Here is a 56,103-nt window from a genome sequence, read left to right on the forward strand (position 1 = left end):
GACTTTGCTGCGCGAAGGTGTCGCCTTCGGTCAGCACCGACACGGCGTCATGGCTGTGCAGCGATTCCTGATGGCTGGCCACCACGCGGAAATCCCCCACGCGGGCGTCGGCCTGCAGGGCGGCGCAGAAGGACCGCGCGGCATCCTCGACGAAGATCGGGTTGGCGGCGTTCAGTTCGGCAAAGGCCTGTTCATCCTCGCGCTTGACCATGACCTGCGTTTCGGTCGGCACGGCGGATCGCGCGATCTCGATCAGATCCTCGAACCACAGGCGGCTGTCGCCCGTCATCTCCACCGACAGACGCGCGACCGACCGCTGCGAATGGGGCGTCGCCAACTGCCCCCGCGTCTGCCGCGCATGTTCCGACAGTTCCAGCGAGCAGGGACAGGTGGAGGAATAGACATAATCCAGATGGATCATCTTCTTGCGCTGGCCCGCGACATCCACCAGCTCAAGCGCGATGTCGTAATACTGCCACCCCTCCAGCCCCGACCGCAGCGATTTCACCCGCGTGGGATAGGAGAAGCGCATCTGGATGCGCGCATCGAAGCTGCCCAGATCGCGTTTGTAATCGTCCAGCGCGTGTTCGATCACCTCGATGGAGAAATCACGTTCGGCATGGACATAGAAGGACCGCATGATGCGGCTCATGTTGATGCCCTTCTTCTCCGCCTCAAGGCTGACCGTGCCGGTAACGGACGTTTCCAGAACCAGATCGCCCCCCGCCTTCAGACGGTAACGGATGGGCAGGCGGAAGTTCGAGATGCCGACATGCTGGATCACCGCCTTGGCGCCGACGATCAGGCTGGCCGGACCGTTCTGCAGGTCGGGCAGGCTGGCGAGATAGGCCGCATCGGCCGCGAACCCCTCGGGATAGGCGCGCGACAGTTCGGGATAGGCCCGCAACACCGCCGGAAGTTGCAGGGCGGCGATGTCATCCTCGGTCGCCTGGGTGGTGAAGGCGCGCAAGGTGGCCAGCGCGGCCTCGGCCTCCTCGCGGGTGGGGGGCATGTCGGGACGGACGTTCATGGCGGTTCCCCTGATGGGTTTGGCGCCGCCAATATAAGGCAGCGGCGCCCCTTTCCCAAGTCAGATCGCGTCCAGCGCGGCGCGAATGTCGGCGATCAGGTCGTCGGCATCCTCCAGCCCGACCGACAGGCGGATCAGACCCGGCGTGATGCCCAGCGTCGCCTTCTGATCGTCGGGCAGACGCTGGTGGGTGGTGGTGGCCGGATGGGTGGCGATAGATTTCGCGTCGCCCAGATTGTTCGACAGCTTCACGATCTCCAGCGCGTTCAGGAACCGGAACGCCGCCTCCTTGCCCGCCGCCAGTTCGAACGCGATCATCGTGCCGCCTTCCGACATCTGCGCGCGGGCCACCGACTGCTGCGGATGATCGTCGAGAAACGGATGGATCACGCGGGACAGACGGGCGTCGCCCTGCAGCGCCTGCGCGATCTTCCACGTGCTGTCGGCCATGGCCCGGCAGCGCAGGTCCAGCGTCGCCATGCCGTTCAGCATGATCCACGCGTTGAACGGGCTCATGGATCCGCCGGTGTGCTTCATATACGGCTCCAGCGTGCCGCGGATGAAGTCGGTCGTGCCCAGAACCACGCCGCCCAGCGCGCGCCCCTGCCCGTCGATATGTTTGGTGGTGGAATAGATCACCACATCCGCCCCAAGGCCGATCACGTCCGAAAACATCGGCGTGGCAAAGACGTTGTCCACGATGACCAGCGCCCCCGCCGCAAGGGCGATCTCGGCCACGGCCTTGACGTCGATCACCTCCAGCGTGGGGTTGGATACGGTTTCGAAGAACACGGCCTTCGTGCCCGGCGTCACGGCGCTGCGCCATGCGTCCAGATCGGTGCCGTCCACCAGCACGATCTCCACCCCGAAGCGGCCCAGAATCCCCTCAAGGATATAAAGGCAGGACCCGAACAGCGCGCGGGCCGCCACGATCCGGTCCCCCGCCTGACAGATCGACACCAGCGCGCCGTTGACCGCGGCCATGCCCGAGGCGGTGGCGAAGGCGTCCTCCGCCCCCTCGATCGCGGCGATGCGTTCTTCGAACATCCGCGTCGTGGGGTTGCCATAGCGGGCATAGATGAATTCGTCCCCCTCGATCCCCACAAACCGCTTTTCCGCCTGTTCGGCGCTGTCATAGACGAAGCCCTGCGTCAGGAAGATCGCCTCCGCCATCTCGCCATACTGGCTGCGGCGGCTGCCGGCGTGCACCAGTTTCGTGCGGGGTTTCCAATCCTCGGCCATGACATGCCTCCTTGCGGTATCGCGCTTCGCTTCGGGCTTAGGCCCGCCATGCGTCGTCGTCAATCCTTCACGCCCGCGTCATTCCCCCTTCGCGAAACCGCGCGACCCTTGGGGCAATGGGACGAAGGGGGCGCCAAGATGCTGCTGGCCGTCAATGCCGTGAACGACCGGCCCGTGCCGGAATGCGGCGCCTGGCCCCGCCCGCCCCGGGGCACCCCGACCACCATCCTCGTCCACGGCTATCGCTGGGCGCCCGACGGGGGGCGGGACGACCCGCATCTGCACATTCTGGGGGCCGAGGGCTGGCCCCGCCGTCTGGGCTTCGGGCGCGGGCAAGCCGGGCTGTGCGTGGGGTTCGGCTGGGACGCGCAGGGCACGATCTGGGGGGCGCAGGCCCGTGCGGCGGCGGCGGGTCTGGCCTTGGCACGGCTGGTCCGCAGTGTGCGTCCGAACGGGCCGGTCAACATCTTCGCCCATTCGCTGGGGGCGCAGGTGGCGCTGACGGCCCTGTGCCATCTGGGTCCGCAGGATGTCGCGCGGATGGTGCTTCTGGCGGGGGCCGCGTTCCGCGACACCGCCGACGCCGCCCTGACCGGGCGGCAGACCGAGGTTCTGAACGTCACCAGCCGGGAAAACGACGGCTACGACCTGTTATACGAGGCGCTTGTGGCCCCGCTGTCGGGCCGTCGCACGCTGGGGACCATGCCCTCCGGCCCGCGCATGGCGACCGTGCAGATCGATGCGCCCGACCATCGGCTGGCGCTGGCGGGACTGGGCTTTCCCACCCGTCCGCCGGAACGCCGCATCTGCCACTGGTCGGGGTATCGTCGGCCCGGCCTGTTCCGGCTTTATCGCCATTTCCTGCATCGGCCGGACGATCTGCCCCTGTCGCGCCTGCACGTGGCGCTGCCCGCGCCCAGCGCCCGCTGGGCGGGTCTGCGCATCCCCGCACCGATGCTGCGCGCCTGACGGGGTGGCCATGCGGGCGTCGCCCGCTACCATCCGGGCGATGCATCCTGAAGGAGGATCCCGATGATCGACCTGTATTACTGGCCCACCCCGAACGGACAGAAGATCACCATCGCGCTGGAGGAGATGGGGCTGCCCTATGCCGTCCATCCCATCAACATCGGCAAGGGCGAGCAATTCGCCCCCGATTTCCTGAAGATCGCGCCCAACAACCGCATGCCCGCCATCGTCGATCCCGACGGGCCGGACGGCGCGCCCATCTCCATCTTCGAATCCGGCGCGATCCTGCAATATCTGGCGCGCAAAACGGGCAAGTTGTGCGGCCCCACCGAACGCGACCGGGTGGAGGTGGACCAGTGGCTGATGTGGCAGATGGGCGGCGTCGGCCCGATGGCCGGTCAGGCGCACCACTTCCTGTCCTATGCCCCGGCGATGGACCCGCCGAACGACCTGCCCTATGCCAAGGACCGCTATCGCAACGAAGTGGCGCGCCTTTACGGCGTGCTGGACAAACGTCTGGCGGACCGCGAATTCGTGGCGGGGGATTTCGTGTCGATCGCCGACTGCGCGATCTGGCCCTGGGCGATGGGGTGGGAAAAGCAGCAGCAGACGCTGGACGACAAGCCGAACCTTGCCCGCTGGCTGAAGGCGCTTGAGGCGCGGCCCGCCTTTGCCAAGGGCCACAAGGTCGGGGCCGACCTGCGCACCGATGCCGCCCAAGACCGCGAGGCGCAAAAGCACCTGTTCGGCAAACGCTGACCCCTAATGGCGGGCGTTCGCGTCCGCCAGATCCTTGGCGGTGTTGATGTTGAAGAAGGCGGCATCGTCGGGAAACGATACCTCGACCATGCCCAGGCGGCCGGCGATGCGGCGGATGCTGCGTTCGCCGTCCTGCATCGCGGCCTCCAGTTCGGGCAGGCGCGCCGGGGTCCAGAGGCCGAAGGTGGCATGGAGGCGATCCGGCCCCGCAGCCAAGGCGACGGGGGCCTCCGCCTCTGCCAGACGGGCCACCAGATCGGCGGGAAAGAAAGGCGTGTCCGTCGCGGCCGTGGCCATGCGGTCCGCTCCCATGGCCCTTGCCCAACGCAGACCCGCCAGAATGCCCGCCATCGGTCCCTGCCCCGCCATCGCATCCGGCAGCACCGGCAGGGAAAACCGCCCCGAATCGCCATTATAGCTGACGGCCATCACCGCGACCTGCGACGCCAGGCGGCCAATGACGTGATCGGCCAGGGTCGCGCCGTTCAGGCGCAGCAGGGCCTTGTCGGCCCCGCCCATCCGGCGGCCTTCACCCCCGGCCAGAACCAGTCCTGCGATCCTCATTCACCTCGATCCTGACGGGCACGCCCTTATAGGCGGGCGTCTTCGATTCCTCGTCATGCGCCGACAGCGGCACAAGAACGTTCGCCTCGGGGTAATAGGCCGCGACACAGCCGCGCGGCAAGTCATAGGCCGTGACCCGCAGCGGCATCCGCCGGTCGCCATTGTCCACCGAGGAGACCAGCATGACACTCTGCCCTTCGCGCAGGTTCAATGCGGCGATGTCGGCGGGCGAGATCAGGACGACCTTCCGGTCCCCCTTCAGCCCCCGCAGACGGTCGTCAAAGCCATAGATCGTGGTGTTGAACTGGTCGTTCGACCGCAGGGTGATGAGGGTGAACACCGCCTCCGACGGCACATGGCCCAGCGCGCTCAGCCCTTCGGGCGTGGTGAATTCGGCCTTGCCGCTTTCGGTCTTCCATTCCCGATGCCGCACGGCATTGCCGCGATAGAAGCCGCCGGGCTGGAACATGCGGTCGTTGAAGTCGTGGAATTGCTCGGCATAGGTTTCGGCGATCAGGTCGCGCACCAACCCGTAATCGCCGGTCCAGTCGTCCCAGCGCAGCTTGGGGTTCGCATCCAGCGTGGCCTTGGCCAGACCGGCCACGATCGCCACTTCCGACAGCAGCGTGGGCGCCGCCACAGGACGCCGCCCGATGGAGCCGTGAATGTGGCTCAGGCTGTCCTCCATCGTCACGGCCTGCGGGCCGCTGGCCTGCCGATCCACCTCGCCCCGCACCAGACAGGGAAGCAGCCATGTCCCATCCCCCACCAGCGTGTGGGAGCGGTTGAGACGCGTTGCGATCTGCACGTTCATTTCCAGCTTCGACCAGGCGGGGTCGGCATGGCCCTGGTCGGGGATCGCCCGGGCAAAGTTGCCGCCCAGGCTGACGAAGGCCTTCACCGTGCCGTCCAGCACGCCCTGCACCGCCTCGATCGTGGTCATGCCGGTGTCGCGGGGGGGATCGAAGTCGAACTGCTGGGCGATCTTGTCCAACGGCACCAGTTCGGGCTTTTCCGCGATGCCCACGGTGCGCTGACCCTGCACGTTGGAATGGCCGCGCACCGGGCAGATACCCGCCCCCTCGCGGCCCATGTTGCCGCGCATCAACAGCAGGTTGATCAACATGCCAATGGATTTCGCGCCATGCACATGCTGCGTCAGGCCCATGCCGTAAACGCCGATCACCCGTTCGGACACGGCATAGACCTCGGCCACCTGTTCCAGATCGGCGCGGTCGATGCCGGAGGTCGCCTCGATCTCCTCCCACACCTGCGCGGTGGCCCAGTCGCGGAAGGGGGCGAAGTCGTGGGTATGCTCTGCAAGGAACCCGTGGTCCAGAACGCCGCCCTGCGCCGCCTCCATCGCGAACAGGTGCTTGGCGATGCCGGCGATGGCCGCAATGTCGCCGCCGGGCTTCACCTGAAGATACAGATCGGACATCGACGTCGCCTGCCCCGTCAGCATCTGTGCCGGATTCTGCGGGCTGGCAAACTCGATCAGGCCGCGTTCGCGCACAGGGTTGAAGACGATGACCTTGCAGCCGCGCTTGCGTGCCGCCTGGATCGGATGCAGGAACCGCGGGCTGTTCGATCCGGTGTTCTGGCCGAAGAACATCAGCAGGTCGCAATGTTCGAAATCGTCCAGAATGCAGGTCCCCACGGGCGATCCGATGCGCTTCTTCATCGAAACGCTGGTCGTCTCGTGGCACATGTTCGAACTGTCGGGCAGGTTGTTGTGCCCATAGGCCCGCGCATAAAGGGCCCAGAGATAGGACGTCTCAAGGCTGGCCCGACCCGAGGCGTAGAACACCGCCGCCTTCGGGTCGATCCCGCGCAGCTTGGCCCCGATGGCGGCGAAGGCTTCCTCCCACGTGGTTTCGACATAGCGGTCGGTGGCCGCGTCGAACCGCATCGGGTGGGTCAGGCGGCCGAGCATCTCCAGTTCATGATCCCCCCAGGTGCGCAGTTCGGTCGCGGTGTGGCGCGACAGGACATCCGGCCCGCACAGGGTCTTGGTGTGATCCCAGACGGTGGCCTTGGCCCCGTTTTCGCAGAACTCCGCCAGATGGGGATGCGCGGGCTTGGCCCAGGCGCAAGAGGTGCACATGTGCCCGCGCGGCTTGTTCTGATGCCACAACGTGTCCAGCGCCGACAGACCCGCATTGCCGTGACCCAACTGGTTCAGGACGCTGCGGACGGACCCCCAGCCGCCGGTCGGGTGATCATAGAACGGGGTGCGGGGGTCCTGCTCCTTGGCGGAACGGTCGGTCATTGGCGTGCCCTCCCATATGGCTGGCGGGCCAACGATCTCAGCCCGGCATCTGTTCCCCGACGCGCTGGGGATGCGAGAAGACATGATACCCCTCCCCCCGCGCCAGACCGATGACGGTGATGTTCAGGCGCATCGCCAGTTCCACCGCCTGCGCCGTGGGCGCCGACACGGCGATCAGCACCGGCGCGCCCAGGGCCGCCACCTTCTGCACCAGATCGACCGAGACGCGGCTGGTCATCAGCACCGCCCCCGCCACGTCGCCCGACGCCACCGCCCCCGCCAGCTTGTCCAGCGCGTTGTGCCGCCCCACATCCTCGCGCACCGCGACCATGCCCTGCGCCGGATGCCAGAAGCCCGAGGCGTGGACCGCCCGCGTCGCATCGTGCAGCGGCTGATGATCGCGCAGCCCCGCGATGGCCTGGCCCACTTCGGCAGGCGTCAGGCGCAGGTCGGTCGTGACGGGGGCCATGGGGCGCATCGCCTCGGCCAGCGAATCGATGCCGCACAGCCCGCAGCCCACCGGCCCCACCATCCGCCGCCGCCGCGCCGCCAGCCGCGCCCCCGCCTCCGGCGCCAGCCACATGCGCAGGTCGATCCCGTCAGGAACCTCGGCCACCTCGATCTCGCGGATATCGTCCAGCGCGGCGATCCCCTCGGTCAGGGTGAAGCCCCGCGCGAAATCGGTCAGATCCTGCGGCGTGGCCATCATGACCGCCTGCGTCGTCGCATCATAACTGATGGCGATCGCGATTTCATCGGCAAGGGGGCGGGGTGTCATGGCGGAACCTTCTGGCGGAAGCGGTGTCCGCCAACTTAAAGTTGCATACGAGAGCATAAGGATGCTTTAGTCGTGTTAACATACAGTCCTATCAATAATTTGACCACATCGTTGATTGCATTCCCCTGCACCTTCCGGCATCGAGTTGAACACCTGATGGTGGGATGGATGGGGGGATAGAGATGCCGCAGATAGCTAAAGAACTGGGCGTTTTGGCCGTCAAAAACATCAAGACGACTGGATATCATACAGTAGGCGGTGTGCCCGGCCTCATGCTCAGCGTCGGCGCTGCAGGCAATAGGTCTTGGATCTTGCGGATGACAGTGGGCGCGAAGCGCCGAGAATTCGGTCTAGGATCCTTTTCACAGGTTAGCTTGGCCGATGCGCGAGAGAAAGCTCGTGCGCTGCGTAACAAGATCGACGCGGGTATCGATCCGGTAGAGGAGAAGACCGAGGCCCGACGGCGCCTGAAAGAAAAACAGCGAAAAGACATTACCTTCTCTGAAGCAGTCACGCAGTTCCTCGGCACAGGACGCTTAAACCAATACAGCAACCTGAAACATCGTGCACAGATCGCATCGACGCTGACAGGCTTAGCTGTTCCGAAACTCGGCACCCTTGCCGTCAAGGACATTACTACGAACGACGTTCTGGAGGTGCTTCAACCGATTTGGGCAACAAAAACGGAAACGGCTTCACGTCTCCGGGGCAGGATTGAAAATGTTCTAACGTGGGCGTCAGTTCAAGGGCATCGCGTAGGTGATAATCCGGCCCGGTGGAAGGGCAACTTGGATGCACTTCTCCCTTCGGCAAGCAAAATTAAGAAGGAGAGTCATCATCCGGCTCTATCAGTAGCCGAAGTTCCAGCGTGGTTCGCGAAACTTCGGTCGCTCACCGGCCAGGGTGCTTTGGCTCTACAGTTCCTATGCTTGACTGGCGCCCGATCCGGGGAGGTGCGAGGTGCACGTTGGTCGGAGATCGACCTAAAGTCCAAGACATGGCGCATCCCTGCAGAGCGAATGAAGATGGGCAAGGAGCACCATGTGCCACTGAGCAGAGCCGCAGTAAAATTTGTGTCTGGGTTGCCCCGCGAGGCAGGTGTCGATCTGATGTTTCCATCGAGAAAGCAGCGCGCGATCTCTGACATGACAATCTCTGCCGTCATGCGAAGGATGCAGGAGAATGCTGAAGAACGTGGCGAGCGTGGATGGCGAGACTCGCGGTCTGACAAGCCAGCTGTGCCCCATGGCCTCCGGTCGACCTTCCGCGTTTGGATTGCCGAAAACACCACATATTCGGACCAAGTTGCAGAAGCAGCTCTGGCGCACAAAAATCCAAACGCAGTAGTCCGGGCGTATCAAAGAAGCGACTTGCTCGAGCAACGACGACCATTGATGGAGGAATGGGCAACTTATCTAGGTGCGATCTAACGATGGCAGTGCGCCCCGCATTGAGAGCAGGCGCAACCTTCACCAATGATGCTATGGTGGCATCTTCAGATATGGATCGCAGCGACGCTGCTTTGCCACGGCATCCGCACCCGGAGCAGGATCAGCGCGGCGGCGGCCAGCATGACGACGCCACCCTCAAGGAAGACGCCAGTGACACCGCTGGTGCTGAACACCGCGCCACCCGCCGCCGCCCCCTCTGCGATGGAGCCCTGCACCGAGGCCACGACCATGCCGCCCGCGCTTTCCGCTTGATCGGGAACCGAGCTTGCGACCCAGGCCGACCACGCCACGGGCACCCCGCCGAAGGCAAGACCCCAGATCACCACCAGCACCGAATGACCGGTGAGGGTGACCGGTGCCAGCGTCAAGGCCAAGGCCAACGCCGTAAGGCCCACGACGGCGGGCAGCAGCGCCATGGTTGCACGCATGTTTCGCTCCATCAGCCAGCCGACCAGCAGGGTGCCCGCGAAGTTCGCCGCGCCGAAGGCCAGAAGCAGCACGGCCAGCCCCTCGGACCCGATGCCGATGGAGGCTTCGAGGAACGGGCGGATATAGGTAAACAGCGCGTAATGCCCGGTATGGGCCAGAATGCAGCCGAGCATGCCGACCGCGATGCCGGGGCGCGTCACCACGTCCCAAATGGTCCGCAACGCCGCAGGACGACCGGGGGCCATCGACGGCAGGGTGAAGGCCTGCACCAGCAGCGTCAGCGCTCCAAGCCCCGCTGCCGCATTGAACGCGCTTCTCCACCCGAACGTGCCGCCCATGTAGCTGCCGAGCGGGACGGATACGACGGCGCCCACCGCGATGCCACTGAAGATGATCGATATCGCACGAGGCAGGAGCCGCGCCGGAACCAGGCGCATCGCGATCGCGGCCACCATGCTCCAGAACCCGCCGAGCGCGACGTCCAGCAGAGCGCGCGTGACCAGCAGCACGGTAAAGTTCGTAGACAGCGCGACCAACAGGTTCGATGCGATCATCAACACGGTGAAGCTCAGCAGCACCGTCCGCCGGTTCAGCGCCCGCGTCACGATCGGCACCATCAGGCCGGAGACGAGCGCCACGACCGCCGTGACGGTCACGGCCTGGCCGGCCAGCGCCTCCGACACGCCGAGGTCGCCCGCCATGGGCGTCAGAAGGCTGGCGGGCAGGTATTCGGACGTCAGCAGGCCGAACACCCCCATCGTCAGGGAAAAGACCGCCAGCCATGCCAGTGAGGCCGGCGCGGCGTCTTGCTGTATCATCAGGAGGATTCTTGTTCTGTCAGGCCCGCTATCTAGACAGCATGGGCTGAACGATCTATGACGAGGCGTCCATCTCTTTCATCCGATCGTCCAAATGGATCTGCTCACCGATGCCATCAGCGAATTCCTGACGTCGCTTCGCCTGCGGGGCATTCAGCATCACCGCATCCAGACCGGGCCGACCTTCGGCTTTGGCTTCCGCAGCCGCCCGGATGAGGTGTTTTTCTACTTCATGGCCGTCGGCACGGCGATCTTGCGACTGGAGGACGGGTCCGAACATCGGTTGGGGCCGGGGGATGCGGCGTTTCTTCCGCGAGGATCGGGGCACAGCCTCCTGTCCGGGACGGGCGTGCCGGTGACGGATATCGATCGTTTCGACGGCGCAACCTTGGGCGACGGGGTGCGGAACATCGACACCTGCCCCTCCTCCGCGCCGGAGCCGGGCGCTGTCCTGTTCCGCGGTCGCATGACAATGGATCTGGGCGGGGTGCATGGGCTGGGGCCGCTGATGCCCCCAATCATCCACGTGGCCGCACAGGAACGCCGCGCGCCGGACCTGACGCCGATCCTGCAGACGATGAAAGCCGAGATTTGCGCGGGAAGCGTGGGCTTTGCGGGCATTCTCGCGCGTCTTGCGGATGTGGCGGCGGCGATGACGATCCGCGCGTGGGTGGAGCGGGGCTGCGACGATGCCTCCGGCCTGATCGCCGCCCTGCGCGATCCGAAGCTTTCGCGCGCGATCCTTGCGCTGCACCGCGATCCGGGCCGCAACTGGACGGTGGCCGACCTTGCGGCGGAGTGCAACGTCTCCCGCTCGACCTTTGCGAGCCGTTTCCACGAAACGATCGCGATGACGCCCCTACGCTACGCAGCGGAGGTGAAGATGAACCTTGCCCGCCAATGGCTGACGCAGGACCGCATGGCAATCGACACGGTGGCCGATCGGCTGGGCTATACCTCGCATGCGTCGTTCAGCCGGGCATTCAAGCGGGTGACAGGCCATCCGCCGGGAGCCAGCCGTCGCGAAAACTTTGTGGCTCGCGGAAGCTGATACGGTTTTTCGCAGGGCACACTGGGGCTGCGCGAGACGCTCATGGGACAAAGCCGTCATCCCGCTTTCAGGTGATCCAGGACGAAAGCAACACGCTCCTCGACCGTCACTTTGGGAAGCTCAACAAGCTGGTAGCCGAAGCGGGAGTAAGTATCAGCCATGACCTGGTGGGTTGCCTCGGCTTCTTCGTGATCCTGCTTTCTTTCGGCGTCCTGCCCGAAAATGGCCTCCCAATATGGGGCGATAAAGGCCATCCTGTTATAGCGATATGTCTTCGCGGCAGCCTCCACATGGGCGGGAATCCGAAGACCAGATAGCGACAGATAGCCAACGACATCAGGGACGCCCCTGTCCATAAGCACCGGCTTTTCCAAAGCCGAAGCTTCATGCCATGACCGCAACTCCCATCCGAGCATAAGTTCGGCAAACATGATTTTGTCTGCCCATGGCAAAGCGGTGCCGCCAATCTGAACCTGATCCCGAATGATCGCTCGCCCGGCCTCTGGCATCGAGGCAAATCCCCTGTCGCACAGAGCGTCGATCAACGTGCTCTTGCCGGAACCGGGGCCACCAGTCACGACAAACATATGGTCACACATGTGCCATCCCTATTTTCCAATGGAGGGGTAAGCGCTGATGATCGACCCTGCAGGTCGATCTTTATGCGCGTCCCTACAGGTTAGCGTCATCGGCGAAGGTCAGCAAGGGGCTCCGAGGGTTGATCGTCGGACAAAGCGGACTCTCGCCACCTTCATGCCCTACGGTGCAATGTCACGTCCCGCCGGAAGCCGTGCATAACGGCCCCTGCGATATGAAGCCCTATGAGAGCGATCATCACCCAAGCCAGCTCGCCGTGCGCGATGTTGCCAAGCTTGACCATCCACGCGACTTCCTCCCCCGTCTCAGGCACGATGGTCAGCCCGCGGTGGACCCACCCCTTGCCGCTGCCATAGGCGCGCAGAAGCGCAAGCGCCGGTATCGCAACCAAAAGCACACGCAGCGTGTGATGGACAAGCCGCGCCGCCCTATTCGAGGCCGCCGGAGGGCGCACCAGTCTCAGCAGCGCCAGCGGAAGCACGATCAGCCCGACCATGCCATGCGATGGCCCGAGGGATGCCATCTTATCAAGAAATGGGGAGGACCCAGCGATCTTGTAGGCCGTCACGATCCCGATCTGCCAGAAAACCAGTGCCGCCAGAGCCCAGTGGAGGATGCGAGAGAAAATGGGATACCGCCTCATGCGAGAAACAGATGGTCGATCAGGATAGAGAAGCCTAAGCCCACAAGCGCTATACCCCCAAGAAATTCCGCCGTCCGTCCGATACGCGCTCCAATGAAGCGCCCCGCCAGCATTCCGACCGTGGCCATGATCGTCGTGGCAATGCCGATAGCAGTCGCCACCATCAGGATGTTAACCTCAAGAAAGGCAAGCGAGACCCCCACGGCCATCGCGTCAATCGAAGTGCCGACGGCGGTCGCGACGATGGCTCCGAACGATCGGCCCCCGCCGCTCTCTTCGCGTGGCTTGAACGCCTCCAGCATCATCTTGATGCCGATGGCCCCCAAAAGCCCGAATGCAATCCAGTGATCCACCGCCTGGACGTAGCTCGAGGCCAGAAGCCCCAAGGTCCAGCCAATGAGAGGCGTGATCGCCTCGATGATGCCGAAGACAGCCCCGGTGCCGAGAGCGGCCATCAGGCCGTGTCGTTCTTTCGCACCACGCCCCAATGACGCGATAAGGGCATCGACGGACATGCCGATGGCAAGGATACCGATGGAGGTCGGAGACATGGATGGGTCCTTTCGCGACGGGCGGGGCGAGATTGCCCCCTGCCGGTCTCGTGGAACCCGAAGGCCGGACACACCACGCGTTGCCGCGATCATGTTGACGTGCCCCCGCCAGATATGGCGGTCACTACTCCCCGATGCAGGGGCTGATGCCGGATCAGGCGGTAAGCGTCAACGAAAACATGTGCTTATGACACTCATTCGCAAAGAAACTTCTTGGTTATAAGGACGTCTGCTCAGATATGTCAGACAACTGGCCCTGCTAAAGCGCACCGCTCAGATAAAAGGTCGAACCAGCCATTTACCCTATCGCCATCGGCAAAACATTGATTGCCTTACTGCGAAAAATGTTCATGAGATACGCCGAAATTAAATCGTTTGCACTTCAAAGGCGAATTTAGTTCCTGGGACCCTAGAAGAGAGGGTTCATGGACAAGATTGGTATCAGAGTTCTGTCGTCGGCCGAGCAGCGCTGCGACACAACCACGTTAGAGGCATTCCGCCAAGTGGGAGTCGCACAGGTCAGCGACTGCATGGGACGTCTTTACGGATCGGTCGGGCTGCGACCGATTCACGGACCCGGGGTTCGGATGTCGGGGATCGCGCTGACAGTTAAGACACGTCCGGGCGACAACCTTATGATCCACCGCGCCATTGATCTTGCCCAACCCGGCGATGTCATCGTCGTGGATGGCGGTGGATGCACGGCCAACGCCCTTGTTGGGGAACTGATGATGAAGCAGGCGCAGCGACGCGGCGTCGTCGGGTTCGTCATCGACGGAGCCGTGCGCGACGCCGAGGCATTCGGACCTGCAGGGTTTGCCTGCTTCGCACGGGACATTTCACATCGCGGCCCGTTCAAGGACGGTCCCGGAGAGATCAATGTTCCGGTCAGTGTCGGCGGTCTGGTGGTTCAGCCGGGCGACGTGATCTTGGGCGACGCCGATGGTCTGACAGCTATCCCCCAAGCCTACGCCGTTGAGGTTCTTCGCCTTGCCGAAGCGAAGGAGCAGGCGGAGGCCAAGGGAATGGAGCGCATCGCCGCCGGCACCTATGAAAAGCCTTGGCAGGCCCCAGCCCTCGCCCGGTTGCAGAAGGACTACGCATGAGCATCGTTTCCGCCCGGATGCGGCAGGTCAAATTGTCGCCCAGCGTCGCCGCGCGCATCATTCTGAACCAGTTGAGGGAGGAAGGTCGCCGCATCATCGACCTGACGATCGGCGAGCCGGACTTTACTACCCCGGCTCACATCTGCGACGCCGCCCACGCGGCGATGCAGCGGGGGGAGACCAAATATCCCTTGTCGCAAGGCACGATGGCCCTGCGCAAGGCCGCGGCCGAGCGCATCCGCCTCGATACCGGGATCGAATACCCACTTGATCAGATCATTGTCAGCACCGGCGCCAAACAGGTGCTCTACAACGCGCTGACGGCCACGCTTGAGGTGGGTGACGAGGTCATCATCCCGGCCCCGTTCTGGGTATCCTATCCCGACATGGTGGAATTGGGGGGCGGCGTGCCGGTCACGCTCGAGACCCATTCGGCTGCGAACTACAAAATCACGCCCGATGCGCTTCGGTCCGCGATCACGCCGCGCACGAAGTGGCTGATGCTGAATGCCCCGAGCAATCCGTCCGGGGCTATTTATGACCGCGAAGAGTTGCTGGCCCTCGCCGGAGTGCTGCGAGAGCAGTCCCACGTTTGGCTGATGACGGACGACATCTATGCCAGGCTGACATTCGATGGGGGCCCGGCAACGCACATACTTCAGGTCGCGCCGGATCTGGCCGATCGCACGCTGGCGGTCAACGGGGTGTCGAAATGCTATGCCATGACCGGTTGGCGCATCGGCTACGGCTCGGGTCCGAAGGACCTGATCAAGGCCATGGCGGTGGTGCAATCGCAAAGCACCTCCGGGGCTTGTTCCATCAGCCAAGCGGCGGCAACCGCCGCCCTCACGGGGCCGCAGGACTGCGTCGAGGCATTCACACGCTCGTTCAAGGAGCGTCGTGACCTCGCAATGTCAATCCTTACGCAGGCGCCGGGGTTGACGGCCGTGGCGCCGGGCGGCGCCTTTTATATCTTCCCCGACTGCTCGGCCCTTCTGTGCCGCACGGCGCCGGACGGGACGAAGATCGTGACCGATGCCGATCTGGTGCAGTATATTCTGCAAACCACCGGAGTGGCATTGCTTGACGGGGGATCTTACGGGGTTCCCGGCACCTTCCGCATGTCCTTCGCTTCAGCCCCCGAAGAGGTGCGCGCGGGATGTGAGGCCATCAAATCCGTCTGCGAAGAACTGACGGCTGTTCCGGCCTGAACAGGGCCATACCAACAGGAGAAAACATATGAACTTGCGACATCTGATCTGGGCAGCGCTGCTGGCACTTCCCGCTATGGGGGGAATGGCACAGGCCGATGCCCTTGCCGACATCAAGGCGCGTGGCGTGCTTGTATGCGGCACACTAGGAACGTCCGAACCGTTCAGTTTTCAGGACGCGGCGACGCGCAGCCTCGTCGGCTATGATGTCGACATCTGCAAGCTGGTGGCCGATCACCTTGGCGTTGGTATCGAATACAAGCTTCTTGCCGTCGCGGCCCGTATTCCCGAACTGGACAGCGGGCGGGTGGACGTGCTGGCCGCGAACCTTGGCTGGACCGCCGAACGCGCGGACCAGATCGAGTTCAGCCACCGCTACTACGTGACGCCGCAGAAGCTGCTGGTGCGCGCCGACAGCGACATCCAGACAATCGACGACCTGCAGGGCAAACGCATCGGCGCGACGAAGGGATCGTCGTCGGAGCGGGTGATCGCCGAACGCCTGCCGGAATCGCGCGTGATCGGCTATGCCGACAGCCCGGCCACGTTCCTGTCGCTGCAGCAGCGCAAGGTCGATGCGCAATTCGCGTCCGAGCTGGTGCTGGTGCGTCTTGTCAACCAAAGCCCCGACAGCTCCCCGACCCGCATTCTGGAACAGTCGGTCGTGGACGAACCCTGGGGCCTTGGCATCCGCAAGGGCGAGGACGCGCTTTTGGCCGAGGTGAACGCCGCGCTGGACGAAGCGGAAACTTCCGGCGAGGCGCAGGCCCTGTTCGACAAGTGGTTCGGTGCGGACACGCCCTATGATCTGACCCGTTCGTTCCAGATCGGTCCCATCACCAACTGAAACCGGCATCTGCCGAAAGGCCGCGCGGGGATCCCGGGCGGCCTCTTTCCATGGAGAGGCCTGGATGGATATCCTTCTTCCGCCGGATCAGTGGGCGATGCTCTTTCAGGGGTTGCGCACCACGATCCTGCTCTTTGCCATCGCCTGGGTCGGCGCCTTCGCATTGGCGCTGATCCTGGTCGTCGTCCGGGCAACCGACTATCGGGCCTGCCGGTGGATCGTGGATGCCTTCGTCGCCTATCACCGCAACGTGCCGCTGCTGGTGCAGGTGATGTTCTGGTATTTCGCAATGCCCGAAGTGCTGCCTGACGGCATCCGCTTCTGGCTTTATGACCACAATGCCGAATTCTGTCTCGCGGCCATTGCCCTTGCCCTTGGCAGTTCCGCCTATCAGGCCGAGGATATCCGCTCCGGCCTGCGTGCCATTCCCGGCACCCAGTTCGAGGCTGCACGGGCCCTGGGCTGCACTTATCTGGAAACGATGCGCTTCATCGTCGTGCCGCAGGCGTTGCGCATCTCGTTGCCCCCGCTCGTAGGACGCGCGCTCCTCCTGTTCAAAAACACCTCCATCGCCATGGCCATCGGTGTCGCCGAACTGACCTACCGCACGCGTGAGATCGAGAATCTGACCTTCAACACCTTCACGATCTTCGGTATCGCCACCGCCCTCTATCTTTTTGGAACCTTCTCGCTGATGGGTTTCGGGGCTTGGCTGGAACGGCGCGCGACCCCCGGCCGGAAGGAGCGTCATCATGCTTGAGATCATCCAGAGCTATTGGCTCACCTTTCTGATCGGGCAATATCCGAACGGTCCGCTTGGCGGGCTTGCCATGACGATCATCGTGGCCGTCTTGTCGATCCTTATGTCCTTTCCGATCGCAATCGCCTTTGCCATGGCGCGCCTGTCGACCTTTGGCTGGCTGCGCGCGGCCAGTTCCGGCGTCGTCAATCTGGTGCGTGGCATCCCGCTTCTGATGCTGATCTTCTGGTGTTATTTCGTGATCCCGATCATGACGGGCTATGCCGTCAGCGGCTTCTGGACGCTGGTTTGCGCCCTGACCATCTATGAAGCGGCCTATCTTTCCGAGGTGATCCGCGCCGGCATGGCCTCGGTCGCCAAGGGGCAGACCGAGGCCGCGCGGTCGCTGGGCGGGGGATATTTCCTGACGATGCGCAGCGTGATCCTGCCGCAGGCCCTGTTCAACGTGCTGCCGGGCATCACAAGCCAGTTCATTTCCACCATCAAGGAAACGTCGCTTGGCTATGTCATCGCGGTGAATGAACTGACCTTCGCGGCCAATCAGGTAAATAACCTTTTGCTGACCCAGCCGCTTCAGGTCTTCACGATCCTTGCCGCTATCTATTTCATCCTGTGCTTCGCTCTGTCGCGCGGGCTGTCCAAGATCGAAACTTCCATCCGCCGAAAGAGAGGTCTGCTGTGACCCAGCCCGTCATCGTCCGTTTCGACAAGGTCAACAAGTGGTATGGGCAGCATCAGGTCCTGCACGATATCTCGTTGGAGGTGAGGAGGGGCGAGGTCGTGGTAGTCTGCGGCCCTTCGGGGTCCGGGAAATCCACCCTGATCCGGACCATCAATGCCTTGGAACCAATCGGTGATGGTCACCTCTCCTTGGATGGGACCAATGTCCACGCCAAGGGCACGGATCTGAACAAGCTGCGCCAAAGCGTGGGATTCGTGTTCCAGCAATTCAATCTGTTTCCCCACATGTCCGTTCTGGACAACGTCACCTTCGCGCCGATCCGCATCCAGAAACGTCCCCGGGCCAAGGCGGAGGCGCTGGCCCGCGACCTTCTGGCGCGCGTGGGCCTTTCGGAAAAAGCCGAGAGCTTTCCCGGCTTCCTGTCGGGCGGTCAGCAGCAGCGCGTTGCCATTGCGCGGGCGCTGGCGTTGCAGCCGCCGGTGATCCTGTTCGACGAGCCGACCAGCGCACTCGACCCGGAAATGGTGGGGGAGGTGCTTCAGGTGATGAAAGGGTTGGCGCGCGACGGAATGACCATGATCTGCGTCACGCACGAAATGGGCTTCGCGCGCGAGGTAGGTGACCGCGTGATTTTCATGGATCAGGGGCGTGTGGTGGTTGATACGACGCCGGAACTGTTCTTTGATGCGCCCGACCACCCGCGCGTGAAGCGTTTCCTATCGGACGTGCGGGGGGAGCACTGATCTCTGCCCGTTGAAAGACCTCGATGTATACCCTTAAGCAGATTGAGGCCTTTCACGTCAGCGCCTTGCTCGGCAGTTTCACCGATGCGGCGCGCAAATTGTCGATGACGCAATCCACCATTGCAAAACGGATCGCCGAACTTGAGGTGGCGGTGGGAACGTCCCTTTTCCTGCGATCAGGCAAGTCGTTGCGCCTTACCCCGGCCGGGGAACGCCTGCTGCCCGCGGCGCGTGAAATGATGCGCCTGAACGAACGGATGGTTCAGACCATGACTGCCGCGTCGCATCTTGAAGGGCATGTGCGAATTGGGGCCACCGATCTTGTTGGCCTCACTTGGTTGCCCGCCCTGATCCAGACCGTCCGCCTGCGGTATCCCAAGATGCGTGTCATGCCCGAGATAGACGGCGGAGTGCGCCTATACGAACGGCTTTCCCGCAACGAATTGGACATCGTCATCATGCCTGGACCATTCGCCAGCCCGGAGGTGGACGCCGTCCCGCTGGGGCGCATCAGAAACGCCTGGATGGCAAGCCCGACCCTTGACTTGCCCCAAGGCACTTTGACGCCGCAGCAGATCTCTGCCTTGCCCATCATCGGCCAGCCTGAGAATTCCGCGCTGACGGTGCTTTATCGCAAGTGGTTTGCCGATCACGGTTTCACGCTGAACAACGTGCTGTCGTGCAATAGTCTGGGGATGGTGGCCAAGTTGACAACATACGGCCTTGGTGTCAGCTATCTTCCGCTTAACCACTTCGCGTCGCAGATTACGGAAGGAGCGCTGCGCGTCCTTGACGTTGAACCGGAATTGCCCTTGGTCACGTATTATTCACTGATGCGGCACGACGCATCGCCCTTGGCCCAAGTGATGCTCCCGATCATGAATGAAGTGCATGATTTCGAAGCTGGCCTTTCCGAAGGCTCTGCAATTATTCCTCATTCATAAGAGAGTTATCTCGGAAGGCCGACACGGAGATTTTCTCACTGGGGCCTAATATATTGGAAAATTGCGCTATTGATCCAAAAGCTAATGTAGCTAGAGCCCATTTTCTAAGAAGTTTGGCGCGAATGGCAGCAATGGGGCTTTCGCGTCATAGGGCCGATATTTTAAGAACGTCGGGATCGATTCCACGGCGAATTATCAGTTTCCGTGCGCAGGTTAGTCGAACTCCGCGGACCCCATTCAGCGCGGCAGGCTCTGCGTCGATGCTATCGTCCAGTAAAAACCACCTGTCCTTCCCTTGAACAGCAGGTGCAAGAACATAGCCGTTACTGATAGTGGCGCACGGTAGAAAATATGCCTCCCGCTTAGCGAGACGCGTGCTCGGCTCAATCACTTTTCGCACGGTTGGCGCTCTTTGAGGGCGCGGCAAGCCAACCCCTGCAATGCGGAGCCTTTCCAGTCCGTCCCACTCGATGGGGATGGGTGGATACGAACGGGGGTCCTCGATTTCGAGCTGGCACATGACCTGCCCCCCGGAATATCCCTCGCTCTGATGTAGAGTCTGCTTCATCACGCAGGAGCAGACGATATGAGGAAAAGCCGCTTCACCGAGGCGCAGATCATCGGAATGATCAAGGAACAGGAAGCCGGGATGGCGACGGCGGAGGTCTGTCGTCGGTATGGGCTCAGCCCGGCCACGTTCTACAAGCTTAAGGCCAAGTATGGCGGCATGGACGTATCCGATGCCCAGCGGCTGAAGACCCTTGAAGACGAGAACGGCAAGCTGAAGCGTCTTCTGGCGGACGCGATGCTGGACAACATCGTGCTCAAGGATCTGCTGGGAAAGCCCTGACGACACCGAAGGTGCGGCGGGAGGCGGTGCTCAGGGCGATGCGGGATCACGATATCTCGCAACGCCGGGCCTGCGTTCTGATCGGTGTCGATCCGAAGACGGTGCGGCGAGAGCGGCCGCCCGACAATCCGGAGATCCGCAAGGCCATGCAGGAGATCGCGGCCGTGCGCCGCCGGTTCGGCTATCGGCGGATCGGCCTGATGCTGGAGCGCAGGGGCATGCTGATGAATCCGAAGAAGCTGTATCGACTTTACCGCGAAGAAGGGCTGTCGGTCCGGCGCAGGCGTGGTCGCAAACGAGCCCGTGGCACGCGCACACCGATGCCCTTGGCCTTGATGCCGAACCAGCGCTGGTCGCTGGACTTCGTCGCCGACACGTTCGGGGCCTCGCGCAAGTTCCGCATTCTGGCGGTGATCGACGATTGCTGCCGCGAGAACCTGTGTCTGGTCGCCGACACCAGCATCTCGGGCGCAAGGGTGGCGCGCGAGCTGGACGCGCTGGTGCGGATCTATGGCAAGCCTGCCTGCATCGTCAGTGATAACGGCACCGAGTTCACCAGTCGCGCCATCCTGAAGTGGGCAGACCAGAACAACGTCGCCTGGCATTACATCGATCCCGGCAAGCCACAGCAGAACGCCTTCATCGAAAGCTTCAACGGCAGCCTGCGCGACGAGCTGTTGAATGAAGAGATGTTCGACACCTTGGGCGACGCGCGCCGCAAAATCGCCCTCTGGCGCTATGATTACAACGCCGTCAGACCACATTCCTCGCTCGGCAACCTGACGCCGCTCGAAGCGCGCCGGACGCTTGCGCTACCTGATGGCTCCGCGCCCGGCGCGCTTGCCAAGAAACTACCCGCCGATTACCAATCTCAAACCGGCAGACTCTCGTTATGAATGAGGGACCCACGGGGGGCAGGTCAACTACAATAAAGCGTGAAGTCGCCCCCATGCTTTCTAGGTAGTCCAAGCGTCCCACCACATTAAAGGAAGATTACTGCCTATCTTCGTAGGAGGGACAGATGGGGGGATAAGAACTAGGCCTGAATAAATTCTTATAACATTCAGATACTTGAATAAGTATATGGCGGAAGCGGTGGGATTCGAACCCACGGTGGAGTTTCCCCCACGCTGGTTTTCAAGACCAGAGCCTTAAACCACTCGGCCACACTTCCATGCCGTCACGCATAGCAAAACGGCGGCCGAGGGCAAGGTCAGATGAACCACGGGCTCAGGTTTTGGCGCACGCGGTCCAGCGGGGAAACGCCCGTGGTGTCGGGCACGAAGGTCTGGCCGGTGATCGTCTCATACGCCTCGACATAGGCGGCGGAGGTCGTGGCGATCATGTCGGCCGGAATCTCGGGGATCGGATCGGCATAGGGGTCGCAGCGCGCGGCCACCCAGGAACGGATCACGTCCTTGTCGAAGCTGGCGGGGCGGGTGCCCTCCTCGAACGCCTGCGCGTAGGAGGCCGCGCGCCAATAGCGCGAGCTGTCGGGCGTGTGGATCTCATCCGCCAGCAGGATCCGGCCCTCGGCATCCAGACCGAATTCGTATTTCGTGTCGACCAAGATCAGGCCGCGATCTTCAGCCACCTGCTGGCCGCGCGCGAACAGGGCCAGTGCGGTGGCCGACACCTCCTCCCACTGGGCGGCGGTCAGCAGGCCGTTCGCCACGATCCCCGCCGCGTCCAGCGGTTCGTCATGCCCGCCGTCGAACGCCTTCGATGTGGGGGTGATGATCGGCGTGGGCAGCGCCTGGTTGGCGCGCAACCCGTCGGGCAACGTATGGCCATACATCTGCCGCACGCCGTTGTTGTACATCGTCAGAACCGACGTGCCCGTGGTGCCGGCGAGATAGCCGCGCACGACAATCTCCACCGGCAGAATCTCCACCCGCCGCCCGATCACGACATTCGGATCGGGATAGGCCACGACATGGTTCGGCGCGATGTCGCCCGTGCGGTCGAACCACCAGCGCGCCATCTGCGTCAGCACCTGCCCCTTCCACGGGATCGACGTCAGGATGCGGTCGAAGGCCGAAATGCGGTCGGATGAGATCAGGATGCGCTGCGCCCCCTCGCCCCGGTCGGGCAGGTCATAGCAGTCGCGCACCTTGCCGAAATAGGGGTTGGGCAATTCGGCGATGCGCGCCTCGGGCAGAACGCGGGTCAGGTCGAGTGCGGGCATGGCGGGCCTCCTGTTTGTCGTCTCATGGGTCGAGGGACGGAATATGTCAACGCCGCCCTGCGAAGAAGGCGCGCAGAAGGGCGGCGGATTCGGCGTCGGCGATGCCGTCATAAACCTCGGGCGCGTGGTGGCATTGCGGATGGCTGAAGACGCGCGGGCCTTGCGCCACCCCGCCAGATTTCGGATCGGCGGCCCCGTAATAAAGCCGGGCGATCCGCGCCGCCGAAATGGCCCCCGCGCAGATCGGGCACGGTTCCAGCGTGACGTAAAGGTCATGCCCCATCAGCCGTTCGGTTCCCAGCGCGCGGCAGGCCTCGCGGATCGCCACCACCTCGGCATGGGCGGTGGGGTCGCACCATTCGCGGGTGCGGTTTCCGGCGCGGGCCACCACGCGGCCCGCGGGGTCCACCACGACCGCACCCACCGGCACCTCGCCCCGGGCGGCGGCGGCGCGGGCTTCTTCCAGCGCAAGGGTCATGTGGCTGCGGAACGGGATCATGCCCCCTCTTGCCTTGGGCCGACGATCCTGACAAGAGCTTGCCCCTTGCCCCGCCCACCCCTACGGTGGGCCGACCCCGCACCGTGAGGATGCCATGACCGACACCACTCCCCCCCCGAACGGCGAACGCATCGCCAAGGTCCTTTCCCGCGCGGGCATCGCCTCGCGCCGCGAGGCCGAACGCATGATCGAGGCGGGCCTTGTGAAGGTCAACGGCAAGGTCATCGACAGCCCGGCGCTGAACGTGCAGGCCAGCGACCGGATCATCGTCGATGGCAAGCCGCTGGACGCCCCCGAACCCGCGCGGCTGTGGCTGTATTACAAGCCCGACGGGCTGGTCACGTCGGAAAGCGATGAAAAGGGCCGCCAGACGGTGTTCGAATCGCTGCCCGAGGATATGCCGCGCGTGATGTCCGTCGGGCGGCTGGACCTCAATTCCGAAGGTCTGTTGCTTCTGACCAACGACGGCGGGCTGAAACGGCGGCTGGAGCTGCCCTCCACCGGGTGGCTGCGCAAATACCGCGTGCGGGTGAAGGGCAACCCGACCGACCCCGATCTGGAGCCGCTGCGCCGCGGCATCACCATCGACGGCGAACGCTTTCAGCCGATGGATGTGAAGCTGGACCGGCATCAGGGCGCGAATGCCTGGCTGACCGTGGGTCTGCGCGAAGGCAAGAACCGCGAGATCCGCCGCGCCATGACCCATATCGGCCTGACGGTGAACCGGCTGATCCGCGTCAGCTATGGCCCCTTCCGCCTGAACGACCTGAAACCCGGCGAGGTGGAGGAGATCCGGCCCCGCGTCCTGAAGGATCAGTTGGGCCTGACCGATCCGGCCGAGGACGCGCCCAAGCCCCGCGGCAAGGGTCCGGTGGTGCGCAAACCCGCCACCGGACCCCGCGGGCGCGGACCGGCGGACATGTCCGATCCGACGAAGCGCGAACGCCCCGTCAAACCTTCGGGGAAACGGCCTTCGGGCTTGAAGGGCGGACCATCTCGAACACCTCGTTGATCGTGGCGTAATCCATGTAGCCCAGGCGCGACAGCGGGCGGAAGCGCGTGATCTCGAACCGCCCGTCGATCAGGCAATCGTCGCGCATGTGAATGCCCGTCACCTCGCCCAGGATCAGCATGTTGCCGTCGCCCAGAAGCGGCACGATCTGCGTCACGCGGCATTCCAGCGCGGCCGGGGCGCCCGCCACGCGGGGACAGTCGATGGTGGTGCATTCCGCCTTCTCGATCCCGGCGGCGGCGAATTCATCCGTGCCGCGGGGAAAGGCGGCGGAGGTTGCGTTCATCGCCTCCATCGCCGCCGTTTCCACGATGTTGACGCAGAACACCCCCGCCTCCTGCACCGCCGCCGCGCTGTCCTTGACGCCGGTGGAGGCGAACATGACCTGCGGCGGGGTATAGGCGACCGCGTTGAAGAACGAATAAGGCGCGAGGTTGTCGCCCATGGGTCCGCGCGTGGAAATCCAGCCGATCGGGCGCGGTGTCACGATGGCGTTGAACGGGTTGTGCGGCAGGCCGTGGCCGTCTTCGGGGCGATAGAACATGGACGCACTCCTTAGCGTTTGCGATGGTTGTGCCTGCATGTTACGCGCGTTTCCAGAGAATATTCATGACGGGGACGCGCGTGTATCGGCTGGAGCAGGAAACGCCTGCCGATTGGTGGGAGGTCGAGAGCCTTTACGATCTGTGCTTCGCCCCGGGGCGCACGGCGCTGTCGTCCTACCGCCTGCGCGACGGGGTGCCGCCCGTCGCCGCCCTGTGCGCCCTGTTGCGCGACGCGGATGGCACGCTGGCCGCCGCCATCCGCTACTGGCCGATCGAGGTGGCGCAGAACGACGTGCTGCTTCTGGGCCCCGTCGCTGTCCACCCCACCCGTCAGGGCGAAGGACTGGGCGCGCTGTTGATGACCGAAACCCTGAAGGAGGCGCGGGTCATCGGCTGGGAGCGGGTGATGCTGGTGGGCGACGCCCCCTATTACCGCCGTTTCGGGTTTCGTAAGCTGGAGGATGTGGTGATGCCGCCCCCCACCAACCCCGAGCGGGTGCTGGGCCTTGCGCTGGTGGCGGGGGCCTGGACCGGCGTGGCCGGACCTGTGACGAAGGCGCGGGGGGCCTGAGGTTTTCGCCTCCGATCCCCCATGACCACTGGCGACGGCGGCGCCCCTGCATTAGGTTCGGGATGTTGTGTTGCGGAATGGGGCCGACATGTCGGGAACGGCGTTCGAGAAAATCGCTTTCCTGCTGCTGATGGGGGTCATGATCTTCGTCGCCTCGGGCGGGGGGGCCTGATGGGCGGGCTGTTCCGGCGTCCCAATGCCTTCGACGGCAAGCGGCGGATGCGGGGTGGAATGCGCGCGCGGCTCTTGGTGCTGCCCGCGATCCTGTTCTTTCTGTCCGGGTTCGGCGGCACGGCCCCCCAGATGCTGATGGGCCTGATCGCCGGCGGGCTGATCCTTGGCGCATCCTGGATGACGCGCGAAGGGTTGAAGGCCGAAATCGCCTACGACCAGCGCGCGCTTGCCCGCCGCCCTGCCCTGCCGCGCAAGACGTTCGGGGCCGCGCTGACGGGTCTGGGCCTTGTGGCGGGCGGGTTGATGAACGGGCAGATCGTGTTCGCCGCGATCTTCGGCCTGATCGGCGCGGGCCTGCACGTCGCGGCCTTCGGCACCGATCCGTGGCGCAGCAAGGGCGAAGATGTGGACCGCGTCAGCCGCGCCGTGACCGAGGCGGAGGGCCATCTGGCCGCCATGCAGGCCGCGATCGCCCCCTTGTCCGACCGCGCGTTGAACAGTCATCTGGCGCGGGTGAGTGCGACCGCCCGCACCCTGCTTGGTCAGGTGGAGGCCTCCCCTCGCCTCCTGCCGCTGATCCGCAAGGACACCGCCGTCTATCTGCGCGCGGCGCGCGACGCCTCGCAGAAATTCGCCGATCTGCAGCGGGGCCACCCCGACAGCGGGGCGCGGCAGGACTATATCGCCATGCTGGTCGATCTGGAAACGACCCTGGCCGCCCGCAGTGCGCAGGCGCGTCTGGGTGACCGGACCGATCTTGACGTGGAAATCGGCGTTCTTCGCGACCGCCTGACCCGCGAATGAACAGGAGAACGACATGAAGACGACCGTGGCCCAGACCGCCGCACAGACTTCGGACGACATTGCGGCCCTGCCGGCGAACGCCGTCCCCGACGACGATCTGCCCGCCTCGCTGGACACGGCCACGCCCGAGGATGCGATGGCCATCCGCGCCCGCATGGACGAATTGGACGTGGACGACGCGCAGTCGATCCTGCGGTTCGGAGCCAAGGCGCAGGGCGATCTGCGCGCCATCAGCGCCGAGATGCTGGAGGATGTGCGCACCAAGTCCCTGGGCCCCGCGGGCGACAGCCTGCGCGACATGATCACCGTCATCCGCGGCTTTTCCGTGTCCGAACTGGACGTCCGCCGCAAACCCACATGGTTCGAGAAGGTGACCGGCCGCGGCGCGCCGTTCACCAAGTTCGTCGCCCGGTATGAACGCATCCAAGCGCAGCTTGACCACGCGACCGAGGTTCTTCTGGATCACGAACACAAGCTGCTGAAAGACATCCGCAGCCTCGATATCCTCTATGACCGCACGCTCGATTTCTATCGCGAGCTGGGTCTTTACATCGCGGCGGGCGAGGCGGTGCTGAACGATCTGGACCGCGACCGCATCCCGCGCGAAGAAGGTGCCTTGTCCGACCGCCCCGACCACGAACGGATGCCCGCGACGCAGGCCCTGCGCGATCTTCGCGCGGCCCGCGACGATCTGGACCGGCGGGTGCATGATCTGAAGCTGACCCGGCAGGTGACGATGCAGTCCCTGCCCGCGATCCGGCTGGTGCAGGAGAACGACAAGGGACTGATCGGCAAGATCAATTCCACCCTCGTGAACACCGTGCCGCTGTGGGAGACGCAACTGGCGCAGGCCGTCACCATCCAGCGTGGCCGCGAGGCGGCGGGCGCGATCCGCGCGGCGAACGACCTGACCAACGACCTGCTGAAGCGCAATGCCGAATCCCTGCAAAGCGCCAACCGCGAGATTCGGACCGAGATCGAGCGCGGCGTCTTCGACGTGGACGCGATCCGGCAGGCCAACACCGTTCTGGTCACCACCCTGAACGAAAGCCTGCAGCTGACCGAGGATGCCAAGGCGCGGCGCGCCAGCGCCGAAGACAGCCTGAGCAAGATGGAAAGCGATCTGCGCGACACGCTGGCGCAGATGGGCACCATCGACATGTCGGCGCGGGGGTGATCATGGCGCGGCGCGGCTGGTTGGGAATGGGGATCTTGTGTATGATGCTGGCCGCCTGCGCCAGTCCCGCCCCCGTGGCCCCCACCCCGGTGGAGCCCACGCGGCCCAAATCGCGCCCCGACCTGCCGCCCGTCGGCCCGCCCTCGGCCATGTCGCTGGCCCTGGTGGATTACTACAAGGGCATCCAGTCCAACCTTCTGTCCCGTGGCCTGCTGCGCACCGATGGCGGGGGGGCGGACACGCCGTTCGACGACCGCATCCTGACCGAAACCTTTCTTCGCATCGCGATGTATGACGAGTATGCGCGTGGCCCGGAGGGGTTCGTCGCGGCGGAAACGCCCACCCCCTTGCGCCGCTGGACGCAACCGGTTCGGGTGGGGCTGCTGTTCGGGCCGTCGGTCACACCGCAGGCCCAGGCGATCGAGCGGGCGCGGATCGGGTCGTATCTGGGCCGTCTGGCGCGGGTGACGGGCCATCCGATCGGGCTGGTGGACGGCCACGCCAATTTCAACATCTTCATCGTGAACGAGGATGAGCGCCGTGCAATGGGATCGGCCATCGCGCAGGCCGCCCCGTCCCTCACCCCGACCGAGGTTGCGGCGGTGCAGGGTTTGCCGAAAGAAACCTACTGCCTCGTCTATGCCGGGTTGAAACCCGACAGCACCTATTCCGGGGCCCTGGCCCTGATCCGTCAGGAGCATCCCACCCTTTTGCGCATGGCCTGCCTGCACGAGGAGATCGCCCAGGGCCTCGGCCTTCAGAACGACCACCCCAAGGCCCGCCCCTCGGTCTTCAATGACGATGAGGAATTCGCCCTTCTGACCCGCATGGACGAGATGATGCTGCGCATCCTCTACGACCCGCGCCTGCGCCCCGGCATGACCGAGGCGGAGGCGCGGCCCATCGTCCAGACGATTGCGGCCGAACTTCTGGCACCCGCGGCAAGCTGACCGTCCGCGATCCGTGGGCATTGCCCCGCGCATTGCGCACAGGCGGTAAAATCCCCCTTAACGGCCGCTATTTTAATTGGCGGGCCGCTTAAAAAAAACGAACCCCTTTGCAATCCGTTACATAGGTAGTTTAATCAGGGCGCGGCCGTCGAATGGCGCCGTTGGTGAATCAATGCGTGTGATTGGGCGAGAGTGGGTGGGAACGCCATGACGGATGAAACCCGTATCATCGAGCTTGAGCAGGAATTGATCGAATTGCGCCGCGCGGCGGTGTCGGTCGTTCTGCGTCTCGTTCCCCTGCGCACCGACACCACGCGTTCCGATCTGGCAACCGAGTTGGACCGCCTGGCCCGGACCGCCGCCCCGGTGGAGGCGCGTCTTCTGCGCCTTGTGGCCGAGGCGTTGCGCCGGGAATGACCCTTTGGGGTTGCGGGATTGGCCGGTTGCTTCTAGATAGGCGCGTCACTATCCGAAAGCCGTTCCCGCATGGAAAACGTCCTGCTTACCGTTCACCTGATTCTCGCGCTCCTGCTGGTGGGCGTGGTGCTTCTTCAACGGTCGGAAGGCGGCGGGCTTGGCATGGGCGGCGGCGGTGGCGGCGCGATGTCGCAGCGGCAGGCGGCCAACGCCATGACCCGCGCCACCTGGATCATTGCCGTGGCCTTCATCTGCACCTCGTTGGCCCTGACGATCGTGGCGGCCTCCAACAGCTCCACCGGCTCTGTTCTGGACCAGATCGGCTCGCAGGGGGAGGCGGACAGCGGCGCGCCGGTCGGCAATGACCTGCTGCCCCCCACCACCGGATCCAACCCGCTGGCCCCGCCGCGGGCCGAGGATCTGACCCCCGGCGCGGCCCCCGAAACGCAAGGGCAGACGCCCGTTCCGCCGGCCCCCGCCAACTGATCCCCACCCCTCGGGCGACCAGAACCGAAGTTACCTGCATCTTGCGGGACGGGTTGTGCATGGCTGTGGTCTGCCTTATACCCCAAGTCCCGTGATGCTGCGATTCATCGAACCCGAATCGCCTATCGCATTGACCAGATCACGGGAGTTTCCACGCATGGCACGATACGTATTCATCACCGGCGGCGTGGTGTCTTCCTTGGGCAAGGGCCTCGCCTCGGCCGCATTGGGGGCGCTTTTGCAGGCGCGGGGATACACGGTGCGGCTGCGCAAGCTCGACCCCTATCTCAACGTCGATCCCGGCACGATGAGCCCGTTCGAACACGGCGAGGTCTTCGTGACCGATGACGGCGCGGAAACCGATCTGGACCTTGGGCATTACGAACGTTTCACCGGCGTGTCGGCGCGGATGACGGATTCGGTGTCTTCGGGCCGGATCTACTCCACCGTGCTCGAGAAGGAACGTCGCGGCGATTACCTGGGCAAGACGATCCAGGTCATTCCGCACGTTACGAACGAGATCAAGGATTTCCTCTCCATCGGCGAGGATGAGGTCGATTTCCAACTGTGCGAAATCGGCGGCACCGTGGGCGACATCGAGGGCCTGCCCTTCTTCGAGGCGATCCGCCAATTCGCGCAGGACAAGCCGCGCGGCCAGTGCATCTTCGTCCATCTGACGCTTCTGCCCTATGTCACCGCCAGCGGAGAGTTGAAGACGAAGCCCACCCAGCATTCGGTCAAAGAGCTGCGCTCCATCGGCATTGCGCCCGATGTGTTGCTGCTGCGCTCCGAACAACCGATCCCGGAGAAGGAGCGTGAGAAGATCGCGCTGTTCTGCAACGTCCGCAAGGATGCCGTGATCGCGGCCCCCGACCTCAAGACGATCTACGAGGCCCCCCTCGCCTATCACCGCGAAGGTCTGGATCAAGCGGTTCTGGATGCCTTCCAGATCCAGCCCGCGCCGAAGCCCAACCTCGACCGCTGGACCGATGTGATGGACCGGCTGGAGAATGCCGAAGGGGTGGTCCGCGTGGCCATCGTCGGCAAATACACCCAGCTTGAAGACGCCTACAAATCCATTGCCGAAGCGCTGACCCATGGCGGCATGGCCAACCGCACCCGCGTAAAGGCCGAATGGATCGATGCCGAGAAGTTCGAGCATCAGGATCCGGCCCAGTTCCTTCAGGGGTTCAACGCCATCCTCGTCCCCGGCGGGTTCGGGGAACGGGGCACCGAAGGCAAGATCAAGGCCGCGCAATACGCCCGCGAAAACAACCTGCCCTATCTTGGCATCTGCCTGGGAATGCAGATGGCGGTGATCGAGGCGGCCCGCAATCTGGCCAAGGTCGAGGATGCGGGATCGGAGGAGTTCGACCACGAGTCCGGCAAGAAACGCTTCACTCCTGTCGTCTATCACCTGAAGGAATGGGTGCAAGGCAACCACGTCGTCGAACGCAAGCTGGGCGACGACAAGGGCGGCACGATGCGTCTGGGCGCCTATACCGCCGCGCTGGCCGAAGGGTCGCTGGTCTCCAAGGTCTATGGCGCGACCGAGATCGAGGAGCGGCACCGCCACCGCTATGAGGTCGACACCACCTATCGCGAGCAGCTTGAGACTTGCGGGATGTGGTTCTCTGGCATGTCGCCCGATGGTCGCTTGCCCGAGATCGTGGAGATCAAGGACCATCCGTGGTTCATCGGCGTGCAGTTCCACCCCGAATTGAAATCGAAGCCCTTCGCCCCCCACCCGCTGTTCGCCGATTTCGTGCGGGCCGCACGGGATGCCAGCCGCCTCGTTTGAGGTCAGCGCCCCTCGGGGCGCTTTTCCTTTTCCCGCCGGTGTGCAAATGTCCGCCCCCAAACAGGAGGCGGCGATGAAACAGGTCATCTGCATCAATTGGGGCACAAAATACGGCCCCCCCTTCATCAATCGCCTTTACGCGATGGTGGCACGCAACATCACGCCCCCCTTCCGCTTCACCTGTTTTTGCGACAATACCGACGGCATCCGGGCGGAGGTCGATTGCCAGCCCCTGCCCGAGATCGACTATGAAATCCCGGTGACGCGAAAAGGCATCTGGCCGAAATCGCGCCTGTGGGGGGCGAAGCTGGGGGATCTGGAGGGGCCGGTCCTGTTCATGGATCTGGACGTGGTCGTGACGGGCAATCTGGACGATTTCTTCACCTATGGCGATCCGGATCGGGTCATCCTGTCGCGCAACCCCGCAAAGCCGTTCGAGCGGCTGGGACAGACCTCGGTCTTCCGTTTCCCCGTGGGCAAACTGACGCCGCTGCAAGACCGGTTCAAGGCCGACCCCTTGGGCGTGGCCGAGGAATACGGTTATGAACAGCGCTTCGTCACCCGCAACGCGCCGGGGGGGATCGACCTGTTCCCGAAGGCGTGGGTGCGGCATTTCCGCTATCAATGTATTCCGCCCTTCCCCCTGAACTTCGCGATGACGCCGCGTTTGCCGAAGGATGCGCGGATCGTCATTTTCCCCGGCGGGGTGTTTCCCGAACAGGCGACCGCCGGCGGGTGGCTGGGGCGCGAGGGGTGGGGCCTTGGCCGCCACCTGAAGAACACCTTCAACGGCCCCCATCCCGACGGATCGAACTGGCGCTATCTTCGCCACTGGATGAAGCCGACCCCGTGGGTGGGCGACGCTTGGCGCGAATGACAAAGGCCGCCCCGAGGGGCGGCCTTTTCGTGTGCCGGGGGTGGGTCGCTCAGACCTCGCCCTTGCGCGATCCCCAGATGCACAGCAGCGTGATGACGGCCGCCGCGCACAGGTAATACCCGACCGCGTGCAGCCCGTAATTCGCCTGCAGATAGGTCGCGGCATAGGGCGCGAGCGAGGCCCCGAAGATGCCCGCGAAGTTGAACGTCAGCGACGAGCCGGTATAGCGCACATGCGTCGGGAAGGGTGCCGCCAGCGCAGCCCCGATCACGCCATAGGTCACACCCATCAGCGCCATGCCGATGATGACGAAGATGATGATCCCCTGCGGCCCCATCGACCACAGCGGTGCCAGCGCGAAGGAGAACAGCGCGATCAGCACCGTCACCACCGTCAGAACCGCACGGCGGCCATAGCGGTCGCCCAGTTTGCCGGCCACGGGAATGGCCAGACCGAAGATGATCGCGCCCAGAAGCTGGATCTCGATCGCCTCAAGCAGCGGCATGCCGATGACGCGGGTGTTGTAGGACAGAAGGTAGGCCGAGCCGATATAGAACAGCACGAAGGTCGCCAGCGCCACGAAGGTGCCGAGGAACAGGCTGCGCTTGTGCTTGGTGAACACCTCGGCCAGCGGCACGGCCACGCGGTCATGCCGGTCGATGGCCTTCTGGAAGGCGGGTGTTTCCGTGATCGACAGACGCACCCACAGGCCGATGACGATCAGCAGCGCCGAGGCGAGGAACGGCGCGCGCCAGATGCCGCTTTCGGCGATCCAGACGCGGGGATCGGCCCCTTCGGGTGCGAAGTTCAGGATGATGAAGAACACGCCCGACGCCAGGAACAGCCCGACCGGCGCGCCCAGTTGCGGGAACATGCCATACCAGCTGCGCTTGCCCGGAGGGGCGTTTTCGGTCGCGATCAGCACCGCCCCGCCCCATTCGCCGCCCAGACCGAAGCCCTGCCCGAAGCGGCACAGCGCCAGGAACAGCGGTGCCAGCACGCCGATTGAGGCATAGGTCGGCAAAAGACCGATGATGACGGTGGAAATCCCCATGGTCAGCAGCGCCGCGACCAGCGTGGCCTTGCGCCCGATCCGGTCGCCGAAATGGCCGAACACGATCGCCCCGAAGGGCCGCGCGAAGAAGGCGATGGAGAAGGTGGCGAACGACGCCAGCAGCGCCGTCATCGGATCGGTGCCGGGGAAGAACAGCACCGGGAACACCAGAACGGCCGCCGTGGCATAGATGTAGAAATCGTAGAATTCGATGGTGGTGCCGATGAGACTGGCCGCCAGCACGCGCGACGGCTTGTTCAGCGGCTGCGTGCGGCCCGCCCCGGCATCGGTCGATGTGATATCGGTCATGACAGGTTTCCGGACAAACATAAGATGAGCCGGATTAGCGCAATCTTCCATCATTCGGAAGCACGAATTTATGGAAATGTTACTTACCTTGCGAAAATCAAGGGGGGAATATAAAAGCGGCGGATGTTGTCCTACCAGCACCTCTATCACGCGGGAAACCTTGCCGACGTTCAGAAACACGCGCTTTTGTGCGTGATGCTGGACTATATGACCCGCAAGGAAAAGCCCCTCACCTACATCGAATCCCATGCGGGTCGGGGGCTGTATCGCCTGGATGCCGAGGAATCGCTGCGGACGGGCGAGGCGGAGAAGGGCATCGGCGCACTGGCGGACGCGTTTCCCGCCGATCACCCCTATCGCCACCGGCTGGACGAGGTGCGGTCGCAATGGGGCCAGACCGCCTATCCGGGGTCGCCCCTGCTGGCGGCCCTGTCGTTGCGGGACACCGATCCGCTGCACCTGTGCGAGTTGCATCCGCAGGAACACCGTATCCTGACCGAGGTTCTGTCGCCCTGGGGCGCGCATATCCACAAGAAGGACGGGTTCCAGATGGCCCTTGCCCTCACGCCCCCGACCCCGCGGCGTGGGATGCTGCTGATCGACCCGCCCTATGAGGTGAAAAGCGATTACGAGGTGATCCCCACCCATATGGCCAACATCGCGCGCAAGTGGAACGTGGGCGTGCTGGCCTTGTGGTATCCGCTTCTGGCCAGCGCCGCGCATATCGGAATGCTGGCCGCCCTTTCCGAACGGTTCCCCGACGCCCTGCGGCACGAGGTTCGGTTTCCCGTGGCCAAGGCGGGTCACCGCATGATCGGGTCGGGCATGTTCATCGTGAACGCCCCTTACGGCACGGCGGATGAGGCAAGGCGGATCGACCGCATTTTCCACTCGACTTGACGGCGCGGCGCGTCAAATACTCGACCATGTTCGAACAGCTTTTGCACCGCATCACCTCCACCGCCGACCGGACCTTGCCGGAGCCGGACTCGCGTCTGGCGCTGGCGGCCCTTCTGGTCCGCGTCGCCCGCGCCGACGGCACTTACTCCGACGGCGAGATTGCACGCATCGACCGCGTGCTGGTTCAGCGCCACGGCCTGTCCCCGGCGGAGGCGACCGACCTGCGCCATCAGGCCGAAGCGCTGGAGGCCGAGGCCCCCGACACCGTCCGCTTCACCCGCGCCCTGAAGGACGCCGTTCCGGTCGATGACCGCAACGCCCTGATGCAGGCGCTGTGGTCCGTGGCGCTGACGGACGGGCGGGACGCGTCGGAGGATCAGGTCATCCGTCTTGTCTCCAGCCTTCTGGGGGTGACGGATCAGGATTCGGCACTGGCGCGACAAAAGGTTCAGAAGGACTGACGCATTCGCGATTGCGCGGGCGCGCCCTTGGTTTTATCTTGTGCCGATACATTCAAGCGAGGTCCCGTGACGTCTGCCCCATCCGCGCCGGTGATCGAAGTCCGGAACCTGCACAAGGCCTATGGCCCGCTTGAGGTGCTGAAGGGCGTGGACCTGACGGCCCCGAAGGGGCATGTCGTGTCGTTGATCGGATCGTCGGGGTCGGGCAAATCGACGCTTCTGCGGTGCTGCAACCTTCTGGAAGACAGCCAGGCCGGCGACATCCGGTTCGAGGGGGAGCCCGTGCGCTGGCAGGGTCAGGCGGCCACCCGCCACCCCGCCGATCGCAAGCAGGTGCTGCGCATCCGCACCAATCTGTCGATGGTATTCCAGCAGTTCAACCTGTGGTCCCACATGACCATCCTGCAGAACGTGATGGAGGCGCCGGTGACCGTTCTGGGCCGTCCGCGCGCCGAGGTGGAGGGCAAGGCCCGCGAATATCTGGCCAAGGTGGGCATCGCCGACAAGGCCGACGCCTATCCCGCGCAACTGTCGGGCGGGCAGCAGCAACGCGCCGCCATCGCCCGCGCCCTGTGCATGGAACCCCGCGCCCTTCTGTTCGACGAACCCACCAGCGCGCTGGACCCCGAGCTGGAGCAGGAGGTCGTTCGCGTCATCCGCGCCCTGGCCGACGAAGGGCGCACCATGATCATCGTGACCCATGACATGAAGATGGCCGCCGATTGTTCGGACCATGTCATCTTCCTGCATCAGGGCCGCATCGAGGAAGAGGGCCCCCCAGCGGCCCTGTTCGGCAATCCACAATCCCAACGCTTGCGCGGGTTCCTGACCCCGGGCGGCGCGGGCAATATCCAATGACAGGGAGATATCAATGAAAACCACACTTCTCGCCGCCGCTTTCGCGCTGACCGCGACCTCGGGCCTTGCCCAGACCACCGTGCGGATCGCGACCGAGGGCGCCTACCCTCCCTTCAACTTCATCAACGATGCGGGCAATGTCGACGGGTTCGAGATCGAGTTGATGAACGACGTCTGCGCCCGCGCGGAACTGACCTGCACTTGGGTCACCACCGATTGGGACGGCATCATTCCGAACCTGCAGTCAGGCAACTATGATGCCATTGCCGCCGGCATGTCGATCACGCCCGAGCGTAAGGCCGTCATCGACTTCTCCGACGCCTACTATCCGCCGACCGATTCCGCCTATGCCGCGATGGATGGCGAGGCGGATATCGAAGGCGGCGTCGTGGCCGCGCAGGTCAACACCATCCAGTCCGGCTATGTCGCCGAAACCGGGGCCACGCTGGTCGAATACGCCACCCCCGACGAGGCGGTGGCCGCCGTCCGCAATGGCGAGGCCGACGCGGTCTTTGCCGACAGCGATTACCTCAAGCCGGTGGTCGATGAATCGAACGGCGAATTCGTCTGGGTGGGCGAGCCGGTGGAACTGGGGGAAGGCATCGGTCTGGGCCTGCGTCAAAGCGACACCGACCTGCGCGACACGTTCAGCACCGCCATCCAGACCATGAAGGCCGACGGCACGCTGAACGACCTTCTGGTGAAATGGTTCGGCGACGACACCAACACCTTCTGATCGACCGTTCGGGATGTTCGCCTATTGCGCCGATCCGAAGTCCCTTGAGGGGCTGCAATGGCTGTCGTGCTACCTGACCACGGGCACGCACCTGTCGTTCTATGCCTCGTTCCTGACGGTGCTTGTGCTCCTGGTGCTGACCGCACCGGTGGCGCTGGCCTTCGGGTTCGGCGGGGCGATGGCGGCGCGGTCGGGCGTGGCCCCGCTGCGCTGGTTCGGCAAAAGCTATATGGCGATGGTGCGTGGCATCCCGGATGTCGTCTTCTTCCTGTTCTTCGTCATCGCGCTGGATCAGGGGCTGGAATACGTGACCCACGTTGTCCGCTGTCCCGACTGGACCGATCCGGTGCGGCAGGGGCTGGAGTTTCGCGTCTGCCCCTCGGCCAAGATCCCGCCGAACACCGCGCCGCAACTGATCCACCAGATCTATGGCTTCGGGCTGGCGATCATCACCTTCGCGATCGTGTTCGGCGCCTTTGCCGCCAACGTGCTGTCCGGCGCCATGCGCGCCGTGCCGCGCGCGCAGCTTGAAACCGCCGAGAGTTACGGCATGACCCCGCGCCAGATCGACCGGCGCATTCTGATCCCGCAGATGTGGATCTATGCCCTGCCCGGCCTGTCGAACCTCTGGATGGTGCTGATCAAGGCGACGCCGCTTCTGTTCATCCTTGGCGTGCAGGACATCGTCTATTGGGCGCAGCAGTTGGGCGCGATGAAGACGCAGACCTTCTCCTATCCCCATCCCGACTGGCGGCTGTATTACTTCGTGGCACTTTTGGTGTTCTATCTTCTGTTGACGCGAGTGTCGGAGATTGCGTTCGACCGCCTGACCCGCCGCCTGTCGCACGGCCAGACGCTGGGCCACCCGCCGCAGGTGACGGCATGAGCTGTTGGGACACCGTTCAGGCCTATGCCTTCCGCTCGCTCGGGTTTGGCGAGCGGATGCTGCCGCGCGACACCTATGACCTGTGCCAGCATTTCACGCTGATCGGATCGGGCCTGATCTGGAACATCTATTTCGCGGTGATCGCGCTGTCGGCGGGTTTTTTTCTGGCCACGGCGCTGGCGGTGGGCAAGGCGTCGCGGCGTCGCCTGATCCGCAAACCCGCCGAATGGTTCATCTTCGTCTTTCGCGGCTCGCCGCTGTTCATCCAGTTCTTCGTGGCCTACCAGCTTCTGGTCCTGCTGCCGCGTGAGGGGGTGACGGTCCCGCTGGGCCTGTTCGACCTGACGCTGGCGACCGATTGGGTGACGCGAGCCTGGGCGGGGGCGGCGCTGGTCCTGTTCCTGAATACCGCCGCCTATACGGCCGAGATTTTCTACGGCGCCCTGCGCGCCATCCCCCGCGGCGATCTGGAGGCGGCGGATGCCTATGGCCTGACCGGCTGGACCAAGTTCCGCCGCATCCAATGGCCCACGATGCTGCGCCTCGCCTGGCCCGCCTATACGAACGAGGCGATCTTCCTGTTCCACGCCACGACGCTGGTGTTCTTTTCCGGCTTTCCCGCGTTCCAGCAGCGGGGCGACGCGCTCTACTATGCCAGCTATTTCGCGGGGCGGACGTTCAACCCCTTCGTCGCCTATCCCATCGTCGCCTTCTATTTCATCCTTCTGACGCTGATCCTGACCGTGGCCTTCGCGCAGATCGGCAAACGCCTGAACCGCCACCTGCCCGACAACCTCAAACCCCGCCGCCGCCCCCGCCTTCTTCCCCAGATCGTGCGGTAAGCGGGGCTGGACGGACGCCCCCCGCGCGGCATAGGTTGAGCCCGACATCACAACGGACACACCCATGCGGATCGGCATCCTGCAAACCGGCGACGCACCGCCCGAAATCGTTCCCGATACCGGCGATTACCCCGACATGTTCATGCGGCTTCTGGCGGATCGGGGCTTCACCTTCCGCACATGGCGCGTGCTGGACGGGGATTTCCCGACCGACGTGCATCAGGCAGACGGCTGGCTGATCACCGGATCGAAGTTCGGGGTGTATGAGGATCACGCCTTCCTGCCGCCCCTGCGCACCTTCATCCGCGACGCCTATGCCGCGCGGGTGCCGATGGTGGGCATCTGCTTCGGTCACCAGATCATCGCCCAGGCCCTGGGCGGCGTGGTGGAGAAATTCGCGGGCGGCTGGTCCATCGGCCGCACCGAATACCGCTTTGGGGATGAAACGCTGAGCATGAACGCCTGGCATCAGGATCAGGTCACCACCCGGCCCGAGGGGGCGGAGGTCATCGGCCAGTCCGATTTCTGCGCCAACGCCGCGTTGATCTATGACGACCGCGCCCTGACGGTGCAGGCCCATCCCGAATTCGACGATACGGTGGTCCGCGGCCTTCTGGTCTCGCGCGAGGATGTGGTGCCCACGGAGGACCTCGATCGCGCCCGCCGCAGTCTGGGGCAGCCCAACGACGCCGCCCGCATCGCCACCCAGATCGCCGATTTCTTCCACAAGCCGAGGTAACCCATGTCCGACTGGACCAACCAGCTTCCGCAAGCGGCCCGCGACTATATCGGCGGGCGGCGGCTGGACGAGGTGGAGTGCATCGTCTCGGACATCGCGGGCGTCGCGCGGGGCAAGGCGATGCCCGCGTCGAAATTCGCGCGGCAGACCAGCTTTTTCCTGCCCAACTCCATCTTCCTGCAAACCATCACCGGCGAATGGGCGGACAACCCCACGGGCGCGTTCACCGAACCGGACATGATCCTCTATCCCGACTTCACCACCGCCACCGCCGCACCCTGGACGGCGGACATCACGCTGCAGGTCATCCACGACGCGATGAACCAAAGCGGCGAGCCGGTGGCCACCGCCCCGCGCAACGTGCTGAAACGCATCGTTCAGCTTTACAACGATCGCGGCTGGCAACCGATCGTCGCGCCGGAGATGGAGTTCTTTCTGGTCGCCCGCAACATCGACCCCAACATGCCGGTGATGCCGCCGATGGGACGCTCGGGTCGCCGGGCGGCGGGGCGTCAGGCCTATTCCATGAGCGCGGTCGATGAATATGGCAAGGTGATCGACGACATCTACGACTTTGCCGAATTGCAGGGGTTCGAGATCGACGGCATCCTGCAGGAAGGCGGCGCGGGACAGGTGGAGATCAATCTGGCCCATGGCGACCCCGTGCGGCTGGCGGACGAGATCTTCTTCTTCAAACGCCTGATCCGCGAGGCGGCGTTGCGCCACGACTGCTTCGCCACCTTCATGGCCAAACCCATCGAGGGCGAGCCGGGATCGGCCATGCACATCCACCATTCGGTCACCGACATCGCGACGGGGCGGAACATCTTCTCCGACGCCAAGGGACAGGAGACGGACCAGTTCCTGCATTTCATCGCCGGAATGCAGACCCACCTGCCCGGTGCGGTGGCGCTGCTGGCCCCCTATGTGAACAGCTATCGCCGCTATGTCCCGGATTTCGCGGCGCCGATCAATCTGGAATGGGGGCGCGACAACCGGACCACCGGCCTGCGTGTCCCGATCTCGGGCCCCGAGGCGCGGCGGCTGGAAAACCGCTTGGCGGGCATGGACTGCAACCCCTATCTCGGCATCGCGGCATCGCTGGCTTGCGGATATCTGGGGTTGATCGAAGGGCAGACCCCCCGCCCCGAATGCATCGGCGACGCCTATATGAACGAAACCGACCTGCCCTATAACCTTGCCGACGCGCTGGATCTGCTGGACGAGGACGCGGCCCTGCGCGAGGTGCTGGGGACCGAGTTCTGCCAGCTGTACGATTCGGTCAAGCGCAACGAATACAAGGAGTTCCAGCAGGTCATCTCTCCGTGGGAGCGGGAGCACCTGCTGTTGAACGTATGAACCTGTTGACCGCCAACGACCGGATCGGGGCCTATCCTCCCAGTTTCCATGCGGCCGTCAACACGCCCCTTCCCCCATTCCTGCCGTTAAAGGGGGCCATCCGCGCCGATGTCTGCGTGGTGGGGGCGGGCTATACCGGCCTTTCGGCGGCGCGCCATCTGGCCGAACGCGGCTTCGATGTGGTGGTGCTGGAGGCCAGCCGCGTCGGCTCCGGTGCGTCGGGCCGCAACGGGGGGCAGGTCGGCAGCGGTCAACGGTTGGAACAGGACGCGCTTGAGGCGATGGTGGGCCCGGACGACGCCCGCCGCCTGTGGGATATGGGCGAGGAGGCGAAGGCCCTTGTGCGCGATCTTGCGGGCCGGATGGGGCTGGCCTTCCATCCCGGCATCGCCCATGCCTGCCGGACGGCGGCCGAGGTCGATCACGCCCGCCACATGGCCGACCATCTGGCCCGCCGCTATGCCTATGATCAGGTGCAGCCGATGGATGCGGGCCAGATGGCCGACCTGATCGGCACCGACCGTTACAAGGGGGGCGATCTGGACCACGGCGCGGGTCATATCGATCCGCTGGCCTTCGCCCTCGGTCTGGCCCGCACCTGCCCCGCCCGCATCCACGAACGCAGCCGGGTCACCCGGATCGACGGCACCACCGTCCATACGGAGGAGGGCCATGTGCAGGCGGATCATGTCATCCTCGCCTGCAACGGGTATCTGGGCGATCTGGAGCCGCAGGTCGCGGCGCGGGTCATGCCGATCAACAACTTCATCGTCGCGACCGAGCCGCTGGACCCCGCCCCCCTGTCCCGCCCGGTGGCCGTGGCCGATACGAAGTTCGTGGTGAACTACTGGCGTCTGTCCGACGACAATCGCCTGCTGTTCGGCGGGGGCGAATCCTACGGCTACCGCTTTCCCAAGGACATCGCGGCCACGGTGCGCGCCCCGCTGGCCGAGGTGTATCCCCACCTGCGCGATGTCCGCATTGATTATGCCTGGGGCGGAACGCTGGCGATCACGATGAACCGGATGCCCTGCTTCCGGCAGGTGGCGCCGAATGTGCTGTCGGCGTCGGGCTATTCGGGACATGGGGTGGCAATGGCCACGCTGGCGGGGCGGGTATTGGCCGAGGCGGTGGCCGGTCAGGCCGAACGCTTCGATCTGCTGGCCCGCCTGCCGCAGCCGCGCTTTCCCGGCGGGGTGACCCTGCGCGCGCCGCTGCTGGCGCTGGCGATGACGTGGTATGCGATGCGCGACCGGCTGGGGATCTAGCCCGCCAGAAGGTCGCGCGCAGCCTCGCGCGCCGCCTCGGTGATGGTGTCGCCGGCCAGCATCCGGCCCACCTCCTCCACCCGCTGCCCCTGATCCAAGGGCACCACGGTGGAGGTCGTCATCCCGTCCCGCACCCGCTTTTCCACCCGCCAGTGATGCGCGCCAAGCGCCGCCACCTGCGGCGAGTGAGTGACGACCAGCACCTGCCCCGATCCGGCCAGCGCCTTCAGCCGCCGCCCCACGGCGTTGGCCGTCGCCCCGCCGACGCCTCGGTCGATCTCGTCAAAGATCATCGTCACGCCGGGCGTGTTGCCCGACAGGCAGACCTTCAGCGCCAGCAGGAACCGCGACAGTTCCCCCCCCGAGGCGATCTTGTTCAACGGTCCCGCCGGGGCGCCGGGGTTGGTCGCGACGGTGAAGGCCACCGCATCCGCGCCCTCCGGCCCCGCCTCGGCCGGAGTGACCAACGTTTCGAACACCGCGCGTTCCATCTTCAGCGGGGCCAGTTCCGCCGCCATCGCGCGGTCAAGCCGCCCCGCCGCCTTGCGCCGCACGGCCGTCAGCGCCTCCGCTTCGGCGCGGTAGGCCAGCTCCGCCTCGGTCACCGCCTTGCGCAACGCGGCGATGTCCCGCGCGCTGCCGTCCAGCGCCGCGAGGCGGCCCCGCAGATCGTCGGCAAAGGCCGACAACTCATCCGCCAGCACCCCATGCTTGCGGGCCAGCGCGCGGATCGCGAACAGACGTTCCTCCAGGTTTTCCAGTTCCGACGGGTCGAAATCCAGCGCCGACAGACACTCCTCCACCCCCTGCTGCGCCTCGCCCAATTCGACCATGGCCCGGCCAAGGGATGCCAGCGCACCCTCCAGCCGCCCCTCCGCCCGGTCGGAGGCGGTTTCCAGCCAGCGGACGGCGTCGGTCATCAACCCCTCCGCGCCCTGATCGGAAATGGCCTGCGCTGCGCGGATCACATCGTCGCGGATGCGCTCCGCCCCCTGCATGGCGCGGCGGCGGATGTCGAGACTCGCCTCCTCCCCCGGCTGTGGATCCAGCTTGTCCAGTTCGGCGACCGCGTGGCGCAGAAACTCCTCCTCGGCGCGGATCGCGTCCAGCGCGGCCTCCGCCTCGGTCAGACGGCGGCGCGATTGCCCCAATGCGGTCCAGGCGGCGCGCGTGGGCGCAAGATCGACCCCGGCGAAGGTGTCCAGCATCTGCCGATGCCCGCGCGGGTTCAGCAGGCCGCGATCGTCGTGCTGGCCGTGCAGTTCCACCAGAACATCCGACAGTCCGCGCAACACTTCGCCCGAGACGCGGCGGTCGTTGACCCAAGCCGTTTTGCGGCCATCGGCGTGATTCACCCGACGCAGGATCAGTTCATCCTCGGCCTCGATCCCCGCTTCGATCAGGACGGCGCGCGCAAGATGATCGGCGGGCAGATCGAAGACCGCCGTCACCTCCCCCCGCTCCGCCCCCGCGCGGACCAGTTCGGCCCGCCCGCGCCATCCCAGCACGAAGCCCAGCGAATCGAGCAGGATGGATTTCCCCGCCCCCGTTTCCCCCGTCAGGACGTTCAGCCCCGGTTGGAAGGACAGGGACAGTCGCTCGATGATGAGCATGTCGCGAATGTCGAGCGTGCGCAGCATGGTATTCCCCCCGTGGGGTTACAACCACTCACCCCGGATCGTCTGACGATAGATGCTGGCCAGCCAATTGTCGCCCGTGACCTTCGGGTCAAGGCCGCGACCGGTCAGAAGGCGGAAGCTGTCGTCATAGAAGGGGGAAGACCGATAGTTGTAGCCCAGAATCGCCCCTGCCGTCTGCGCTTCGGCCGTCAGACCCAAGGCGAGATAGGATTCGACCAGACGATGCAGCGCCTCCGGCGTGTGGCTGGTGGTCTGATACTGTTCGACCACGGCGCGGAAACGGTTGATCGCGGCGGTGTAGTTCTGACGCTTCAGGTAATAGCGTCCGATCTCCATCTCCTTGCTGGCAAGGTGATCGAAGGCGATATCGAATTGCAGGCTGGCGGTGCGGGCATATTCGCTGTCGGGATAACGCTCCATCACCGTGCGCAGCGCCTGAAGCGCCTGGAACGTCAGGCCCTGGTCGCGGCCCACCTCGTCGATCTGGTCGTAATAGGACAGAGCCAGCAGATACTGGGCATAGGCCGCATCGGGATCGGCGGGATAGAAGTCGAGGAACCGCTGCGCTGTGGCCCGCGCATCCTCGTATTCCTTGGCCTGATGATAGGCATAGGCCTGCTGGATCAACCCGCGCTTGGCATATTGGGTGTAGGGATAAAGGCGTTCGATTTCCCCGAAATAGCGGATCGCCCGCTCGGGGTTGTCCTCGATCAGGGCCGTGCCTTCGTTGTAGATCTGTTCGGGCGAACGCCCTTCCAGATCCAGCGCGGTGGTGTCCCCGCGCCCCCCGCAGCCGGCCAACAGACCCAACACAAGAATCGCGCCGAGGATCTGCCCGCCTGACTTCCTGCCCGTCATTTTCCGCCAATCCTCGTGCTTGTCACGCGCCCGCGCCTTGAGGCAAAGCGCAGGCTTCGCGTTGTCGTAGCACAGAAAAATCCGGGTGGCAAAACGCCTTTGTCACGCAACGGCGGCCAGATCGGCACGCGCCACGCCCATGCCCGGCAGTTTCAGGCCGGTCGTCGGCCCGCATTCGACCATCTTCCATGCCCCACGCTTGGCAAACAGGGCGTGAAGCAGCTTGTTCGTCAACGCATGGCCCGCGCGGGTGCCGGTGTAGCGGCCGAGGATCGGCCCCCCCGCCAGCGCCAGATCGCCCAAGGCGTCCAGCATCTTGTGACGCACAGGTTCGTCCGCATGGCGCAGGCCGCCGGGGCTGACGACATGGTCGCCGTCGAACACCACGGCATTGTCCACCGTGCCGCCCAGGGCCAGGCCGTTGGCGCGCATCGCGTCCACATCCGCCTGACGGCAGAAGGTGCGGCTGTCACACAGCTCGCGCACGAACGCGCCGTTGGCCATGTTCAGGTGCTTCGCCTGATGCCCGATGGCCTTTTCGGCGAAATCGATGGTGAAGTCGATCTCCAGCATCTCCGACGGCTCCAGCCGCGCGACGGCGTCGCCCTCACGCACTTCGATCGCCTCGAGCACGCGGATGGCGCGAACGGGAATCATCTGCTCGCGCAGGCCAACGGCCAGAAAACGGTCCACGAACACGGCGGAGGAGCCGTCCATGATCGGAATTTCCGGCCCGTCGATCTCGATCAGGGCGTTGTGGATGCCGCACCCGGCCAGCGCCGCCATGATATGTTCAACCGTGGACACCGTCGCGCCCGAGGCGTTGGACAGCAGGGTGCACAGCTTGGACGGCACCACCACATCCCAACGCGCTGGAATCAGCGTGTCCGTCACCTTCAGATCGGTCCGCCGGAACCAGATCCCGTAATCCGCCGAGGCTGGGCGCACCGTCATGCGGGCCGGACGTCCGCTGTGCAGACCCAAGCCGGAAAAGCTGACCGCCGTTTTCAAAGTGCGCTGCATGGCAAACACCTTTCTCAGTTCCTGCGCAGGGACCGGAAAGGCCCTGCGTGTTGGACTCTAGGTAGGGAAAGGCAGGGCAAGGCTCAATTCACTCTTTGTGACGCCATGTGACAGATCGTAATCCTTTGTTAACCCGCGTGAAAACGAAAAAGCCCGGCGCGATGGCCGGGCTTTATCACAACTTGAGGGGGATCAGTTCGCCTGACGGCGCAGGAAAGCCGGAATCTCGATCCGCTCCTGCTCGGGGTTCGGCTCGGGTTCCTGATCGTAGGCGACCTGCTGCTGCGCGCGGGACTGCGGACGTTCGACCGGCTGCGACGGCTCGGCATGGCCGGCCATGCGGTTGATCAGCGACCCGATGCCGAAGCGCGGCTTTTCCGCCTGCGCTTGCGGACGCGGGGCCGGTTGGGCCGGACGCTGGGCCGGGCTTGCGGCGGGCGCGCCACGCGGCGGGGCCTTGCTGACGGCGGCGGCCAGACGGGCCATCGTTTCGGGCGACGGCGTTCCGGGCTGACCGGCCTGCGCCGCGCGCGGACGCGGGGCCACGAAGGACGAGGCATCGTCGTTCACCGACGGGGCCGGACGCTGCTGCATCCGCGGCGGCTGTGCGGGCGCGGGGGCCGGTTCGGCCTGCGGACGATAGGCGGGGGGCGGCGTGTCTTCCGTTTCCTCGATCATCTCGTCGCGCGGCGGCTCGAACATGGTGCGCTGCACCGGGGCGGCCTGCGGTTGGGGGGCGGGACGGGCGGCGACGGGCGCGGGACGCTCTTCGGCGACCGGCGTCTGCGGCAGCGGTTGCGCCAAGGGGCGGCGCGGCGGAGTGGCTTCCTGCTGCGACTTCGCGGCCTCGATCCCCGTGGCCACGACCGACACGCGGATGCGGCCCTCCATCGTCGTGTCCAGCGTGGACCCGACGATGATGTTCGCGTCCTGATCGACCTTGTTGCGGATGGTTTCCGCCGCTTCGTCCAGTTCGAACAGCGTCAGGTCATAGCCGCCGGTGATGTTGATCAGCACGCCTTTCGCGCCGTTCAGGCTGACTTCGTCCAGAAGCGGGTTGGCGATCGCCTTCTCGGCGGCCATCTTGGCGCGCTCGTCGCCCTCGGCCTCGCCCGTGCCCATCATGGCCTTGCCCATCTCGTCCATCACCGCGCGCACGTCGGCAAAGTCGAGGTTGATGAGACCCGGACGCACCATCAGGTCCGTCACGCCCTTCACGCCCTGATACAGAACGTCGTCGGCCATCGCGAACGCCTCGGTGAAGGTCGTGCGGTCGTTGGCCAGACGGAACAGGTTCTGGTTGGGAATGATGATCAGCGTGTCCACGACCTTCTGAAGGGCTTCGATCCCCTCATCGGCCTGACGCATGCGCTTGTTGCCTTCGAACTGGAAGGGCTTGGTCACGACGCCCACGGTCAGCACGCCCAGCTCGCGCGCGGCCTGCGCGATGATCGGGGCCGCGCCGGTGCCGGTGCCGCCGCCCATGCCGGCGGTGATGAAGCACATATGCGCGCCGGCCAGATGATCGACGATCTCCTCGATCGTCTCCTCCGCCGCCGCAGCGCCCACGGAGGGGCGCGCGCCCGCGCCCAGACCTTCGGTGACCTTCAGGCCCATCTGGATCTTGGCCGCCGCGTTCGACTGCTGCAGCGCCTGCGCGTCGGTGTTCGCGACCACGAACTCCACACCCTCAAGCTGCTGTTCGATCATGTTGTTGACGGCATTGCCGCCCGCACCACCGACACCGAACACCGTGATGCGCGGCTTCAGTTCTTCCTGTTGATCGTTCATCAGAGTGAGACGCATGCTGCTCCGCCTGTGTTCATGGGTCGTGGCGCCCTTGCGGCACCTGTCATTTTGATTTGGCTTCAGCTTAGACACAAAGGCCCCCGCGCGTCATCCAAAAAAGCTGTTTTCCACCAAATATGGGGAAAAGGAAAGGCGGTTCGGCGGCATCTCGCCGCCCATACCGGATATGGTGTCACCAGTTGTCCTTGAACCAGCGGAAGGCTTTTTGCAGCGACCGGCCGGGATAGCGTTCGTTCGGAATCTCGAAATCCCACCACTCGTCCTGCGGATGCGCCGCGAACAGGCACAGCCCCACGGCCGAGGCGAAGGCCGATCCGGTGATCGCCTGCGGCAGACCCTGCACCCGCAACGGGCGGCCCAGACGGACGCGCTGGCCCAGGATGCGGCTGGCCAGACCGTCCAGACCCGGCACCTGGCTCGCCCCGCCGGTCAGGACGATCTGCTGGCTGGGAAGATGCTCGAACCCGGCGGCGTCCAGACGGGCGCGGACTTCCTCCAGGATTTCCTCCACCCGGGGGCGCATGATGCCGATCAGCTCGGTCCGGCTGACGGTGCGGCTGTCTTTGTCCCAGTCGCCCGTATCCGCGCCGATGGAAATCATGTCGCGGTCGTCCATGCCGGTCGCGTGGATGCCGCCCTTCAGCGTCTTGATCTTCTCCGCCTGCGCCAGCGGGATCTGCAACCCCTTGGCGATGTCCGAGGTGACGTGATCGCCCCCCATCCGCACCGAGTCGGCATAGATCATGTGCTTCTTGATGAAGATCGAGATGCCGGTGGACCCGCCCCCCATGTCGATACAGGCCGCGCCCAGTTCCTGTTCGTCCTCCACCAGGCTGGAGATGCCGGAGACATAGGCCGACGAGGCGATCCCCGCCAATTCCAGATCGCAGCGCTTGATGCAATACAGCAGATTCTGGATCGTGCTCGCGTCGATGGACAGCATGTGCATGTCGCAGGCCAGACGGTTGCCGATCTGCCCGCGCGGATCGGCCAGGCCGGTGCGGTGGTCCAGCGCGAAGTTCACGGGTTGGGCGTGCATCACCTCACGCCCCATGCCGATGTCGGGCACCTCGCAGGCCGACAGGACGCGCGCCACGTCCTGCTCGCTCACCACCGAATCCTGAAGCTCCCAGTCGCCCGCAAGGCCATAGCTGCGCGGCTCCCCGCCCGAGAAGGTGGCGATGACGTGATCGACCCGCACCTCGGCCATCTTCTGCGCGCTTTGCACCACGGTGCGGATCGCGCGTTCGGTCTCGTTCATCACGCTGATCTCGCCGAAACGAACCCCGCGCGACCGGGTCGTGGCTGCGCCGATCACGCGGAACTGGCTCTGCCCCGCCATCGACCCCACGCCATCCTGTTCGCGCAGCCGGTCCGGCCCGTCGAACCGCAGGATCAGGCAGGCGATCTTGGTGGACCCCACGTCCAGAACCGCGATCACCCCCCGCTGAATCGCGGCGCGGCGCATGTTCCGCATCGCACGCTGGGACTGGTACAGATCGGTCATCGGGGGCGCCTCCGGTTATTATGGATTGGCCCGCGCGCGACGCAGCTCGGCCATGGCATTTGGCGCAAGACGCAGCACGGGGCGTTCTTTGAGTCTGAAATCGATCGCGATCACGTCGCGGGCCAGCAGGTCGTCCGCCTGATCCAGCGCAAGGATGCGCTCGATCGCGGGGATGGGGTCGTCCACCGGCAACAGAATGCGCTGGTTGCGGTCCAGCACGAAATCCCACCGCCGTTCGCCCACCCGCACGATGCCGCGCACGCGGGGCATGATGGGTTCGGCGGCGGCGATCAGGGCCATCACCTCCGGCACGGCCTTGTTTGCCCCGGTTCCGGCGATCAGCGGCAGGTCGGCGCGATCGTTGCGTTCGGCCACCAGCATCACGCGGTTTCCTTCGGCGTCCAGGAGTTCGACATTGGCGGCGGACCGCCAGACGACCACCGGCACCCGTTCGTCCACATCCGCCGTCAACACGCCGCCCGGCGCGATGCGCAGCGCGACATCGGCCACGGGGTCCAGCGTCAGGATCCGCTCGCGCAAGGCGACCAGATCCAGATCGAACGAGCTTTCGGGCAGTTGCAGGTCCAGAAGCCGCCGGATCGTCTCCGCCAGTTGCGGCGAGGCGTTTTCAACGCGGAACAGGTGAACCTGGAATTCGGGGCGGCCCTGAAACGCCTCTTTCAGCGCGACATAGGATTGGGCAACCCCGGCGCGACGGCTTTCACTGGCGAAATAGATGCCGACGACCAGCGTCACCAGAAGAATCGGAAGCCCCACACGAAACAGACGCCGATAGATCGGCGTCAGCATCATCCGCTGCAGGCGGTAGTTGAACCGGCTGGGCGCGGGATCGCGCCGTCCGTGGCCGCGATGGGGGGGGCGGTTCATCGGTTGCATGACGCATCCTTCACCAGCCAGTCGCACAGCTCGGGAAAGGACACGCCGCACTGCGCCGCCTGTTCGGGCGCGAGCGAGGTCGGCGTCATGCCCGGCTGGGTGTTGGTCTCCAGAAGGATCAGGCCGTCGAGCCCACGCTCCTCGTCCCAGCGGAAATCGGTCCGGCTGAGGCCGCGGCATCCAAGCGCCTGATGCGCCCGCAGGGCATACTCCATGCAGGCGGCCGCGATCTCGGCCGGGATCACGGCGGGGATCACATGGCGGGACCCCCCAACCGTGTATTTGGCGTCATAATCATACCAGCCCTGCGTCACGATGTCGGTCACGCACAGCGCGCGGTCGCCCATCACGGCCACCGTCAATTCGCGCCCAGGGGCATAGGTTTCGACCATCACCACATCCGGCATCGCCTCCGACAGGCGCGGCGGCGCATTGGCCCCCGCCTGCACGATATAGACGCCGACGGAGGATCCTTCGTTGTTGGGCTTGACCACGTAAGGGGGCGGCAGGACATGCCCCGCCTCCACCGTCGCGCGGTCCGCGATCACGCTTTGCACCACGGGCAGACCGGCGGCGGCAAAGGCCATCTTCGCCCGCGTCTTGTCCATCGCCAACGACGACGCCAGCACCCCGGAATGGGTATAGGGCAGGCCCATCCACTCCAGAACGCCTTGGACGCAGCCATCCTCGCCCCAGCGGCCATGCAGGGCGTTGAACACAACGTCAGGGTGAATATCGTTCAGGCGTGTGAAAAGGTCGGGGCCGGCATCCAGTGCGACCACCTCATATCCCGCTTCCCGCAGGGCTGCCGCGCATTCGCGCCCGGAGCTGAGCGAGACCTCGCGCTCGGCCGAGGGTCCGCCCATCAGAACTGCAACCTTGCGGGCTGTCCTGCCAGACATTCCCGCCATTTCACTGCCTCGACACGACCGTTAACCGGTTCGTAACACTTTATTATTTGTCAGCGGGTTCTCCGACCCGCATGATTTCCCACTCTAACGTCAAACCGAAGGTTTCGGAAACCCTCTTTCTGACCATCTCGCCAAGATTCTCAAGATCGGCGGCGGTGGCTTGCCCAGTGTTGATCATGAAGTTGGAGTGCTTCTCGCTCATCTGCGCACCACCCAGGGTTGCGCCGCGCAGTCCGGCGTCGTCGATGACCTTCCACGCCTTCATTTCATGCGTGTCATCGTCGCGGCCCGTGGAGGAATAACCGACCGGGTTGCGGAAGGTCGATCCGGCGGTGCGATCCTTGGTGGGCTGGGTCGCGTCGCGCTTGGCCAGCTGGTCGGCCATGCGGGCGGCCAGGGTTTCGGGATCGCCCTCCCCCGCCGCGAAGACCGCTTCCACCAGCACACAGCCCTCCGGCAGGTCGGACTGGCGATAGCGCAGGTTCAGCTCGGCGGCGGGGATCGTGACCTCCGCCCCCACCCGCGTGATCGCCCGCACCTCCACCAGATGATCCGCGACATAGGTGCCATAGCAGCCCGCGTTCATCCGCACCGCCCCGCCGATGCAACCGGGAATGGTGCGCAGGAAGGTCAGGTCGCGCCCGCCCTCCGCCGCGCGGCGGGCCACATGGGCATCAAGCGCCGCAGCCCCCGCGATGACCCGATCGCCCTCGATCCGAATCCCGTTGAAGCCGCGCCCCAAGCGGATCACCACCGCCCGAATCCCCCCATCGCGCACGATCAGGTTCGATCCCACGCCCATCGGAAAGACCGCGACATCCTGCGGCAGCGCGGCCAGAAACTGCGCCAGATCCGCCTCATCCGCAGGTTGGAAAAACCAGTCCGCCGGCCCACCGACCCGCAGCCATGTCAGATCGGCCAGGGGGCGATCGGGCGTCAGCGTGCCGCGCACGTCGGGCATCGTCATTCGACCGCCCTCCCCGCCCGCCGCCGGACGGCCCGCAGCGGGGTGCGCAGCAAGAACAGCGCCACCATCAGGGCGATCAGCCCGATCAACGGCCCGAACTGCCACGTCACCAATCCCAGAACCGGAATCCCGCTGAAGGTCAGCGCCCAGCCGGTCGGCGCATGAACCCGCCCCGACAGCGCCAGCGCCGCCACGAACCAGACCGCCGCGAGGCCGGAGACGGCAATCATGCCATCCGTCCGGGCAGCGCGTTGGCCCAGGCCGAAATCGTGCCCGCCCCGAGACAGACCACCATGTCCCCCGGGCCCGCCTGCTCGCGCACCAGCCGCTCCAGATCATCCTCGGACAGGATGGCCCGGGCGTGGCGGTGGCCGTGGGCGATCAGCCCCGCCACCAGATCGTCGCGGCCCGCGCCGGGAATCGGATCCTCACCGGCGGCATAGATGTCGGAAATCGCCACCACGTCCGCCTCGTTGAAGCAGGTGCAGAAATCCTCGAACAGGCTGGCCAGACGGCTGTAGCGGTGGGGCTGGTGCACCGCGATCACGCGGCCCTTCGTCGCCTGCCGCGCGGCGCGCAGAACGGCTGCGATCTCCACCGGGTGGTGGCCGTAATCGTCGATGATGGTGACGCCGCCCAGAACCTCGCCCACCTTGGTGAACCGCCGGTTCACCCCGCCAAAGGCCGCCAGCGCCTCACGAATTTCCGCCCGCTTCATGCCCAGATGGCGGGCCACGGCCACGGCGGACAGGGCGTTCGAGACGTTGTGATCGCCGGGCATCGGCAGGGTGCAGCCCTCGATCACCGTGCCTTCAGCCTGCAGGGCCACGTCGAAATGCGCCACCCCGTTTTCATAGGTCAGGTTGATCGCCCGCACGTCGGCCTGCGCATTGAAGCCGAAGGTCACGATCCGCCGGTCGGTCACACGCCCCACCAGCGCCTGCACCTCGGCATGATCGGTGCAACAGACGGCCAGACCATAGAACGGGATGTTCGAGACGAAATCGTGGAAGCCCTTGCGCAGTGCGTCGAAACTTCCCCAATGTTCCATATGTTCGGGGTCGATATTGGTCACGATGGCGATGGTCGCGGGCAGGCGGTTGAACGACCCGTCGCTTTCATCCGCCTCCACCACCATCCATTCGCCCGCCCCGGCCCGCGCGTTGGAGCCATAGGCGTGGATCACCCCGCCATTGATAACCGTGGGATCGAACCCGCCCTTGTCCAGCAGCGTCGCGACCATCGTCGTGGTCGTCGTCTTGCCATGCGTTCCGGCGACCGCGATGTTGGACCGCATCCGCATCAGTTCGGCCAGCATCTCGGCCCGCCGCACCACGGGAAGCTGACGGCGTCGCGCCTCCTCCAGCTCCGGGTTGCCGGGCTTGATGGCCGAAGAGATGACGACCACCGCCGCCTCGCCCACATTCTCCGCCCGCTGCCCTTCGAAGAAGGTCGCCCCCAGTTCAACCAGACGGCCCGTGATCTTGGAGGCCTTCGCGTCCGATCCCTGCACGGTATAGCCCAGCGTCATCAGCACTTCGGCAATGCCCGACATGCCGATCCCGCCGATGCCGACAAAATGGATCGGACCCAGTTCCCCGGGGAGTTTCGTGGCGGCGTTCATGCGGTCCTCAATTCTTCGACGATGGCCACCAGACGCTGCGTGGCGTCCGGGCGGCCAAGGGCCAGCGCGCTTGCGGCCATGTGGGCGGCGGCGGTGGGCTGATTCAACACGGCAAGGATGTGCTCGCAAAGGGCGGGCGCGTCAAGCCGACCCTCCGGCAGGATGGAAGCCGCGCCGCCCTGCACCAGCCCCCGCGCGTTGGCGGTTTGGTGATCCCCCGCCGCCGCCGCGAACGGGATCAGCACCGAGGGGCGCCCGATCACCGTGATGTCCGCAAGCGAACTGGCCCCCGAGCGTGAGACGACCAGCTGCGCCCCCGCGATGCGGGCCGGAACGTCAGTGAAGAACCCCTCCACCTCCGCCGCGATCCCGGCATCGCGATAGGTGCGGATGACGGTCTCGGCGTCCTCGGCCCGGGCCTGATGGCTGATCTTCAGGCGCGACCGCAGGGCCTTCGGCAGACGGCTGAACGCGTCCGGCACCACCTTCGACAGCACCCGCGCCCCCTGGCTTCCGCCGATGACCAGAACCGAGATGTCGCCCGCGCCCGGCGGCACATAGGGCGCGCCGGCGCGGTCCAGAACCGCCTGACGGACGGGGTTGCCCGTATGCTTGCCCGTGATGCCCTTGGGCAGATCGGTGGGCCAGGTGCCGCAGGCGATGCGATCGACCCGCGGCGCGAAGATGCGGTTCACCCGCCCCAGCACGCCGTTCTGTTCATGGATCATCCGCGGCAGGCGCAGCAGCCACGCCGCCGTCAGCGCCGGGATGGAGGGATAGCCGCCAAAGCCCACGACCACCGCCGGTCGGTCGCGCCGCATCGCCCGCATCGCCGCCAGCACCCCCCGCGCAATGCGGAACGGCACCATCACCTTGGCCCCACGGGCGAATGTGGCCGAAGCCACCTCCTCCACCTGCACGGTATGGGGAAACCCGCCGGTATAGCGGGCGCCGCGCGAATCGGTGGACAGCTTGACCCGCCACCCCTTGCGCACCATCGCTTCGGCCAGGGCCTGCGCGGGGAACATATGCCCGCCGGTCCCCCCCGCCGCGATCAGCAGGAGGGGTTGGTCCGCCACATCGGCCATGTCAGCGGCCCCGCTTGAACAGGATGTCGCCGATCTCGCCCTGCGGGCGGGTGCGGGTCAGGGCCAGAAGCATCCCCACCGTGATCCCCGCCGCGATGACGGACGACCCGCCATAGCTGACGAAGGGCAGCGTCATCCCCTTGGCGGGCAGAAGCCGCACGGCCACGCCCATGTTGATCATGGCCTGCACGCCGAAGATGCAGGCCAGCCCCGTCCCCGCCAGCCGGATAAAGGGGTCGCGTTCGCGCATCAGGCGGAACAGGCTGCGCACCACGATCGTGGCATAAAGCGCGATGATGCACAGCACCAGGATCAGGCCGTATTCCTCGGCCGCCACGGCGATGATGAAGTCGGTATGCGCATCGGGCAGCGACCATTTCACCTGCCCCTCCCCCACGCCGACACCGAAGAACCCGCCTTCGATGATGGCGTTGGTGGCATAGCCAAGCTGCGTGCGGGGGTCGAGATCGGGGTTCAGGAACCCGTCGATCCGACGCGCGAAGTGTTCCGAGCTTTCGTAGAACAGCGTCCCCGAAAACACGACCGCACCGATGAATCCCAAAATCAGGAACATGGGGGCGCCCGCCACGAAATAGATCACGCTCCACCCAAACAGGATCAGCGCGGTCTGGCCGAAGTCGGGCTGCATCGAGAGGAACCCCGCGATGACCATCAAGAGGATGAACGAGATGCGCTTGCCCGGCGGGCCGTTCAGCTCCTGCGCCGAGGACATCAGCCACGCGGTCACGATGATGAAGCCGGGCTTGAGGAATTCGGACGGCTGGAACGAGGCGAATCCAAGGCTGAACCAGCGCACGGCCCCCTTGCCGAAATCCGTGCCGAAGATGGGCAGCAGCGCCAGCGCTGCGAACGAGGCGGCAAAACCCAAGACCCCCAGACGGCGCACCATGTCGGGCGACATCATGGAGATGGCGACCATCGCCACCATCGCCATCCCGCCGAAGAACATCTGACGTTCCACGTAATAGAACGGGGCCAGTCCGTTGCGGGTCGCCAGCGGAACCGAGGCCGCGAGCGCCAGCAGAAGCCCGATCCCGAACAGGATGAAGATCGAGGTCAACGACCATTTGTCGATGGTTCGCCACCACCGGGGAAGAACGGGTTCCGACGCCCGCGCGGATACCGCGCCGTGGACCATCTCAGTCATGGGTGCTGCCTGTCACTGTCACTGCTCTGTCCGGTTGTCCGGATCTGGCGGCAAGGGTAGCGCACTCCCCCCCACCTGACCAGCGGAAAGACGAGAGGGTCAGGCCCCGTCGGCGACCAGACGTTCCGAAACCAGCCGGGTGAAATGCTCGCCCCGTTTTTCGAAGTTCGGATACTGGTCGAAACTGGCGGCGGCGGGGGCCAGAAGGACCACCTCCCCCGCCTCGGCCTCCTCCGCCGCGCGGGCCACGGCCACGTCCAGCGTCTCGCAGATCTCATGCGGGGTTGCGCCCAGTTGCAGGGCGAAATCCCGCGCCGAATGCCCGATCAGATAGGCCTTGGTCACCGCGCCCAGATGGGGCGACAGCGCGGCGATGCCGCCGTCCTTGCCCATCCCCCCCGCGATCCAGCGGATGCGGGGAAAGGCCTGCAACGCCTTGGCCGCGCTGTCCACGTTGGTGGCCTTGGAATCGTTCACGAACCGCACGCCGTTCCGTTCGCCCACCACCTGGCTGCGATGCGGCAGACCGGCGAAGGAATGCAGCGCCGCCTCGATGTCGCGGGGGGAAAGGCCCAGCGTGCGGGCGGCCGCATAGGCGGCGCAGGCGTTCTGATGGTTGTGCCCACCGGGCAGGCCCGCAATCCCGCGCAGGTCGATGGAGGCCACCTGCCGCCCCTTGCGCCATTCGCTCAGAAACCCCTTGCGGGCATAGACGGACCAGCCGAACCCCTCCAGCTTGGTGCCGGAGGAGATGCGGATCACCCGGTCATCCGCCGCGCCCGTGCCCATCTGGTTGGCCAGAAACCGCCCCTCAACCTCATCCACGCCGATGACGCAGCGATCGGGGCCACCTTGGGTGAACAGACGCCGCTTGGCCGCGAAATAGCCGCCCATCCCGCCATGCCGGTCCAGATGGTCGGGCGACAGGTTGGTGAAGACCGCCACATCCGGCGTCAGCGCACGCGCCAGTTCGGTCTGATAGCTGGACAGCTCCAGCACCACGACCGCGCCATCCTCGGCCGGGTCGAGGTCCAGAACCCCCCGCCCGATATTGCCCGCCATATGCGCCGGACGCCCCACCTCAGTCACGATGTGATGGATCAGCGCGGTGGTGGTGGATTTGCCGTTCGATCCGGTGACGCAGATCACCTTCGGCATCTGGTCGAACCCGTCCCAGTCCTGCGTGGCGAAGGAGCGGAAGAACAACCCGATGTCGTTGTCCACCGGCACGCCCAGATCCAGCGCGCGGGCAATGATCGCATTCGGCTCGGGGTAGAGATGCGGGATGCCGGGGCTGACGATCAGGGCGGCCACGCCGTCAAAGGCGCTGTGCCGCGTCAGGTCCACGGGGGTCAGCCCCTCCCCTTCCGCCTTGGCGCGCGATTCGGGGCTGTCGTCCCA

The 56,103-nt window shown here is 65.1% G+C and carries 56 protein-coding genes and 1 tRNA gene (2 of these 57 cut by a window edge); 30 read left to right on the forward strand and 27 right to left on the reverse strand.

What is annotated here, in order from left to right; all coding sequences use genetic code 11:
- Positions 1–1,030 carry the 5' portion of a GTP cyclohydrolase FolE2 gene (gene folE2 / locus MU449_RS10450; protein ID WP_244738027.1) on the reverse strand. The gene continues 41 nt to the left of window position 1, outside the view, so only the first 1,030 of its 1,071 coding nucleotides appear in the window; the start codon lies at positions 1,028–1,030; its stop codon lies beyond the left edge, outside the window.
- A gap of 60 nt (positions 1,031–1,090) precedes the next feature.
- Positions 1,091–2,272 (reverse strand): O-succinylhomoserine sulfhydrylase, encoded by a 1,182-nt coding sequence (gene metZ, locus MU449_RS10455; RefSeq protein ID WP_244738028.1) that lies wholly within the window; start codon positions 2,270–2,272, stop codon positions 1,091–1,093.
- Between the two features lie 138 nt (positions 2,273–2,410).
- On the opposite strand from metZ, the gene MU449_RS10460 reads away from it, so the two are divergent.
- Both MU449_RS10460 and MU449_RS10465 read left to right on the forward strand, forming a co-directional pair.
- Positions 2,411–3,241, forward strand: a complete 831-nt coding sequence (locus MU449_RS10460; protein ID WP_244738029.1) for a lipase family protein — start codon at positions 2,411–2,413, stop codon at positions 3,239–3,241.
- A gap of 63 nt (positions 3,242–3,304) precedes the next feature.
- A complete protein-coding gene (locus tag MU449_RS10465) occupies positions 3,305–4,000 on the forward strand; it encodes a glutathione S-transferase N-terminal domain-containing protein (RefSeq protein WP_244738030.1) in 696 nt (231 codons plus the stop codon).
- 3 nt (positions 4,001–4,003) lie between these two features.
- Here MU449_RS10465 and mobA read toward each other — a convergent pair whose 3' ends face one another.
- Genes mobA through fdhD form a run of 3 tightly spaced genes read right to left on the reverse strand, consistent with a single transcriptional unit; the run spans position 4,004 to position 7,671 of the window.
- Positions 4,004–4,564, reverse strand: coding sequence for a molybdenum cofactor guanylyltransferase MobA (gene mobA / locus MU449_RS10470; RefSeq protein WP_244738031.1), 561 nt, complete (start codon positions 4,562–4,564; stop codon positions 4,004–4,006).
- The gene (locus tag MU449_RS10475) at positions 4,530–6,836 is read right to left on the reverse strand and encodes an FdhF/YdeP family oxidoreductase (RefSeq protein WP_244738032.1); all 2,307 of its coding nucleotides are present in this window, start codon (positions 6,834–6,836) and stop codon (positions 4,530–4,532) included. Before MU449_RS10475 ends, mobA begins: the two co-directional genes overlap by 35 nt.
- 37 nt (positions 6,837–6,873) lie before the next feature.
- Positions 6,874–7,671 (reverse strand): formate dehydrogenase accessory sulfurtransferase FdhD, encoded by a 798-nt coding sequence (gene fdhD / locus MU449_RS10480; protein ID WP_425310361.1) that lies wholly within the window; start codon positions 7,669–7,671, stop codon positions 6,874–6,876.
- A gap of 125 nt (positions 7,672–7,796) precedes the next feature.
- On the opposite strand from fdhD, the gene MU449_RS10485 reads away from it, so the two are divergent.
- Positions 7,797–9,044 (forward strand): tyrosine-type recombinase/integrase, encoded by a 1,248-nt coding sequence (locus MU449_RS10485; RefSeq protein WP_244738034.1) that lies wholly within the window; start codon positions 7,797–7,799, stop codon positions 9,042–9,044.
- Positions 9,045–9,109: 65 nt separating this feature from the next.
- Here MU449_RS10485 and MU449_RS10490 read toward each other — a convergent pair whose 3' ends face one another.
- A complete protein-coding gene (locus MU449_RS10490; RefSeq protein WP_244738035.1) occupies positions 9,110–10,312 on the reverse strand; it encodes an MFS transporter in 1,203 nt (400 codons plus the stop codon).
- Positions 10,313–10,406: 94 nt separating this feature from the next.
- Here MU449_RS10490 and MU449_RS10495 point away from each other — a divergent pair, with 94 nt between their 5' ends.
- On the forward strand, positions 10,407–11,363 hold the full coding sequence (locus tag MU449_RS10495) for an AraC family transcriptional regulator (protein WP_244738036.1): 957 nt from the start codon (positions 10,407–10,409) through the stop codon (positions 11,361–11,363).
- A gap of 56 nt (positions 11,364–11,419) precedes the next feature.
- Here the strand turns inward: MU449_RS10495 and MU449_RS10500 are convergent, their stop codons facing one another.
- From MU449_RS10500 to MU449_RS10510, 3 genes are all read right to left on the reverse strand, one after another.
- On the reverse strand, positions 11,420–11,962 hold the full coding sequence (locus MU449_RS10500) for an AAA family ATPase (protein ID WP_244738037.1): 543 nt from the start codon (positions 11,960–11,962) through the stop codon (positions 11,420–11,422).
- A 152-nt stretch (positions 11,963–12,114) separates the two neighbouring features.
- Entirely contained in the window at positions 12,115–12,603 is a 489-nt protein-coding gene (locus tag MU449_RS10505; RefSeq protein WP_244738038.1) for a cytochrome b, read from the reverse strand.
- Entirely contained in the window at positions 12,600–13,154 is a 555-nt protein-coding gene (locus tag MU449_RS10510) for a manganese efflux pump MntP (protein WP_244738039.1), read from the reverse strand. The genes MU449_RS10505 and MU449_RS10510 overlap by 4 nt, the downstream gene beginning before the upstream one ends.
- 425 nt (positions 13,155–13,579) lie before the next feature.
- Between MU449_RS10510 and MU449_RS10515 the strand changes: the two genes are divergently transcribed.
- The 8 genes from MU449_RS10515 to MU449_RS10550 all read left to right on the forward strand — a co-directional run bounded on the left by MU449_RS10515 (position 13,580) and on the right by MU449_RS10550 (position 21,193).
- On the forward strand, positions 13,580–14,260 hold the full coding sequence (locus MU449_RS10515; RefSeq protein WP_244738040.1) for an RraA family protein: 681 nt from the start codon (positions 13,580–13,582) through the stop codon (positions 14,258–14,260).
- A complete protein-coding gene (locus MU449_RS10520; protein ID WP_244738041.1) occupies positions 14,257–15,471 on the forward strand; it encodes a pyridoxal phosphate-dependent aminotransferase in 1,215 nt (404 codons plus the stop codon). Before MU449_RS10515 ends, MU449_RS10520 begins: the two co-directional genes overlap by 4 nt.
- Before the next feature lie 28 nt (positions 15,472–15,499).
- Positions 15,500–16,318: an ABC transporter substrate-binding protein gene (locus tag MU449_RS10525; protein WP_244738042.1), complete on the forward strand. Its 819-nt coding sequence runs from the start codon at positions 15,500–15,502 to the stop codon at positions 16,316–16,318.
- 64 nt (positions 16,319–16,382) lie between these two features.
- On the forward strand, positions 16,383–17,078 hold the full coding sequence (locus MU449_RS10530; protein ID WP_244738043.1) for an amino acid ABC transporter permease: 696 nt from the start codon (positions 16,383–16,385) through the stop codon (positions 17,076–17,078).
- A complete protein-coding gene (locus MU449_RS10535) occupies positions 17,071–17,760 on the forward strand; it encodes an amino acid ABC transporter permease (protein WP_244738044.1) in 690 nt (229 codons plus the stop codon). The genes MU449_RS10530 and MU449_RS10535 overlap by 8 nt, the downstream gene beginning before the upstream one ends.
- Positions 17,757–18,503: an amino acid ABC transporter ATP-binding protein gene (locus MU449_RS10540; RefSeq protein WP_342345653.1), complete on the forward strand. Its 747-nt coding sequence runs from the start codon at positions 17,757–17,759 to the stop codon at positions 18,501–18,503. The genes MU449_RS10535 and MU449_RS10540 overlap by 4 nt, the downstream gene beginning before the upstream one ends.
- Positions 18,504–18,526: 23 nt before the next feature.
- Positions 18,527–19,447, forward strand: coding sequence for a LysR family transcriptional regulator (locus MU449_RS10545; RefSeq protein ID WP_244738045.1), 921 nt, complete (start codon positions 18,527–18,529; stop codon positions 19,445–19,447).
- Between the two features lie 586 nt (positions 19,448–20,033).
- Positions 20,034–21,193, forward strand: a protein-coding gene (locus MU449_RS10550) for an IS3 family transposase (protein WP_244737507.1) whose coding sequence is annotated in 2 segments (ribosomal slippage) — positions 20,034–20,292 and positions 20,292–21,193 — 1,161 coding nt in all. Because the reading frame shifts where the segments join, the coding sequence is not laid out codon by codon here.
- A 188-nt stretch (positions 21,194–21,381) separates the two neighbouring features.
- Here MU449_RS10550 and MU449_RS10555 read toward each other — a convergent pair.
- From MU449_RS10555 to MU449_RS10565, 3 genes are all read right to left on the reverse strand, one after another.
- Positions 21,382–21,471: transfer RNA gene (locus MU449_RS10555), tRNA-Ser, on the reverse strand.
- A gap of 39 nt (positions 21,472–21,510) precedes the next feature.
- On the reverse strand, positions 21,511–22,485 hold the full coding sequence (locus MU449_RS10560; protein ID WP_244738046.1) for a phosphoribosylaminoimidazolesuccinocarboxamide synthase: 975 nt from the start codon (positions 22,483–22,485) through the stop codon (positions 21,511–21,513).
- A gap of 46 nt (positions 22,486–22,531) precedes the next feature.
- Complete coding sequence (locus tag MU449_RS10565; protein ID WP_244739041.1) at positions 22,532–22,981, reverse strand: nucleoside deaminase; 450 nt, start codon at positions 22,979–22,981, stop codon at positions 22,532–22,534.
- A gap of 97 nt (positions 22,982–23,078) precedes the next feature.
- Between MU449_RS10565 and MU449_RS10570 the strand changes: the two genes are divergently transcribed.
- The gene (locus MU449_RS10570) at positions 23,079–23,996 is read left to right on the forward strand and encodes a pseudouridine synthase (protein ID WP_244738047.1); all 918 of its coding nucleotides are present in this window, start codon (positions 23,079–23,081) and stop codon (positions 23,994–23,996) included.
- Here the strand turns inward: MU449_RS10570 and MU449_RS10575 are convergent.
- Positions 23,935–24,540 (reverse strand): flavin reductase family protein, encoded by a 606-nt coding sequence (locus tag MU449_RS10575; protein ID WP_244738048.1) that lies wholly within the window; start codon positions 24,538–24,540, stop codon positions 23,935–23,937. The genes MU449_RS10570 and MU449_RS10575 overlap by 62 nt on opposite strands.
- A gap of 80 nt (positions 24,541–24,620) precedes the next feature.
- On the opposite strand from MU449_RS10575, the gene MU449_RS10580 reads away from it, so the two are divergent.
- The 8 genes from MU449_RS10580 to MU449_RS10615 all read left to right on the forward strand — a co-directional run bounded on the left by MU449_RS10580 (position 24,621) and on the right by MU449_RS10615 (position 31,798).
- Complete coding sequence (locus MU449_RS10580; protein ID WP_244739042.1) at positions 24,621–25,112, forward strand: GNAT family N-acetyltransferase; 492 nt, start codon at positions 24,621–24,623, stop codon at positions 25,110–25,112.
- A 171-nt stretch (positions 25,113–25,283) separates the two neighbouring features.
- Positions 25,284–26,090, forward strand: a complete 807-nt coding sequence (locus MU449_RS10585; protein WP_244738049.1) for a 5-bromo-4-chloroindolyl phosphate hydrolysis family protein — start codon at positions 25,284–25,286, stop codon at positions 26,088–26,090.
- A 13-nt stretch (positions 26,091–26,103) separates the two neighbouring features.
- A complete protein-coding gene (locus tag MU449_RS10590; RefSeq protein WP_244738050.1) occupies positions 26,104–27,267 on the forward strand; it encodes a toxic anion resistance protein in 1,164 nt (387 codons plus the stop codon).
- A 41-nt stretch (positions 27,268–27,308) separates the two neighbouring features.
- The gene (locus MU449_RS10595) at positions 27,309–28,217 is read left to right on the forward strand and encodes a DUF2927 domain-containing protein (RefSeq protein ID WP_244738051.1); all 909 of its coding nucleotides are present in this window, start codon (positions 27,309–27,311) and stop codon (positions 28,215–28,217) included.
- Between the two features lie 207 nt (positions 28,218–28,424).
- Positions 28,425–28,634: a hypothetical protein gene (locus MU449_RS10600; protein ID WP_244738052.1), complete on the forward strand. Its 210-nt coding sequence runs from the start codon at positions 28,425–28,427 to the stop codon at positions 28,632–28,634.
- Between the two features lie 69 nt (positions 28,635–28,703).
- Positions 28,704–29,120: a preprotein translocase subunit SecG gene (secG, locus tag MU449_RS10605; protein WP_244738053.1), complete on the forward strand. Its 417-nt coding sequence runs from the start codon at positions 28,704–28,706 to the stop codon at positions 29,118–29,120.
- 157 nt (positions 29,121–29,277) lie between these two features.
- Positions 29,278–30,921: a CTP synthase gene (locus MU449_RS10610; RefSeq protein WP_244738054.1), complete on the forward strand. Its 1,644-nt coding sequence runs from the start codon at positions 29,278–29,280 to the stop codon at positions 30,919–30,921.
- A gap of 73 nt (positions 30,922–30,994) precedes the next feature.
- Positions 30,995–31,798 carry a glycosyl transferase gene (locus MU449_RS10615; RefSeq protein ID WP_244738055.1) on the forward strand — a complete coding sequence of 268 codons (804 nt, stop codon included), beginning with the start codon at positions 30,995–30,997 and terminating at the stop codon, positions 31,796–31,798.
- Positions 31,799–31,847: 49 nt separating this feature from the next.
- Here MU449_RS10615 and MU449_RS10620 read toward each other — a convergent pair whose 3' ends face one another.
- Positions 31,848–33,161: an MFS transporter gene (locus MU449_RS10620; protein ID WP_244738056.1), complete on the reverse strand. Its 1,314-nt coding sequence runs from the start codon at positions 33,159–33,161 to the stop codon at positions 31,848–31,850.
- A 123-nt stretch (positions 33,162–33,284) separates the two neighbouring features.
- On the opposite strand from MU449_RS10620, the gene rlmJ reads away from it, so the two are divergent.
- From rlmJ to MU449_RS10665, 9 genes are all read left to right on the forward strand, one after another.
- Positions 33,285–34,061 (forward strand): 23S rRNA (adenine(2030)-N(6))-methyltransferase RlmJ, encoded by a 777-nt coding sequence (gene rlmJ, locus MU449_RS10625; protein WP_244738057.1) that lies wholly within the window; start codon positions 33,285–33,287, stop codon positions 34,059–34,061.
- Positions 34,062–34,087: 26 nt separating this feature from the next.
- Positions 34,088–34,522, forward strand: a complete 435-nt coding sequence (locus MU449_RS10630) for a tellurite resistance TerB family protein (RefSeq protein WP_244738058.1) — start codon at positions 34,088–34,090, stop codon at positions 34,520–34,522.
- Positions 34,523–34,588: 66 nt separating this feature from the next.
- Positions 34,589–35,380 carry an ABC transporter ATP-binding protein gene (locus tag MU449_RS10635; RefSeq protein WP_342345654.1) on the forward strand — a complete coding sequence of 264 codons (792 nt, stop codon included), beginning with the start codon at positions 34,589–34,591 and terminating at the stop codon, positions 35,378–35,380.
- A 13-nt stretch (positions 35,381–35,393) separates the two neighbouring features.
- A complete protein-coding gene (locus tag MU449_RS10640) occupies positions 35,394–36,116 on the forward strand; it encodes a transporter substrate-binding domain-containing protein (RefSeq protein WP_244738059.1) in 723 nt (240 codons plus the stop codon).
- 13 nt (positions 36,117–36,129) lie between these two features.
- On the forward strand, positions 36,130–37,002 hold the full coding sequence (locus tag MU449_RS10645; protein WP_244738060.1) for an ABC transporter permease: 873 nt from the start codon (positions 36,130–36,132) through the stop codon (positions 37,000–37,002).
- Positions 36,999–37,844 carry an ABC transporter permease gene (locus tag MU449_RS10650; protein ID WP_244738061.1) on the forward strand — a complete coding sequence of 282 codons (846 nt, stop codon included), beginning with the start codon at positions 36,999–37,001 and terminating at the stop codon, positions 37,842–37,844. Before MU449_RS10645 ends, MU449_RS10650 begins: the two co-directional genes overlap by 4 nt.
- Before the next feature lie 64 nt (positions 37,845–37,908).
- Entirely contained in the window at positions 37,909–38,583 is a 675-nt protein-coding gene (locus MU449_RS10655) for a type 1 glutamine amidotransferase (RefSeq protein ID WP_244738062.1), read from the forward strand.
- 3 nt (positions 38,584–38,586) lie between these two features.
- Complete coding sequence (locus tag MU449_RS10660; protein ID WP_244738063.1) at positions 38,587–39,942, forward strand: glutamine synthetase family protein; 1,356 nt, start codon at positions 38,587–38,589, stop codon at positions 39,940–39,942.
- Positions 39,939–41,210 carry an NAD(P)/FAD-dependent oxidoreductase gene (locus MU449_RS10665; protein ID WP_244738064.1) on the forward strand — a complete coding sequence of 424 codons (1,272 nt, stop codon included), beginning with the start codon at positions 39,939–39,941 and terminating at the stop codon, positions 41,208–41,210. The genes MU449_RS10660 and MU449_RS10665 overlap by 4 nt, the downstream gene beginning before the upstream one ends.
- On the opposite strand, the gene recN is transcribed toward MU449_RS10665, so the two are convergent.
- The 13 genes from recN to murD all read right to left on the reverse strand — a co-directional run.
- On the reverse strand, positions 41,207–42,850 hold the full coding sequence (recN, locus tag MU449_RS10670) for a DNA repair protein RecN (protein ID WP_244738065.1): 1,644 nt from the start codon (positions 42,848–42,850) through the stop codon (positions 41,207–41,209). The genes MU449_RS10665 and recN overlap by 4 nt on opposite strands.
- Before the next feature lie 18 nt (positions 42,851–42,868).
- Complete coding sequence (locus tag MU449_RS10675; protein ID WP_244738066.1) at positions 42,869–43,708, reverse strand: outer membrane protein assembly factor BamD; 840 nt, start codon at positions 43,706–43,708, stop codon at positions 42,869–42,871.
- A 102-nt stretch (positions 43,709–43,810) separates the two neighbouring features.
- The gene (lpxC, locus tag MU449_RS10680) at positions 43,811–44,731 is read right to left on the reverse strand and encodes a UDP-3-O-acyl-N-acetylglucosamine deacetylase (RefSeq protein ID WP_244738067.1); all 921 of its coding nucleotides are present in this window, start codon (positions 44,729–44,731) and stop codon (positions 43,811–43,813) included.
- A gap of 192 nt (positions 44,732–44,923) precedes the next feature.
- A complete protein-coding gene (gene ftsZ / locus MU449_RS10685; RefSeq protein ID WP_244738068.1) occupies positions 44,924–46,537 on the reverse strand; it encodes a cell division protein FtsZ in 1,614 nt (537 codons plus the stop codon).
- Between the two features lie 175 nt (positions 46,538–46,712).
- Positions 46,713–48,047, reverse strand: coding sequence for a cell division protein FtsA (gene ftsA / locus MU449_RS10690; RefSeq protein WP_244738069.1), 1,335 nt, complete (start codon positions 48,045–48,047; stop codon positions 46,713–46,715).
- A gap of 18 nt (positions 48,048–48,065) precedes the next feature.
- A complete protein-coding gene (locus tag MU449_RS10695; RefSeq protein ID WP_244738070.1) occupies positions 48,066–48,944 on the reverse strand; it encodes a cell division protein FtsQ/DivIB in 879 nt (292 codons plus the stop codon).
- On the reverse strand, positions 48,932–49,855 hold the full coding sequence (locus MU449_RS10700; protein WP_244738071.1) for a D-alanine--D-alanine ligase: 924 nt from the start codon (positions 49,853–49,855) through the stop codon (positions 48,932–48,934). The genes MU449_RS10695 and MU449_RS10700 overlap by 13 nt, the downstream gene beginning before the upstream one ends.
- 43 nt (positions 49,856–49,898) lie before the next feature.
- A complete protein-coding gene (gene murB, locus MU449_RS10705) occupies positions 49,899–50,822 on the reverse strand; it encodes a UDP-N-acetylmuramate dehydrogenase (protein ID WP_244738072.1) in 924 nt (307 codons plus the stop codon).
- Positions 50,819–51,052, reverse strand: coding sequence for a DUF2484 family protein (locus MU449_RS10710; protein ID WP_244738073.1), 234 nt, complete (start codon positions 51,050–51,052; stop codon positions 50,819–50,821). Before MU449_RS10710 ends, murB begins: the two co-directional genes overlap by 4 nt.
- Positions 51,049–52,446 carry a UDP-N-acetylmuramate--L-alanine ligase gene (gene murC, locus MU449_RS10715; protein WP_244738074.1) on the reverse strand — a complete coding sequence of 466 codons (1,398 nt, stop codon included), beginning with the start codon at positions 52,444–52,446 and terminating at the stop codon, positions 51,049–51,051. The genes MU449_RS10710 and murC overlap by 4 nt, the downstream gene beginning before the upstream one ends.
- Positions 52,443–53,534, reverse strand: coding sequence for a UDP-N-acetylglucosamine--N-acetylmuramyl-(pentapeptide) pyrophosphoryl-undecaprenol N-acetylglucosamine transferase (locus tag MU449_RS10720; protein WP_244738075.1), 1,092 nt, complete (start codon positions 53,532–53,534; stop codon positions 52,443–52,445). Before MU449_RS10720 ends, murC begins: the two co-directional genes overlap by 4 nt.
- Position 53,535: 1 nt before the next feature.
- A complete protein-coding gene (gene ftsW / locus MU449_RS10725) occupies positions 53,536–54,702 on the reverse strand; it encodes a putative lipid II flippase FtsW (protein ID WP_244738076.1) in 1,167 nt (388 codons plus the stop codon).
- 99 nt (positions 54,703–54,801) lie between these two features.
- Positions 54,802–56,103, reverse strand: the 3' portion of a protein-coding gene (gene murD / locus MU449_RS10730) for a UDP-N-acetylmuramoyl-L-alanine--D-glutamate ligase (protein WP_244738077.1). Its footprint extends 111 nt past the window's final position; the window shows 1,302 of its 1,413 coding nt (coding positions 112–1,413); the start codon falls outside the window, past its right edge — the gene reads right to left on this strand; it ends in the stop codon at positions 54,802–54,804.

This window comes from Falsirhodobacter halotolerans, from assembly GCF_022899245.1.
Classification (GTDB): domain Bacteria; phylum Pseudomonadota; class Alphaproteobacteria; order Rhodobacterales; family Rhodobacteraceae; genus Falsirhodobacter; species Falsirhodobacter halotolerans.

Excerpts from the sequence above, each read along its gene's own strand:
- MU449_RS10545 (WP_244738045.1), top strand. The coding sequence starts at position 18,527 with ATGTATACCCTTAAGCAGATTGAGGCCTTTCACGTCAGCGCCTTGCTC.
- MU449_RS10575 (WP_244738048.1), bottom strand. The coding sequence starts at position 24,540 with ATGTTCTATCGCCCCGAAGACGGCCACGGCCTGCCGCACAACCCGTTC.
- MU449_RS10700 (WP_244738071.1), bottom strand. The coding sequence starts at position 49,855 with ATGGCGGGAATGTCTGGCAGGACAGCCCGCAAGGTTGCAGTTCTGATG.
- MU449_RS10485 (WP_244738034.1), top strand. The coding sequence starts at position 7,797 with ATGCCGCAGATAGCTAAAGAACTGGGCGTTTTGGCCGTCAAAAACATC.
- MU449_RS10490 (WP_244738035.1), bottom strand. The coding sequence starts at position 10,312 with ATGATACAGCAAGACGCCGCGCCGGCCTCACTGGCATGGCTGGCGGTC.
- metZ (WP_244738028.1), bottom strand. The coding sequence starts at position 2,272 with ATGGCCGAGGATTGGAAACCCCGCACGAAACTGGTGCACGCCGGCAGC.
- recN (WP_244738065.1), bottom strand. The coding sequence starts at position 42,850 with ATGCTGCGCACGCTCGACATTCGCGACATGCTCATCATCGAGCGACTG.
- MU449_RS10465 (WP_244738030.1), top strand. The coding sequence starts at position 3,305 with ATGATCGACCTGTATTACTGGCCCACCCCGAACGGACAGAAGATCACC.
- rlmJ (WP_244738057.1), top strand. The coding sequence starts at position 33,285 with ATGTTGTCCTACCAGCACCTCTATCACGCGGGAAACCTTGCCGACGTT.
- MU449_RS10645 (WP_244738060.1), top strand. The coding sequence starts at position 36,130 with ATGTTCGCCTATTGCGCCGATCCGAAGTCCCTTGAGGGGCTGCAATGG.
- ftsW (WP_244738076.1), bottom strand. The coding sequence starts at position 54,702 with ATGACTGAGATGGTCCACGGCGCGGTATCCGCGCGGGCGTCGGAACCC.
- lpxC (WP_244738067.1), bottom strand. The coding sequence starts at position 44,731 with ATGCAGCGCACTTTGAAAACGGCGGTCAGCTTTTCCGGCTTGGGTCTG.
- MU449_RS10600 (WP_244738052.1), top strand. The coding sequence starts at position 28,425 with ATGACGGATGAAACCCGTATCATCGAGCTTGAGCAGGAATTGATCGAA.
- MU449_RS10610 (WP_244738054.1), top strand. The coding sequence starts at position 29,278 with ATGGCACGATACGTATTCATCACCGGCGGCGTGGTGTCTTCCTTGGGC.
- MU449_RS10560 (WP_244738046.1), bottom strand. The coding sequence starts at position 22,485 with ATGCCCGCACTCGACCTGACCCGCGTTCTGCCCGAGGCGCGCATCGCC.
- murB (WP_244738072.1), bottom strand. The coding sequence starts at position 50,822 with ATGACGATGCCCGACGTGCGCGGCACGCTGACGCCCGATCGCCCCCTG.
- MU449_RS10665 (WP_244738064.1), top strand. The coding sequence starts at position 39,939 with ATGAACCTGTTGACCGCCAACGACCGGATCGGGGCCTATCCTCCCAGT.
- MU449_RS10535 (WP_244738044.1), top strand. The coding sequence starts at position 17,071 with ATGCTTGAGATCATCCAGAGCTATTGGCTCACCTTTCTGATCGGGCAA.
- secG (WP_244738053.1), top strand. The coding sequence starts at position 28,704 with ATGGAAAACGTCCTGCTTACCGTTCACCTGATTCTCGCGCTCCTGCTG.
- MU449_RS10630 (WP_244738058.1), top strand. The coding sequence starts at position 34,088 with ATGTTCGAACAGCTTTTGCACCGCATCACCTCCACCGCCGACCGGACC.
- MU449_RS10675 (WP_244738066.1), bottom strand. The coding sequence starts at position 43,708 with ATGACGGGCAGGAAGTCAGGCGGGCAGATCCTCGGCGCGATTCTTGTG.
- MU449_RS10620 (WP_244738056.1), bottom strand. The coding sequence starts at position 33,161 with ATGACCGATATCACATCGACCGATGCCGGGGCGGGCCGCACGCAGCCG.
- ftsA (WP_244738069.1), bottom strand. The coding sequence starts at position 48,047 with ATGACCGATCTGTACCAGTCCCAGCGTGCGATGCGGAACATGCGCCGC.
- ftsZ (WP_244738068.1), bottom strand. The coding sequence starts at position 46,537 with ATGCGTCTCACTCTGATGAACGATCAACAGGAAGAACTGAAGCCGCGC.
- MU449_RS10570 (WP_244738047.1), top strand. The coding sequence starts at position 23,079 with ATGACCGACACCACTCCCCCCCCGAACGGCGAACGCATCGCCAAGGTC.
- MU449_RS10655 (WP_244738062.1), top strand. The coding sequence starts at position 37,909 with ATGCGGATCGGCATCCTGCAAACCGGCGACGCACCGCCCGAAATCGTT.
- MU449_RS10585 (WP_244738049.1), top strand. The coding sequence starts at position 25,284 with ATGGGCGGGCTGTTCCGGCGTCCCAATGCCTTCGACGGCAAGCGGCGG.
- MU449_RS10650 (WP_244738061.1), top strand. The coding sequence starts at position 36,999 with ATGAGCTGTTGGGACACCGTTCAGGCCTATGCCTTCCGCTCGCTCGGG.
- MU449_RS10720 (WP_244738075.1), bottom strand. The coding sequence starts at position 53,534 with ATGGCCGATGTGGCGGACCAACCCCTCCTGCTGATCGCGGCGGGGGGG.
- MU449_RS10590 (WP_244738050.1), top strand. The coding sequence starts at position 26,104 with ATGAAGACGACCGTGGCCCAGACCGCCGCACAGACTTCGGACGACATT.
- MU449_RS10475 (WP_244738032.1), bottom strand. The coding sequence starts at position 6,836 with ATGACCGACCGTTCCGCCAAGGAGCAGGACCCCCGCACCCCGTTCTAT.
- MU449_RS10530 (WP_244738043.1), top strand. The coding sequence starts at position 16,383 with ATGGATATCCTTCTTCCGCCGGATCAGTGGGCGATGCTCTTTCAGGGG.
- MU449_RS10510 (WP_244738039.1), bottom strand. The coding sequence starts at position 13,154 with ATGTCTCCGACCTCCATCGGTATCCTTGCCATCGGCATGTCCGTCGAT.
- MU449_RS10615 (WP_244738055.1), top strand. The coding sequence starts at position 30,995 with ATGAAACAGGTCATCTGCATCAATTGGGGCACAAAATACGGCCCCCCC.
- MU449_RS10495 (WP_244738036.1), top strand. The coding sequence starts at position 10,407 with ATGGATCTGCTCACCGATGCCATCAGCGAATTCCTGACGTCGCTTCGC.
- murC (WP_244738074.1), bottom strand. The coding sequence starts at position 52,446 with ATGAACGCCGCCACGAAACTCCCCGGGGAACTGGGTCCGATCCATTTT.
- MU449_RS10460 (WP_244738029.1), top strand. The coding sequence starts at position 2,411 with ATGCTGCTGGCCGTCAATGCCGTGAACGACCGGCCCGTGCCGGAATGC.
- MU449_RS10525 (WP_244738042.1), top strand. The coding sequence starts at position 15,500 with ATGAACTTGCGACATCTGATCTGGGCAGCGCTGCTGGCACTTCCCGCT.
- MU449_RS10660 (WP_244738063.1), top strand. The coding sequence starts at position 38,587 with ATGTCCGACTGGACCAACCAGCTTCCGCAAGCGGCCCGCGACTATATC.
- MU449_RS10505 (WP_244738038.1), bottom strand. The coding sequence starts at position 12,603 with ATGAGGCGGTATCCCATTTTCTCTCGCATCCTCCACTGGGCTCTGGCG.
- MU449_RS10515 (WP_244738040.1), top strand. The coding sequence starts at position 13,580 with ATGGACAAGATTGGTATCAGAGTTCTGTCGTCGGCCGAGCAGCGCTGC.
- MU449_RS10640 (WP_244738059.1), top strand. The coding sequence starts at position 35,394 with ATGAAAACCACACTTCTCGCCGCCGCTTTCGCGCTGACCGCGACCTCG.
- MU449_RS10500 (WP_244738037.1), bottom strand. The coding sequence starts at position 11,962 with ATGTGTGACCATATGTTTGTCGTGACTGGTGGCCCCGGTTCCGGCAAG.
- MU449_RS10710 (WP_244738073.1), bottom strand. The coding sequence starts at position 51,052 with ATGATTGCCGTCTCCGGCCTCGCGGCGGTCTGGTTCGTGGCGGCGCTG.
- MU449_RS10695 (WP_244738070.1), bottom strand. The coding sequence starts at position 48,944 with ATGCAACCGATGAACCGCCCCCCCCATCGCGGCCACGGACGGCGCGAT.
- fdhD (WP_425310361.1), bottom strand. The coding sequence starts at position 7,671 with ATGCTCTCGTATGCAACTTTAAGTTGGCGGACACCGCTTCCGCCAGAA.
- MU449_RS10520 (WP_244738041.1), top strand. The coding sequence starts at position 14,257 with ATGAGCATCGTTTCCGCCCGGATGCGGCAGGTCAAATTGTCGCCCAGC.
- MU449_RS10595 (WP_244738051.1), top strand. The coding sequence starts at position 27,309 with ATGATGCTGGCCGCCTGCGCCAGTCCCGCCCCCGTGGCCCCCACCCCG.
- mobA (WP_244738031.1), bottom strand. The coding sequence starts at position 4,564 with ATGAGGATCGCAGGACTGGTTCTGGCCGGGGGTGAAGGCCGCCGGATG.